Source organism: Xanthobacter versatilis, from assembly GCF_043193975.1.
Lineage (GTDB): Bacteria > Pseudomonadota > Alphaproteobacteria > Rhizobiales > Xanthobacteraceae > Xanthobacter > Xanthobacter autotrophicus_E.
Window position 1 is genome coordinate 1 of record NZ_JBAFVB010000015.1, and the last position, 56,717, is coordinate 56,717.

Here is a 56,717-nt window from a genome sequence, read left to right on the forward strand (position 1 = left end):
ATACGGAAGACCACCGCGCGCGTGGCGCGAGGCCGTTTCTCTCGTCAGCAATATCGGTCGGAAACGCCCCGCGGGTTACGGGAAGGAGCGCTACGCTGGCAGGTGGCCTAGGCGTGCACTCAGCCCTCACTCGCTGTTGCGCCAAGGAAAGAGCAACCACCGTGCCACTCGGCCTCGCCACCCCCAAATCTTTGATTTGCATCAAAATCCGGGCGTCAGGGCGGGCTGGACCATGGTGTGTCGAACGCGACAGCCCCTTTTTGCTGTGTCGGGATTAAAACAACTGGTGCGTATGCGGACGCCCGCGTGTCTGAAAGCATTCGCGCGCATGCGGACGCGGGCTCGCGGGCGGTCGGGGGCGCTCGCGCATGTGAGCGCGCATCACGCGTGCGCGGGCGTTGAAACACAGGGTGAACGGCGCCCGGCGCTGCGTCTGGCCGCCGTCTCCGCCGGCTCGGGAACGGAACTTGCTTGACGCGGAATTTGCGCGCCCGGCCCGCTTGTTCGCATGCGGGCGGGGGACGGGTGAAAGCCCCGGCGAGGGGAAGACGAGCGAGGGTTAAGATGCAGATCGGCGTTGAGACTTCCAAGGCGGTGGACCAGCGGCGCGTCTTCGTGGTGGACGAGGACGAGATCACGCGCGCGGCGCTTCAGTTCATGCTGCACGACGAGATCGAGACCCACGAGCTCGCCACGCCGGAGGAAGCCTATGAGAAGGGAACGGGCTGGCTGGTGCCGCACGTCATCCTGCTCGGCGTGTCTCTGCTGAAGGCGCGCGGCGACGGCCTTATCGCCGAGATGAAGGCGAAATTCCCGGACGTGCGCATCCTGATCGTCACCGACAAGTCGGACGAGGCGGTTGCGGTGGGCGGCCTCAAGGCCGGCGCCCATGGCGCAGTGGTGAAGCCGCTGACGCTGGAAGCCGTGCGCAAGAAGGTGGACACCGTGCTCGGCCGTGGCGGCGCCGCCCCGCTGGTCCAGCTCACTGTGATGAAATAGCCGCTCGTGGCCATTGTCACCTTCTACGAGAAGCCGGGCTGCGGCACCAATGCCCGGCAGAAGCTCGCCCTTGCCAATGCGGGTCACACGCTGGAGGTCCGCAGCCTGCTGACCGAGCCCTGGACCGCCGAGCGCCTGCGCGGCTTCTTCGGTGACACCCCGGTCGCCGCCTGGTTCAACCCGGCGGCGCCGAAGGTGAAATCCGGCGCGGTGGATCCCTCGGCCGTCGATGCGGAGGCCGCCATCGCGCTGATGCTGGCCGAGCCGCTGCTCATCCGCCGCCCGCTGGTGGAGACGGAGAACGGGCGCTGCGCCGGCTTCGACCGGGAGCCGGTCCTGTCCCTGCTGGGGCCGTCCGATCCGGGCGCGCGGCCTCTCGAAGGCTGCTCCAGCCCGCTCGCGCCGTGTCCGGACCCGGCCGAACGCAAGGCGTCCTGAACCATGAATGCTGCCCCGCCCGTTGCCCGCCCGGCCGATACGGCGCTCGCCTATCACACGCGCACCAAGCACAGCCTCAAGGCCTATGCGGCGGGGCCTGAAACCCTGGACTGGGATGCCCAGCCCAATCCTTTCCGGGAGTTCGAGGGCTGCCCGCGCCTGGCCCTGCCGCTGGCGGCGGAAGGGCTGGCGGCCACCTATGGTGAGATGGTCACACCAGGTGCGGTGCCACCGGCGCCATTGGACCTCGCCGGCGTCGCGCTGCTGCTGGAGCTCTCCTTCGGCCTCGCCGGCTGGAAGCAGTACGGGCCGGATCGCTGGGCGGTGCGCTGCAATCCCTCCAGCGGCAATCTGCACCCCACCGAGGCCTATGTGCTGGCGTCCAACGTCGCCGGCCTGCCCGACGGGGTTCATCACTATGTCAGCCGCGACCATGTGCTGGAGCAGCGCTACGCCGCGCGGGCTTCGACCTCGGTCGCCTTTGCCAGCGCCTCGGGCTTCGCCATGCAGCGCAGCTTCGCGCGGTCCCCGGCTGGGCCGGCGCGGCTGCATCTGGCATTGTCCTCCGTCCATTGGCGTGAAGCGTGGAAATACGGCGAGCGGGCGTTCCGCTATTGCCAGCTCGATCTCGGCCACGCCCTTGCCGGCGTGCGCTATGCCGCCGCCTGCCTTGGCTGGAGTGCGCGCATGGTGGAAGGCGTCAGCAGCGCGGAGATCGCGCGCCTGGGCGGATTCGACCGTGAGGCGGACTTTGCCGGGGCCGAGCGGGAGGATCCCGACATCCTCATCCAGATCACACCGGGGCCTGCCCTCGCTGTCGCGCCGCCCGAGCCCGACACCCGGGGCTGGACCGGGACGGCCAACGTGCTGGACCGGCACAAGCTCTATCGCTGGCCGGTGATCGATGCGGTGAGCGCTGCCACCCATGGTGGCACGGGCGCGTCCGATCCGGCGGCGGCCGCTGCCCCAGAGCTGCCGCCGCGCGTGGTGACGAACGGGGCACAGGCGTCCGCCGTCATCCTCGGCCGCCGCAGCGCCCAGCGCTTTGAGGCCAAGAACAGCACCATGCCGCAGGATGTCTTCTTCGGCATGCTGGATGCGCTCATGCCCCGGGATGCGGCGCCCTTCGATGCCTGGGGCTTCACCCCGCGCATCCACCCTCTTCTGTTCGTCCATCGGGTGGAGGGCCTTGCCCCCGGCCTTTACGCCCTGCCGCGGCGCGAGGGGATCACCGGCGCGCTGAAGGCAGCGCTCCGCAACGATTTCCAGTGGGTGAAGCCGGAGGCCTGCCCGGACCACCTGCCGCTGTATCGGCTGGTGGAGACTGACTGCCGCGGCATCGCCCGCACCATCAGCTGCCATCAGGCCATCGCCAGCGACAGCAGCTTCGCCCTGGCCATGCTCAGTGAGTTCGAAGCCACCGTGGCGGCGGACCCGTGGCGCTATCGCCAGCTGCATTGGGAAGCCGGGCTCGTCGGCCAGGTGCTCTATCTGGAAGCGGAGGCGGCCGGGTTCCGGGGCACCGGCATCGGCTGCTTCTTCGACGATGACCTGCACCGGCTGGTGGGGCTGGAAAGCCTCGAGTTCCAGTCCCTCTATCATTTCACGGTGGGGCGTCCCGCCATCGACACCCGTATCACCACCGAGCCGGCCTATCCGGGCCGCTCGGCCTGAGGGACCTTCAGGAGCACGCCATGAGAGAGCGCATTCCCTTCCGCTGCATCGGCGTTGAGGAGGCGGCATCCATCGTCGGCCAAGGCCGGGCCCTGCTGCTCGACGTGCGCGACGCCAATGCCTATGCCGCCGGCCATGTCGAGGGTGCGCGCAACCTTGCCTATTCCGCGCTCTCGGACGTGATCGGCACGACCCCGAAGGCGCAGCCGGTGGTGATTTATTGCTACCACGGCAATGCCAGCCGCGAATATGCCCAGACCCTGTCGGACTTCGGCTTCGCCGCCGTGTTCAGCGTGGACGGTGGCTATGAGGCGTGGAGGGCCTTCGAAAGCGTGCCCGCGCCAACGGCGCCACTCGATGCGGCCCTGTCCAGCTGGCTGGATGGCCACGGATTTCCCGCCGATGGCGTGAACGCGACGGCGGAAAATGGGATGACCCCGCTCATGAAGGCCTCCCAGGAGGGGCACGCGGACGTGGTGGCGGCCCTCATTGCCGCTGGCGCGACGCTGGACGCCCGCAATGGGGATGGCAACACAGCCCTGTGGCTCGCCTGCGTCGGCAATCACCCGCACATCATCGACGCGCTGGTGGATGCCGGCATCACCATCGACAGCCTCAACGATACCGGCGCCAGTTCGTTGATGTATGCCGCCTCCGCCGGCAAGGCCGAGGCGTTGGAAAAGCTGCTCGCCCGTGGCGCCGATCCGCGCCTGGAGACGCAGGACGGCTTCTGTGCGCTGGATCTGGCGGCCAATCTCGAATGCCTCAAGCTGCTGCGCGCCGCCACACGGCGCGAGGCGGCGCCGGCGTAAGTGCTGCGGTGCCGCGGGTTTCCCGGCAAGCGCTTCTTTGTCCCGTAGACCGTCCCGCCCGGGCGTTATAAGCCTGCCAGCTGTATCGGATCCGGCATAGGCGGGGGCGGCGCATGACCTACAAATGGTGGACGCAGGCGAGCGTGGATGCCCTCCTCGCCGAGGACGCGCCCTATGGCGACCTCACCACCGAATCCCTGGCCCTGACCGGACGCAAGGCCCGCCTCACCATGGCCATGCGAGCGGACGCCACCTTGTGCGGCGTCGAGTTGGCGCGGGACCTGTTCCTGACCGCCGGGGCGGAGGCCGACGTGCTCGCCGCCACCGGCGCGCGGGCACCGGCCGGCGAGACCATCCTGATGGCGCAGGGCACGGCCGGCCCCATCTTTCGTGCGTGGAAGGTGGCGCAGACGCTGGTGGAATATCTCTCCGGCATCGCCACGCTCACCGCCGACATCGTGGCTGCCGCCCGCGCCGTTTCGCCGGACATCGCTGTGGTGACAACGCGCAAGACCTTGCCTGGGGCCAAGGCGCAAATGATCGCCGCCATCCGCGCCGGCGGGGCGTTTCCCCACCGGCTCGGATTGTCGGAAACGCTCCTGCTGTTTCCCGAGCACCAGGCCTTCCTCACCGACCCCGCCGTCGGCATTGCCGCCCTGCGCCGCGCCGCGCCGGAGAAGAAGGTGGTGGTGGAGGTGAAGACGCTGGACGAGGTGGACGCGGTGCTGCCAGCCCATCCCGACGTGCTCCAGTGCGAGAAGATGACCCCCGGCGACATCGCCGAGGTGGCCCGCCGGGTGGCGGCGCGCGCGCCGGAGACGAAAGTCGCTGCCGCCGGCGGCGTGAACCTCGCCAATGCCGCCGCCTACGCCGCCGCGGGCGCCCATGTGCTGGTGACTTCCGCTCCCTATTGGGCCAGGCCGGCTGACGTGAAGGTGGTGATCTCGCCGGCCTGACCCGCGTTCGGGCAGGTGTCGTTGATGTGCTGGAAACTTGTTTTCCACACCGGCTCCTGCGCCATTGTCCGCTCGAAAACGGTTGTTCAGCCAGGCGAACAAGAAAAACGCTGCAGCGGGCCGACAATGACTACGTAGTTATACGGAGGTTTGCGTTCCGAAAGCGTGGGCCTTCTCTGTCATGAACCTGTCGAACCTCACACAAGGGATGGGGCTGTCGCATTCGCGACATCCTCGCCGGTCCGTCTTTCCCATCTGTTTTCAATAGCTTGAACAGGTGGCACGAGCCTTGCCAGTAACTTTGGCAGGGGGCGCTCAGGCGCAGGTGGACGGACCGATGATCACGCTCACGACCAATGCTCTGTCGGCAATCAAGGCAGCCCTGTCGTGCTCCGCTCAGGCAGATGGTCTGCGCGTGGTGGCGAAGGCCGGGTCCGGCGACTGCGTGAACTACCTGATGCATCTCGACAGCCGCGCACGCGACGGTGACCTCATCCTCGAGCAGGGCGGCCTCAAGGTTTTCATTGATGCACCATCCCGTTCGGTCGCGCGCGGCATCGTCATTGATTTCGTGGAGTCGGAGACGGTGCGCGGCTTCGTGTTCGAGGACGATCCGGCGGCGCTGATGATGATGGCAGGCGGCAGCTTGCGGAACTGACGAGGGTCCGGGCCCAGCCCGGTGGAGTTCATTCATCCCTCGCCGGCGCGGCGGGGGGTAGATCGGAAGGGACCCATGCTCGCGAAGTCACCATCGGCCATTCTGGCGCGCTCCAGCCGGGCATCCGTGGATGCCAGCGGCGCGACCACCGGGACGGTGCCGGCCCGGACGGCTTTCCTGAACGACACCACCCTCCGGGACGGTGAGCAGGCGCCGGGCGTCGCTTTCACCCGCCGCGAGAAGATCGAGATCGCCGAGGCGCTGGCTGCGGCCGGTGTGCCCGAGATCGAGGCCGGCACTCCGGCCATGGGCGACGAGGAAATCGAGACCCTCCGCTCCATCGTCTCCCTCAAGCTGCCCCTGCGCGTCGCCGCCTGGTGCCGCATGAGCGAGGAAGATCTCTTTGCCGCGGTCTCCGCCGGCGTCACCTATGTGAACCTGTCTATCCCCACCTCCGACCGGCAGCTGAAGGGCAAGCTCAACCGCGACCGCGACTGGGCGCTGGGGGCCCTGCGGCATGTGGTGACGCTGGCGACGAAGCTCGGCTTCACCGCTGCCGTGGGCTGCGAGGATGCCTCCCGCGCCGATCCCGACTTCCTGTGCAAGGTGGCCGAGGTGGCGAAGGAGGCGGGCGCCTTCCGCCTGCGCCTCGCCGATACGCTGGGCGTGCTTGATCCCTTCTCCGCCTATGCGCTGGTGCGGCGCGTGGCCAATGCGACGGACCTCGAGATCGAGTTCCACGCCCACGACGACCTTGGCCTCGCCACGGCGAACACGCTTGCCGCCGTCACCGGTGGGGCCCGCCATGCCAGCGTGACGGTGGCCGGCCTTGGCGAGCGGGCGGGCAACGCGGCGCTGGAGGAAGTGGCCATCGCCCTGCGCCAGACCGCGCGCTCGGAAACCGGTATCGACCCGCATGCCCTGCGGCCCTTGGCCCAGAAGGTGATGGAGGCGGCCGGCCGCCCCATGCCCCGCACCAAGGCCATCGTGGGGGAAGACATCTTCACCCACGAATCCGGTATCCACGTCTCCGGCCTGCTGAAGGACCGCGGCACCTACGAGGCGCTCAGCCCCGAGATGCTGGGCCGCTCGCACCGGGTGGTGCTGGGCAAGCATTCTGGCCTCGCCGCCATCCTCAAGGCCCTGTCGGACCAGGGGCTTGCGGTGGACGAGGCGCGCGGCCGCGCCATCCTTGCCCGGGTGCGCGACTTCGCCATCCGTTCGAAGAACTCGGTCTCCCCGGACGTGCTCAGGCGCTTCTACGAAGACAGCTTCACCGAAGAGGCGCTCAAGCGCCGCCACGCCGCAGTGATGGGAGCCTGACCCATGATCATGGGAAGCCCGAAATGGCAGGGGACCGACGTTCCGCTCGCCGGCGCGGCGGAGGCTGAGAAAGCGTCCGCCCTCTCGGTGTGGCGCCTCATCCGCGAGGACGTGGACTGCGTGAAGTCGCGCGATCCGGCGGCACGCAACACGGTCGAGATCGTGCTCACTTATCCCGGCGTGCATGCCGTGATCTGGCATCGGCTGGCGAGCCGGCTGTGGCGGCGCGGCATCAAGTTCCCGGCCCGCTTCCTGTCCTGGCTCGGTCGCTTCCTGACCAATGTGGACATCCATCCCGGCGCCACCATCGGCCGGCGCTTCTTCATCGATCACGGCGCGTGCGTGGTGATCGGCGAGACCGCCGAGGTGGGCGATGACGTGACGCTTTATCACGGGGTCACCCTGGGCGGCACCTCCTGGACCTCCGGCAAGCGCCACCCCACCCTGCGCGACGGCGTGCTGGTGGGGGCGGGCGCCAAGATCCTCGGTCCCATCACGGTGGGGGCGGGCTGCCGCATCGGCGCCAATTCGGTGGTGATCGAGGACGTGCCCCCGGCCATGACGGTGGTGGGCATTCCCGGCCGGGTGGTGAAGCCCATGGCCGACCGCCGCCGCGTCGGCGACGGCCGCATCGACCTGGAGCATCACCTGATGCCGGACCCGGTGGGCGAGGCGATCGTCTCGCTGCTCGACCGCATCGAATTCCTGGAGGCGCGCCTCGCGCACCTGCAGAGCGAACGTCCGCGCGGCCGCAGCGCCACTGCGGACGAGGCGGCGTAAAGGTTGGCAGCTTCGGCAAGAATGACGAAAAGGAGGTCGCGATGTCGGTTGTCGACAAGCTGAAGTCCCTGCACAGCGCGGAAGAGTTCTTCGAGCTGCTGCAGGTGGATTATCAGCCGGAAGTGCTGCAGGTTCTGCGCCTGCACATTCTGCGGCGCATGGGCCAGTACCTCGTCTCGGCCGAATTCGAAGGCAAGAGCGAGGATGAGATCTTCGTCGCCGCCCAGTCCATGCTGGCGCAGGCCTATGAAGATTTCATCAAGTCCAATCCCATGGCGGAGCGCGTGTTCAAGGTGCTGAAAGAGCACGATCCGAGCCGCCCGCCCGAGCCTGGCCCGAAGCCCGCCTTCGTGCCCCTGACCTCCCTGAAAACGGGAAGCTGAGGCTTTTGCCCTCACGTCGCGGCGCCCCCTGAGGTTCACCGTTTGGTGGCCTTCGTCCGCGGCCTGACCACTCCCGCCGGAGGCTTCTGCCCCCGGACGGCTGCCCTCTCCCCGCCCCTTGTTTGTTGAATTTCTGACGTTTGTTTATGTTATTCATCCGGCTGGTCGCTCGGCCGCATGCGGGGAGAGGGCAGATTTTTTGAACAACGCGCCGGTGTATCCGGTCGCGCAGCGATGTGCCGGCATGCCTTGGCCGGTTTGGCGATGTCCGATGGTCTGGGAGCTGTTTCAGCCCGCCACGCTCCGCCTCGCATACTCCCGCTCGCCTCCTCCCGAATGTTTGCCCTGGTGGGAAGCTTGGTCGACGAGCGACGGAGGTAAGCGCTACCCGCCCATAATCGCCGATTTCCATGCCGCGCTCGCCGCCTGCTGCGAATACGGTGGCGCGCCATGCCCTCCGAGGCTCTTTGGTGTGGCGCCCGCGTTCTTGATCAGCTTCCCGGGGCGGCAGACCCTCCTGCGCTCTTTCCCGCGAACATCGCACTCCTTCGTCCGGGCGCGCCGCCATTGCGGCCGTACCTTCGCGCCCGACGTTCGGTGCCCTTGATCTCAAGGCGCCGTCACATCGGCCGATTTGCGTGTATCGAATCGGCTCGTCATCTTCAGGTCGTGTCCTGGGCGGAAAGCCGACGTCCCGCCATGTCCGGTCCCTGGCGGCCTTCGGCGACGATCGACAGCCCGTGGCGGTAGGCCGATGGGTCCATCATGCGGAATGGTTTTCCGCATGGTGCAAATGATGCGGGATTGGGGGCGAAAAGGCCTGTTTCAGCAGCAGAAATGGGCCTTCTCACACTATTTGTGCAGTGCGGCCGGCTTGAACCCCGGGGCGGATGGGAGTAGTCAAGCGCCGCTCGTTTCCTGCGGCGGCTCGTCTCATGCGCCCGCCGGCAGATCGGTTTCCGGGGACAAGGGATGGCCCGCAACAAGATCGCCCTCATCGGGGCCGGCCAGATCGGCGGTACGCTCGCCCTTCTCGCCGGGATGAAGGCGTTGGGCGACATCGTCCTGTTCGACGTCGCCGAGGGCGTGCCCGAGGGCAAGGCCCTCGACCTTGCGGAACTGACCCCCGTCGAAGGCTTTGATGCCGCCTATGCCGGCGCGTCGAGCTATGATGCCATCTCCGGTGCCGACGTGGTGATCGTCACCGCCGGGGTGGCGCGCAAGCCGGGCATGAGCCGCGACGACCTCCTCGCCATCAACCTCAAGGTGATGGAGCAGGTGGGCGCCGGCATCCGCAAATATGCCCCTGACGCTTTCGTCATCTGCATCACCAATCCGCTCGATGCCATGGTGTGGGCGCTCCAGCGCTCCAGCGGCCTGCCGCCGGAAAAGGTGGTGGGCATGGCCGGCGTGCTGGATTCCGCGCGCCTGCGCTATTTCCTCGCCGAGGAGTTCGGCGTCTCGGTGGAGGACGTGACCGCCTTCGTCATGGGCGGGCACGGCGACACCATGGTACCGTTGGTGCGCTACTCCACCGTGGGTGGCATCCCGGTGCCGGATCTCATCCGCATGGGCTGGACCAGCGAGGAGCGTATCGCCGCCATCGTCCAGCGCACCCGCGACGGCGGGGCGGAGATCGTCAACCTGCTCAAGAGCGGCTCGGCCTTTTATGCGCCGGCGGCGTCCGCCATCGCCATGGCAGAAAGCTACCTGCGGGACAAGAAGCGCGTCCTCCCCGTCGCAGCGCTGCTCGACGGGGAATACGGGCTCAGAGACATCTATGTGGGCGTGCCGGCGGTGATCGGCGCGCGTGGCGTGGAGCGCATCGTTGAGGTCGAGCTCGACCGCTCCGAGCGCGCCATGTTCGACAGATCGGTCGCTGCCGTCGAAGGACTGGTGGAGGCCTGCCTGAAGATCGCACCCGGACTCGGGAAGTGATCTCGACAGTGACGGCGCGCCGAAGGGTGCGCCGTTTTCGTGCCGGCGGAACGACCGGTATGGTGAAGGAGACGAATGCTCCCCTTCCGGGGACCCCCACGGCAGCCTGAGGGCGGTCTCGGTAGGGTTCCTTCTGCGGTGGAAGCGGCGCGGACCATCTGGCCCCGCATTTTGCGGGGCGCGGTCCGTCCGGGGCGGGGGAGGGGCGTTTCGCAACCCTGAGGGACGCAGAGATGAATATTCACGAGTACCAGGCCAAGGCGCTGCTGAAGAAGTACGGCGCGCCGGTCTCGCGCGGCGTGCCCGTGTTGAAGGTGGAAGATGCCGAGGCGGCGGCCAAGGAGCTCGGCGGTCCGCTCTGGGTGGTGAAGTCCCAGATCCATGCGGGCGGCCGTGGCAAGGGCAAGTTCAAGGAGCCCGAGGCCGGCGACAAGGGCGGCGTGCGCCTCGCCAAGTCGATCGACGAGGTGAAGACCTTCGTCTCGCAGATGCTGGGCAACACGCTCGTCACCATCCAGACCGGCCCCGCCGGCAAGCAGGTGAACCGCCTGTATCTGGAAGATGGCTCCGACATCGAGAAGGAGTTCTACATCTCCCTGCTCGTGGATCGCGCCACCTCCCACGTGGCCTTCGTGGTCTCCACCGAAGGTGGCATGGACATCGAGGAAGTGGCCCACTCCCACCCGGAGAAGATCGTCACCTTCTCGGTGGATCCGGTTACCGGCGTGCAGGGCTTCCACGGCCGCAAGATCGCCAAGGCCCTCGGCCTCACGGGCGACCTGGCCAAGCAGGCGGGCAAGCTCGCCGAGGTGCTCTATACGGCCTTCGTCGATACCGACATGGCGATGCTCGAGATCAACCCGCTGATCATCACCAAGGATGCCCAGCTGCGCGTGCTCGACGCCAAGGTCACCTTCGATTCCAACGCCATGTTCCGCCATCCGGAGCTCGCCGAGCTGCGCGATCTGACGGAAGAGGACGCCAAGGAAATCGAGGCCTCCAAGTACGACCTCGCCTATATCGCGCTTGATGGCACCATCGGCTGCATGGTGAATGGCGCCGGCCTCGCCATGGCGACCCTCGACATCATCCAGCTCTACGGCGAAAGCCCGGCCAACTTCCTGGACGTGGGCGGTGGCGCCAATGAGGAGAAGGTGACGGCCGCCTTCAAGATCATCACCGCCGATCCGAACGTGAAGGGCATCCTCGTCAACATCTTCGGCGGCATCATGCAGTGCGACGTGATCGCGCGCGGCGTGCTGGCGGCGGTGAAGGCGGTGGGCCTTGAGGTTCCGCTGGTGGTGCGCCTCGAAGGCACCAACGTGGAAGAAGGCAAGAAGATCATCCGGGAATCGGGTCTGAACGTGATCCCGGCGGATGACCTCGATGACGCGGCGCAGAAGATTGTCGCGGCCGTGAAGAAGGAAGCTGCGTGATGTCCGTGCTTATCGACGCCAATACCCGTGTCATCACCCAGGGCTTCACCGGCAAGAACGGCACCTTCCACGCCCAGCAGGCCATTGCCTACGGCACCAAGATGGTCGGCGGCACCTCGCCGGGCAAGGGTGGCACCACCCACCTGAACCTGCCGGTGTTCGACACCGTGATCGAGGCCAAGGAAGCCACCGGCGCCGACGCCTCGGTGATCTACGTGCCGCCTCCGGGCGCCGCCGACGCCATCCTGGAGGCCATCGACGCCGAGATCCCGCTCATCGTCTGCATCACCGAGGGTATCCCGGTACTGGACATGGTGAAGGTGAAGCGGGCGCTGTCGGGCTCCAAGTCGCGCCTGGTGGGCCCCAACTGCCCCGGCATCGTGACCGCCGGCCAGTCGAAGATCGGCATCATGCCGGCCAACATCTTCAAGACCGGCTCGGTGGGCGTGGTGTCGCGCTCCGGCACACTGACCTACGAGGCGGTGTTCCAGACCTCGCAGGAGGGCCTGGGCCAGACCTCTGCGGTGGGCATCGGCGGCGACCCGGTGAAGGGCACCGAGTTCATCGACGTGCTTGAGATGTTCCTGGCTGACCCCAAGACCGAGTCGATCATCATGATCGGCGAGATCGGCGGCTCGGCGGAGGAAGAGGCGGCGCAGTTCATCGCCGACGAGGCGAAGAAGGGCCGCAAGAAGCCGATGGTCGGCTTCATCGCCGGCCGCACGGCGCCTCCCGGTCGCCGCATGGGCCATGCGGGCGCCATCATCTCCGGCGGCAAGGGCGGCGCCGAGGACAAGATCGCGGCCATGGAGGCGGCGGGCATCCGCGTGTCGCCGTCCCCGGCCCGCCTCGGCAAGACCCTCGTCGAGGTGCTCAAGGGCTGAGCGACCTCGGGTTGTGTATCTCCGGCTGAGCGATCGGGCGCTCCCTCCCGTAAATGGAGGGGGCAACCCGCCGTAAAGCCGGTTACGCCGCGCAATCGCCATGAAATTCGGCGACTGGCGAGCGCGGTTTTAGGGGATGCGCCGCGACGGTCTTACGGCCGGCCGCGGCGCATCCCATCTAAAGGTTGTCGAGCACCGTTGCTGAAGGCCGCCACGAGCCTCGCAGGGGTGAAAGGGCGCCCGGCGCAAGCCGGACGCCGGATTTGTGGCAGACGAGCGGTCTTTGGGGCTTCATTTTCAGTGCAAAATGCGCTGAAGGAATGCGAGGCGCCATCGACCATCCGGGAACAAGCCCATGTCGCGCGCGGAACAGAACGACGTTTTCCTCTCCACCTCCTTCCTCGACGGCGCCAATGCCGCCTGGATCGAGGATCTCTACGCCCGCTACGAAGCCGACCCGAATTCGGTCAGCCCCGACTGGCAGAGCTTCTTCGCAGCGCTGAAGGATGATCCGAACGCGGTGGTCCAGAATGCTCGCGGCGCTTCCTGGAAGAAGCCGCACTGGCCGGTGCACGCCAATGGCGAGCTGGTCTCGGCCATGGACGGCCAGTGGATCGAGGTGGAAAAGGCCCTCTCGGACAAGGTGAAGGCCAAGGCGCAGAAGGCGGGCGTCGAATTCTCCGCCACCGAGGTGCAGCAGGCCACCCGCGACAGCGTCAAGGCGCTGATGATGATCCGCGCCTATCGCATGCGCGGCCACCTGCACGCCAATCTCGACCCGCTCGGCCTGACCCCGCCGCGCGAGGCACCGGAGCTTGATCCTGCCTCCTACGGCTTCTACGAGGCCGACCTCGACCGCAAGATCTTCATCGACCACGTGCTGGGCCTCGAGTTCGCCTCGGTCCGCCAGATGGTGGCGATCCTGCGCCGCACCTATTGCTCCAGCATCGGCGTCGAGTTCATGCACATCTCCTCGCCCGAGGAGAAGGCCTGGATCCAGGAGCGCATCGAGGGTCCCGACAAGGAGGTGACCTTCACCCGCGAGGGCAAGCGCGCCATCCTCAACAAGCTGGTGGAAGCCGAGGGCTTCGAGAAGTTCCTCGATGTGAAGTTCACCGGCACCAAGCGCTTCGGCCTCGACGGCGGCGAGAGCCTGATCCCGGCGCTGGAACAGATCATCAAGCGCGGCGGCAACCTCGGCGTGAAGGACATCGTGTTCGGCATGGCCCATCGCGGCCGCCTGAACGTGCTCACCCAGGTGATGGGCAAGCCCCACCGCGCCCTGTTCCACGAGTTCAAGGGCGGCTCCTGGGCCCCCGACGACGTGGAAGGCTCGGGCGACGTGAAGTACCACCTGGGTGCCTCGTCCGACCGCGAGTTCGACAACAACAAGGTCCACCTGTCGCTGACCGCCAACCCGTCCCATCTCGAGATCGTGGATCCGGTGGTGCTGGGCAAGGCCCGCGCCAAGCAGGACCAGCTGGGCGACACCGAGCGGACCAAGGTGCTGCCGCTGCTGCTGCACGGCGACGCCGCCTTCGCCGGCCAGGGCGTGGTGGCCGAGTGCCTCGGCCTCTCCGGCCTGAAGGGCCACCGCACCGGCGGGTCGATCCACGTCATCATCAATAACCAGATCGGCTTCACCACCAATCCGCGCTATTCGCGCTCCTCGCCCTATCCCTCCGACGTGGCGAAGATGATCGAGGCGCCGATCTTCCACTGCAACGGCGACGATCCGGAATCGGTGGTGTTCTGCGCCAAGGTGGCGACCGAGTTCCGCCAGCGCTTCCACAAGCCTGTCGTCATCGACATGTTCTGCTACCGCCGCTTCGGCCACAACGAGGGCGACGAGCCGGCGTTCACCCAGCCGAAGATGTACAAGGTGATCCGCCAGCACCCGAGCGTGCTGGAGCTCTACACCAAGAAGCTCGAAGCCGAGGGCGTGGTCACCTCCGGCGAGGTCGACACCATGCGCGCGGCGTGGCGCGAGCGCCTGGAGGCCGAGCACGAGGCCGGCCAGGCCTACAAGCCCAACAAGGCCGACTGGCTCGACGGCCGCTGGGCCGGCTTCAAGGCCACCCATGAGGACGATGACCCGCGGCGCGGCAACACCGGCGTCGCCGAGGACACGCTGAAGGCCATCGGCGAGAAGATCACCACCGTGCCGGAGGGCTTCCAGGTCCACCGCACCATCCAGCGCTTCCTCGATAACCGCCGCAAGTCCATCGAGGACGGCAAGGGCATCGACTGGGCGACGGGCGAGGCGCTGGCCTTCTCGTCCCTGCTGCTGGAAGGCAACCCGGTGCGCCTCTCCGGCCAGGACGTGGAGCGCGGCACGTTCTCCCAGCGCCATTCGGTGCTGACCGACCAGGAGACGGAGGCCCGCTTCAAGCCCTTCAACCATCTCTCCGAGACCCAGGCCAAGTACGAGGTCATCAACTCGATGCTCTCGGAGGAGGCGGTGCTCGGCTTCGAGTATGGCTACACCCTGTCCGAGCCCAATACCCTGGTGCTCTGGGAAGCGCAGTTCGGCGACTTCGCCAACGGCGCGCAGGTGCTGTTCGACCAGTTCATCTCCTCGGGCGAGCGCAAGTGGCTGCGCATGTCCGGCCTCGTCTGCCTGCTGCCCCACGGCTATGAGGGCCAGGGGCCGGAGCATTCCTCCGCCCGCCTCGAGCGCTACCTGCAGCTCTGCGCCGAGGACAACATGCAGGTGGCCAACGTCTCCACCCCGGCCAACTATTTCCACATCCTGCGCCGGCAGATGAAGCGGGAGTTCCGCAAGCCGCTGATCCTGATGACGCCGAAGTCGCTGCTGCGCCACAAGCGGGCGGTGTCCTCGCTGAGCGACATGGTGACCGGCACCTCCTTCCACCGGGTGCTCTGGGACGATGCCCAGTCCCATCCGGAGGACAACGCCATCAAGCTGGTGCCGGACGACAAGATCCGTCGCGTCGTGCTGTGCACGGGCAAGGTCTATTACGACCTGCTCGAGGAGCGCGAGAAGCGCGGCGTGTCGGACGTCTACCTGATGCGCGTGGAGCAGCTTTACCCGTTCCCGCTCAAGACCCTGGTGCAGGAACTCTCGCGCTTCAAGAACGCCGAGGTGTCCTGGTGCCAGGAAGAGCCCAAGAACCAGGGCTCCTGGGCGTTCGTGCAGCCCTATCTGGAATGGGTGCTGGAGCAGGTGGGCGGCGCCGCGAAGCGTCCGCGCTATGCCGGTCGTCCCGCCTCGGCGGCGACCGCCACCGGCCTCATGTCGAAGCACCTGGCCCAGCTCAAGGCCTTCCTCGACGAAGCCCTGGGCTGAGCCGGCGCCATGGCCCACTTCCTCCTGCGCCTCTCACCGCCGCGTCCCGCCTTCCCGGCGGACGCGACCGTGGCGGAGATGGATGCCATGGCCGCCCACGGCGCCTTCTGGCAAAGCGAGGCCGATCGCGGCGTCGCTCTCGCCGTGGGACCGGTGGCGGACCCTTCCGGCATCTGGGGCATGGCGCTGGTGGAAGCTCACGATCAGGACGCGGCGGACGCTCTCGCCGCGCAGGACCCCGTCATCGTGGCAGGACTGGGCTTCGCCTATGAGGTGATGCCCATCCTGTCGCTCATTCAGCGCCGGGTGGCTGGCCCGGCGGCTGTTGCATCTTCACCTGCCGATAGTTGAGGGAGGCCCCGCACAGGGGCGAACGCAATGACCACCGAGATCCGCGTACCGACCCTGGGCGAGTCTGTTACTGAAGCGACCATCGGCAAGTGGTTCAAGAAGCCCGGCGATACCGTCAAGGCCGATGAGCCGCTGGTGGAACTGGAGACCGACAAGGTCACCGTCGAGGTTCCCGCGCCGGCTGCCGGCGTGCTGGCCGAGATCGTCGCCAAGGACGGCGACACCGTGGGCGTCGGCGCCCTGCTCGGCTCCATCGGCGCCGGCTCCGGCGCTGCTGCCGCGGCTCCCGCTGCCGCTGCTCCCGCGCCCGCCGCTGCCGCCCCTGCGCCGGCCCCGGCTCCCGCCGCGGCGCCTGCGGCTGCTGCCGCGTCCGGCGCCAACGGCCCGGCCGTGGGCCGCATCGCCGCCGAGAGCGGTGTTGATCCCTCGGGCGTTGCCGGCTCCGGCAAGGACGGTCGCGTCACCAAGGGTGACATGCTGGCCGCCGTCGCCGCCGGCGCTGCGGCGGCTCCCGCTGCGGCTCCCGCTGCGGCCCCGATCGCGGTCCGTGCCCCCTCGGCACCCATCGATGCGGTGCGCGAGGAGCGGGTCAAGATGACCAAGCTGCGCCAGACCATCGCGCGGCGCCTGAAGGATGCCCAGAACACCGCGGCCATGCTCACCACGTTCAACGACGTGGACATGAGCGCGGTGATGAGCCTGCGCGCCCAGTTCAAGGATGCGTTCGAGAAGAAGCACGGCACCAAGCTCGGCTTCATGGGCTTCTTCACCAAGGCGGTCATCGCCGCCCTTAAGGACCTGCCGGCGGTGAACGCCGAGATCGACGGCCAGGACCTCGTCTACAAGAACTACTACAACATCGGTATCGCGGTGGGCACCGAGAAGGGCTTGGTGGTTCCGGTGGTGCGCGACGCCGACCAGCTCTCCGTGGCGGAGATCGAGAAGGCCATCGCCGGCTTCGGCCGCAAGGCGCGTGACGGCAAGCTCGGCATCGAGGACATGCAGGGCGGCACCTTCACCATCACCAACGGCGGCATCTACGGCTCGCTGATGTCCACCCCGATCCTGAATGCGCCGCAGTCGGGCATCCTCGGCATGCACCGCATCGAGGAGCGCCCGGTAGCCATCAAGGGCCAGGTGGTGATCCGCCCGATGATGTACCTCGCCCTCTCCTACGACCACCGCATCGTCGATGGCCGCGAGGCCGTGACCTTCCTGGTGCGGGTGAAGGAGACCCTGGAAGATCCCGCGCGGCTCGTGCTGGATCTGTGATGAGCGGCCGGGAGCAGACGGTAACTCCGAGCTCCCCAGCGCAAGCGGGACGCCGGGCAAGCGCTGGTCGCTTGACCCGGACCCGTTCGCGGTCCCAATCCTGTGCCGGCAACAGGTTGTATTGGTCGAACGACGCGGCTTATCCGCGAATTTGTGGTTTTTCACAATCTAGAGCTGAGGCATACTGCACTGCACCCAAGGTCACGCTCGGTGGCCGGCGGGTGATCGGAGTGCGCCATGACCGCAGCTGCCCCCAAGCGATTTCACTGGATCGACTATGCGAAGGCGATCGGCATCCTGCTCGTCGTTTTCGGTCATGTGATCATCGGAATGCGTTTTTCTGCATTCACGCAGTTTCCGCCGTGGATGCAGACGACAGAATTTTATATTTATTCCTTTCATATGCCGCTCTTCTTCTTTCTCTCGGGTTATGTCTTCCCGATATCGAAGGACAAGGCGTTCGGCCGGTTTCTCGGCTCAAGCCTGATCAATCTTTTTCTGCCCTACCTGATCTGGAATGTGCTGTTCGCGTTGCTCAAGAACCTGTCGTCGGACTCGGTTCATGTTGCGGTGCCGCTCAGCGACATTCCGAAAGTCATCCTTCATCCCATCCAGCATTTCTGGTTCCTGCCCTATCTTTTCCTGATCCGTTTCCTCTACTGGTTCGCGGAGCGGATCGACGGGAGCCGGGGCCTGGGCGTGCTCGCCGCAGGTTTCTCCGCCTGGTACCTGATCTACTGGGCGCTGGGGATTCAGGACGCGGTCGATCCCCGATTCTATATGGGCCTCGCCATGTTCGGCCTCGGCACGCTGCTGGAACGGCGCTCCGAGCTTCTGGACGCCCTGCGGCGCGTCGGGGCACTAGCGGCCTGCATCCTGGCCTGGGCGGCGTTGGCCACCGTCTGCTACCTGTATGGTGTCGGGCTGTTCGTGCCGCTGGCGGCGCTCGCAGGCGTGGCTGCGGTGGTCTCTCTGGCCTTGCTTCTCCCGGCGCCCGCAGCGCCTGGGAGCCGCGCGCTGGCGTTTCTCGGCGAGGCGTCGCTCGGCATCTACATCACCCACGGCATTTTCATCGCGCTGACGCGCACGCTCCTGCTGAAGGTCCATGTGACCGCCATCGGCGTGCACATCCTTCTCGGCACGATGGTCGCCGTGATCTGTCCCATCATCCTCGTGATCGTCGCGAACCGGCTGGGTCTTTCGCCTTTTATCGGGCTCGGCAGAAACTGGTCGTCGCGCTATCTGAGGGGTCACGTGTTCCGGGATACGCAACCGCTCGCCCGTCCGGGCAACAACTAGGGTACTGAAAGTCCAATCATGTCCTACGATCTCACCATCATCGGTACCGGCCCCGGCGGCTATGTGTGTGCCATTCGCGCGGCCCAGCTCGGTCTCAAGGTGGCCGTGGTGGAGAAGCGCGGCACCCATGGCGGCACCTGCCTCAACGTGGGCTGCATCCCGTCCAAGGCGCTGCTCTACGCTTCCGAGCTGTTCGAGGAAGCCGGGCACAAGTTCGGCGAGATGGGCATCGGCGTGCCGGCCCCCAAGCTCGACCTGAAGGCGATGCTGGCCTTCAAGGACAAGGGCGTGGACGGCAACGTCAAGGGCGTCGAGTTCCTGCTCAAGAAGAACAAGGTCGACGTCTACATGGGCGCCGGCAAGATCCTCGGCACCGGCAAGGTCGAGGTGACGCTGAATGCCGATGGCAAGGTCGAGGTCCTGGAGACCAAGAACATCGTCATCGCCACCGGCTCGGACGTGGCACCCCTGCCGGGCGTGACCATCGACGAGCAGCGCATCGTCTCCTCCACCGGCGCGCTGTCGCTGCCGAAGGTGCCGGGCAAGCTGCTGGTGGTGGGTGCCGGCGTCATCGGCCTGGAGCTGGGCTCGGTGTGGCGCCGCCTCGGGGCGCAGGTGACCGTGGTGGAGTTCCTCGACCGCATCCTGCCCGGCATGGACAGCGACGTGGCCAAGAGCTTCCAGCGCATCCTCGACAAGCAGGGCTTTGCCTTCAAGCTCGGCACCAAGGTCACCGGCGTCGATACCTCGGGCAAGACCTTGAAGGTGTCGGTGGAGCCGGCGGCCGGCGGCGCGGCCGAGGTGATCGAGGCGGACGTGGTGCTGGTGGCCATCGGCCGCATTCCCTACACCGCGGGCCTCGGCCTCGACGAGGCGGGCGTTGCCAAGGACGCCCGCGGCCGCGTGGTCACCGACCACCACTTCGCCACCAACGTGCCGGGCATCTATGCCATCGGCGATGTGATCGTCGGCCCCATGCTCGCCCACAAGGCCGAGGATGAAGGCGTGGCGCTGGCGGAATTGCTGGCGGGCAAGGCCGGCCACGTGAACTATGACGTGATCCCCGGCGTCGTCTACACCTTCCCGGAAGTGGCCTCCGTCGGCAAGTCCGAGGACGACCTGAAGGCGGCGGGCGTGGCCTACAAGGTGGGCAAGTTCCCCTTCACCGCCAACGGCCGCACCAAGGTGAACAACACCACGGACGGCTTCGTGAAGATCATCGCCGACGCCGCCACCGACAAGGTGCTGGGCGCCCACATCATCGGCCCCGAGGCCGGCGAGATGATCCACGAATGCGCGGTGCTGATGGAGTTCGGCGGCTCGTCGGAAGATCTGGCCCGCACCTGCCATGCTCACCCCACCCGCTCGGAAGCGGTGAAGGAAGCGGCGATGGCCGTGGAGAAGCGCGCCATCCACATGTGATGGCCGGCGCGGGGCCGGCTGACGGCCGCCCCGCGTCTCTTCATTTTGGAACGCGGCGCCACGCCGTCCGCAGCCTCGGCCGACATCTGTCGTCCGGGGCTTTTTCGTCCGGGCTCAGCCGCTATGTGGTCATGTATCCATTCGTGAGCGTGCACCCCTCAGGCCGGCTCCGGCTCCTCCTGCCGGTATCTGCGCCGCTGGCGTGGCCGGGGCGCGCCGACGCTCACCTTCAGTTCGTGCGCCATATCCGCGCCCCATGCATAAAGGGCATCCAGCACCGGACGCAGGCTCTCCCCTCGTTCAGTGAGGAGATAGAGCTGGACCCCCGGCTGGCCGGGCGCCTGCGCCTTCGTGACAAGGTCCAGCATTTCCAGATCCTTCAACCGCTCGGTCAGGACCTTGTCTGAGATGTCGGGCAGGCGCGCGCGCAGCTCGTTGTAGCGGTGCGGTGCCTCCTTCAGCCAGGCGAGAATGACCGTCTTCCACTTGCCGCCGACGAAGTCGAGGGAGAGTTCGACCGGGCAGCCGTAGGTCTTGCGCAAGCGTTTCATCTGCGGGGACCCGGCGCGCGCACCATCTGGTGCGTTGAAGCGACATCGCTCCCAGAAGAGGCTAGCTCATTGCTTCACGAGGGAGAAGTCATGAGAGTGGCGATCATCGGCGCCGGCAATGTGGGCGCATCGCTTGGCAAGGGGTGGGCCCGGGCGGGCCATGCCATCACCTTCGGCGTCATCGACCCTGCCGATCCGCGTCTGGCGGCGCCGGCCGCCGCCGCGGGCGGGGCTGAGCTCGCGCCCGTGGCGGAGGCGAAAGCGAATGCCGATGCCATCGTGCTCGCCGTGCCATGGGATGCGGTCCCCGCCGCCATCGCCGCGCTGGGAGACCTGTCCGGCAGGCTCGTCATTGATGCCACCAATCCGCTGCGGATGGGCGCCTCAGGCCTGGAGCTGGCGTTGGGCTTTTCCACTTCGGGCGGGGAGGAGGTGGCCCGCCTCGCGCCGGGCGCGTCGGTGTTCAAGGCGATGAACCAGGTGGGTTTCGCGGTCATGTCCGACACCGCCGGTTATCCGGCCCGCCCGGTGATCTTCGTCGCCGGTGACGACGCGGCGCGCAAGCCGCAGGTGCTCGCACTGGTGGCGGACCTCGGTTTCGAGGTGGTCGATGCCGGGCCGCTCGACCGCGCGCGGCTGCTGGAACCCTACGCGATGCTCTGGATCGACCAGGCGCTGTCCCGCGGGGCACCTGCCGACAATGCGTTCGCCTTCATGCGCAAGCAGGCGGTGGCAGGCGCGATCGAATACATCCGCTACGCCCTCACCGTCCACGACGGAGCGGCCCTGACGTCGGCATACGTCCTCGCCGCGCCCCATCTTCAGGCCGCGCCTGAATGCCTCGGCTATGACCTTACGCAGTGCGACGAGGATCCGACCAGCTTCATCCTGCGCATCCAGTGGGTTTCGGCTCAGGCGCACATGGAAGGCTTCCGGCGTGGCCCCCACTTCCCGCCCTTTCTCGCCGCCATCCGCGACTTCATCCCCGAGATCGCGGAGATGCGCCATTACGCTCCGACGGCCATCGCCTGGCGCCGATGAGCCGGGGGAGGGTCAGAGATAGGTGACGGCCTCGATCCGCCAGCCGTCGGGATCGGTCAGGAAGGCGGCGAAATAGCCGGCTCCGTACTGCGGCCGCAGCCCCGGCGCACCGTGGTCGCCGCCGCCGGTCGCAAGCCCGGCGGCATGGAAGGCCTCCACGGCCGCCCGGTCCGGCGCGCAGAATGCGATATGGGTGCCGGCCGGGGGATGGACGGGACCCGCGCGCAGTTGCACCCAGAACGGTGCCTCGCCCGGTCGGCCCTCCGGCGCCGGAAGTGTTCCCGGCGGTCCCCAGCAGGCGGACGCCCCTTCCGGCTCGTCATAATCGGCCACGCGCACAAGGCCCAGCGGCGCCAGCACCGCGTCATAGAAGCGGATAGCGCGGGGGAGGTCCACGGTGGTCACCGACAGGTGCTCGATGACGGGGCGTACGGGTGTCGGTGGCTTGGTGGCAGAGGTCATGGCAGGGCTCGCGCTCGGAGCGGACTGGCGTGGGGAAATCCTTCCGGGTGGACAATGCCGGCCGTCACGTGGGCTCGGTGGATTCGCGGGCGACCTTGCGGGGCGATTCGAGCGCGCCGGAGCGCGGATGGGCCGAGCGCCAGGCGGCCATCAGGGCGGTGGCATCGACCTCGGTATAGATCTGCGTGGTGGAGAGCGAGGCGTGGCCCAATAGTTCCTGGATGGCGCGGATCTCGCCGCCGCGCGACAACAGGTGGGTCGCGAAGGCGTGGCGCAGGGCGTGGGGCGTGGCGCTCTGCGGCAGGCCGAGGGCGCCGCGCATGCGCTCCACCGCCAATTGCACGATGCGCGGTGAGAGCGGACCGCCCCGCGTGCCGCGAAACAGGGGCCCATCCGGCCCGAGGGCATGGGGGCAGATGGCCCGGTATTCGGCGATGGACCGGCGCACCGGCGTGATCAGCGGCACCATGCGCGTCTTGCGCCCCTTGCCGGTGACGGTGATGGATTCGGTATCCGCCGGCACGTCGCGGGGCGTGAGGCTGAGGGCTTCCGAGATGCGCAGCCCCGCCCCGTAGAGCAGGGCGATGACCGCCGCATCGCGCACCAGCACCCAATCCTCGCGATCCTCCCCGGCCCGGGTGGTGGGATCGGACAGGGCGCGGGCGGCGGCGATGGAAACCGGCTTCGGCAGGCTGCGCGGCACCTTGGGGGCGCGCACGGCGGTGAGCGCGCCGACCTTGCCCAGCCCCTCCCGCTCCAGATGCCGGCCAAAGGAGCGCGCGGCGGCGAGCAGGCGCACCAGCGTGCGCGGGGCAACCCCGTCGGCCCGGCGGGCGGCGAGCACCGCGCGCACGTCGGCGGGGGTGAGGCCGGCCAGATCGCCGAGGCCGGGGCGCGCACCGAGATGGTCGGTGAGGCGCAGCAGCACGACGGCGAGGTCGCGGGCATAAGCTTCCAGCGTCTTGGGTGACAGGCGCCGCTCGTGGGCGAGGCGGGCAAGCCAGCCCTCGATGGCCGCGCCCACCTCGGGCGCCACGGCGCTGAGCAGGCCGTGGGCGGCGCGGGCGGCTTTCTGCTCATCGCTCATGGCCATGGGAGGACTCCGGATGACGGCGCCTCCCTTTATGGATGCGTCCCTTTCAAAAAACCCTGAACGGGAACCGAGGCGGCCCCCTTGCATTTTAGATATATCGAACGATATAAACATGGTCGTTGTATCGTACGACATATCTTAGGAGACGAAAAAATGTTTGGATGCAGACGTGACGGACACCATGGCGGCGAACGCCACCGGGGTGACTGGGACGAGATGCGCCACGCGGGCGGCCCCGATCGTGGCGACGAATTTGGTGGCCATCGGGGCGGCCATCGCGGTGGCGGGCGCGGCGGACGGGGCGGCGGCGACATGTTCCGCATCGGCCGGATGCTGGCGCAAGGCGACCTGAAGCTGCTGGCCCTGTCGCTCATCGCCGAGCAGCCGCGGCACGGCTACGAGATCATCAAGGTGATCGAGGAGAAGACCGCCGGCTGGTATTCGCCGAGCCCAGGCGTGGTCTATCCCACCCTCACCTTCCTCGAAGAGGCGGGCTATGTGACCTCCGAGCCCGATGGCGCGAAGAAGCGCTATGCCATCACTGGGGAAGGCACCGCCTATCTCGCCGAGAACCGCGCCTTCGCTGACGCCATCATCGGGCGCCTGTCGGAGATCGGCCTCAAGATGGGACGGGTCCGCAAGTGGATGGGGTGGAGCGAGAACGGCCCGAGCCAGGGTGCGGAACTGCCTCGCCTGGTGGAAGCCGCCCTCGAGAACCTGCGGGACGTGGCCCAGCAGAAGCTGGACGCCAATCGCGGTGCCGAGACGCGGATTGTCGAGATCCTCGCCCGCGCGGCCAACGACATCCGCGAGGCGTGATGCCAACCCCTGCATGGTCGCGGTTCCCTGAGCCGTGGCCATGCCCGCGCCATCCGGGCGGCGCCTCCTCTTGCCCGCTGCCGTATCCGCCCTATCGCGCAGCGGCTTCGACTTTATGATGTCTCAGACATCATAAATCATGCTTGAACAGTGAATAACAGAGGCGTAAGCAGGAGAAATCAGGCTCCACGCTTCCATTGGTCGTCATGATCACAGCCGCCCAGCTCCGCGCTGCCCGTGCCCTCCTCGGCCTCGACCAGCGCGCGCTCGCGGCCTTGAGCGGCCTTTCCCTGCCCACCATCCAGCGCATGGAAGCCAGCGACGGCGTCATCCGTGGCAATGTCGATTCGCTCATGAAGCTCGTGGGCGGGCTGGAGGCGGCGGGCATCGAACTCATCGCCGAAGGGGCCGTCAGCGACGCTGGCGGGCGGGGCGTGCGCCTGCGGGTGCAAGTGCCTGCCCAATCGATCCTTGCCGCCCGGCGGCCGGCGGAGGAGGAGTAGGCCATGCCCGATGCCGCCTTCGCCGCACAGCTTCCCGTCAGCGGACAACTCCTCGTGGCCCTCGGCGCGGTGGCGGTGCTTCTGGTTCTCGCCGGGCTCGGTGTGGCGACGGCGCGGCGTCCCGCGGGCCGGCCGCTCGTCTATGGCGGCGCGCTGGCGGTGACACTTTTGGCCGGTCTCTCCGCCCTTACCGCCATCGCGGCGCCGGCGGCTGGGATCGTGCTGCCCCTTGGCATTCCCTGGATCGGCGCCCACCTGCGGCTCGATGCGTTGTCGGCGGTCTTCCTCGCGGTGATCAATCTCGGCGGCGCGGCGGCGAGCCTCTATGGCCTCGGCTACGGGCGGCACGATCATGCGCCTGAACGGGTGCTGCCCTTCTTCCCGGCCTTCCTCGCCGGCATGAACATGGTGCTGCTGGCGGACGACGCCTACAGCTTCCTCCTGTCGTGGGAATTCATGTCGCTGGCGTCCTGGGCGCTGGTGGTGGCCCACGACAAGGAGGCGGGCAATGTGCGCGCCGGCCTCGTCTACATTCTCATGGCCTCGTTCGGCACGCTGGCGCTGATGCTGGCCTTTGGCCTGCTCGCCGCCGGCTCCGGGGGCGGCTATGCCTTCGATGCCATGCGCGAGGCGCCGCCCGTGGGCGCCTTCGCCGCGCTGGTGCTGGCGCTTGCGCTGCTGGGGGCGGGGTCCAAGGCGGGTCTGGTGCCGCTGCACGTCTGGCTGCCGCTGGCCCATCCCGCCGCGCCCAGCCACGTCTCCGCCCTCATGAGCGGGGTGATGACCAAGGTGGCGGTCTACGGCTTCATCCGCATCGTGTTTGATCTCTCCGGCCCGCCGGACTGGTGGTGGGGCATCCCGGTGCTGGGTGCCGGCGGCGTCGCGGCGGTCATCGGCGTGCTGCAGGCGCTGTTGCAGGGCGACACCAAGCGCGTGCTCGCCTATTCCACCATCGAGAATATCGGCCTCATTTTCATCGGCCTCGGGCTGGCGCTCGCCTTCTCGGCCAACGGATTTCCCACCGCCGCCGCGCTGGCGCTTACGGCGGCGCTGTTCCATGTGCTCAACCATGCGGCCATGAAGAGCCTGCTGTTCTTCGGTGCCGGCGCTGTGCTGACCGCCACCGGCACCCGGCAGATGGAGGAACTGGGCGGCCTCATCCACCGCATGCCCACCACCAGCGTGGTGATGCTGATCGGCTGCGCCGCCATCTCGGCCCTGCCGCCGCTCAATGGTTTTGCCTCCGAATGGCTGGTGTTCCAGGCGGTGCTGCTGAGCCCGGAGCTTCCGGTCTGGGGGCTGAAGCTGATGGTGCCGGCCGTGGGCGCGCTGATGGCGCTCGCCGCCGCGCTCGCCGCCGCCTGCTTCGTGCGGCTCTACGGCATCGCCTTCCTCGGCCGGCCGCGCAGCCCGAAGGCGAGCGAGGCCCACGAGGTGGACGCCTTCTCCCGTGCCGCCATGATAGCGCTTGCCGCCGTGTGCGTGGGCGCCGGCCTGCTGCCCGGCTTTGTCATCGATGTGCTGCAGCCGGCGGTGGGCGGCCTCGTGGGCCAGACCATGCCGGCGCAGGGCTCGGTGGCGTGGCTCTCCATCATCCCGGTGGCGGAGAGCCGCAGCTCCTACAACGGGCTGCTGGTCTTTGCCTTCACGGCACTGTCGGCGCTGCTGGCGGCCTTCGTCATCCACCGCTTCGCCTCGGGCGCGGTACGGCGGGCGCCGCCGTGGGATTGCGGCTTCCCCAATGCCAGCCCGCTGAGCCAGTATTCCGCCGCCTCCTTCGCCCAGCCCATCCGCCGGGTGTTCGCGCGCGGCCTGTTCGCGGCCCGCGAGAAGGTGGAGATGCCGCCCCCCGGCGCGCTCACGCCCGCACGGCTCTCCTCCAGTGCCCGCGATCCCGCCTGGGCCTTCCTGTTCCTGCCCCTGACGGCGGCGGTGGACTATGTGGCCGAGCGGGCGAACCGGCTGCAATACCTCACCATCCGCCAGTATCTGGGCCTGGTTTTTTCGGCCCTGGTGCTGCTGCTTCTGGTGCTCGCCCTATGGACCTGATGGCGCACATCCTGGTGCAGGGCACGCAGATGCTGCTCGTGCTCGCCCTCGCCCCGCTCCTCACCGGGCTGGTGCGCAAGGTGAAGGCGCGCCTCCAGCGCCGGCGCGGCGCCTCCGTGTTCCAGCCCTACCGCGACCTCGCCCGGCTGCTGCGCAAGGAGGCGGTGCTGGCGCAGAACGCCTCCTGGCTGTTCCGCGTGGTGCCTTATCTCGTGTTCGCGGCCACCTGGGTGGCGGCGGCGCTGGTGCCGACCTTCGCCACCGGGCTGATCTTTTCCTGGTCGGCGGACCTCATCGCCATCACCGCCCTCATCGGCTCGGCGCGCTTCTTCCTGGCGCTGGCCGGCATGGATGTGGGCACCAGCTTCGGCGGCCTCGGATCGAGCCGGGAGGTGATGATCTCCTCGCTGGCCGAGCCGGCCATGATCATGATCGTGTTCTCCCTGGCCCTCGTCGCCCATTCCACCCAGCTCTCCACCATCGCCTCGGTGATGCTGGCCGGCGTGGGCCTCAGGGTGTCGCTGGCGTTGGCGCTGGTGGCGCTGCTGATGGTGGCAGTGGCCGAGAACGGCCGCATCCCGGTGGACAATCCCTCCACCCATCTGGAGCTCACCATGGTGCATGAAGCCATGGTGCTGGAATATTCCGGCCGCCACCTGGCGCTGATCGAGCTGGCCGCGCAGCTGAAGCTGCTGCTGTTCCTTTCGCTTGTGGCCTGCGTGTTCGTGCCGTGGGGCCTCGCCCCGGCGGGAGCGGGTGTCGCCGGAATGGTGCTGGGGATGGCGACCTATGCCGGCAAGCTCGCCGTGGGTGGGCTGCTCCTCGCGGTGTTCGAGACCTCCATCGCCAAGATGCGGGTGTTCCGCGTGCCGGACTTCCTCGGCGCGGCGCTCATGCTCGGGCTGTTGGGAACGCTGCTGCTGTTCGTGTCGGGGATCCTGTGATGATCGAGCACGCCATCACCCCCAATCTCGTCTTCGACGTGTCCCACATGTTCGCGGGCGGGCTGGTGCTCATCTCCTTCCTGATGCTCTACCAGGACCGGCTTTATGCGCTGCTGAACGTGTTCGCCCTGCAGGCGGTGGCTCTGGCGCTGGCGGTGGCGTGGCAGGCCTACGCCCAGGACGCGCCGCATCTCTACGTCACGGCGGGCATCGCCCTGGTGTTCAAGGCGCTGGTGATCCCGGTGGCGCTGCATCGCATGGTGGCGCGGCTCGGCATCCATCGGCAGGTGGAGACGGTGGTGTCCATCGGCCCCACCATGCTGGCCGGCATCGCCCTCGTCGCCTTGTCCCTGGTGGTGATGCTGAAGGCTACCCCCGCCGCCGACGCGCTGGCGCGGGAAGACCTCGCCTTCGCCCTCTCGGTGGTGCTGCTGGGCCTGTTGATGATGGTGACGCGGCGCAACGCGGTCAGCCAGGTGGTCGGCTTCATGTCGCTGGAGAACGGCCTGATCCTCGCCGCCACGGGGGCCAAGGGCATGCCGCTGGTGGTGGAGATTTCGGTGGCCTTCTCCGTGCTCATCGCCTTCATTGTCATCGGCATCTTCCTGTTCCGCATCCGCGAGCGGTTCGACACCGTGGATGTGGACGCTCTCGACCGCTTCCGGGGAGGGCGCGCATGATCGCCTCCCTCGCCGCGCTGGCGTTCAATCCCGCGCCCGTCATCCTCACCATCCCGGCGGTGGCGGCGGTGCTGTTGGCGCTGGTCCCGTCCTATCGCGTCTCGGCAGCGCTCAATGTGGGCGCCTGCGCCCTGACGTTCCTCACCGCCCTGGCGCTGCTGGTGGCGCCGCGCATCGCCGGGCCGTTCCTCATCGTGGACGACCTCAACATCGTGTTCGTGGTGCTGAACACCTTCGTGGCCTTCACCACCAGCGTGTTCTCGGCGAGCTACATCGGCCACGAGCTGGAGACGGGGCGCCTGACGCCGCTGCACCTGCGCTTCTACCACGCCATGTATCAGGTGTTGCTGGCGGCCATGAACCTGGCGCTCGTCTCCAACAATCTCGGCGTCATGTGGGTGGCCATCGAGGTGGCGACCCTGACCACCGTGCTGATGGTGGGGCTTTATCGCACCGAGGCGGCCATCGAGGCGGCGTGGAAGTATTTCATGCTGGGCTCGGTGGGCATCGCGCTGGCCCTGTTCGGCACCATCCTCGTCTACATGGTGGCCCAGCCGGTGGTGGGCGAGGGACCGGACGGCATGATCTGGAGCGTGCTGATGAAGCGCGCACGGGATTTCGACCCGGCGCTGCTCAACGTCGCCTTCGTCTTCCTGCTGCTCGGCTATGGCACCAAGGTGGGCCTTGCCCCGCTCCATGCCTGGCTGCCCGATGCCCATTCGGAAGGCCCAACCCCCATCTCGGCGGTGCTGTCGGGGCTGCTGCTCAACGTGGCGCTCTATGCGGTGCTGCGCTTCAAGCTGCTGCTGGCGGCCCATCCCGGCACGCTGGCGCCGGGGCCGCTGATGATGGCCATGGGCCTCGCCTCGCTGCTGCTCGCCGGCTTCATGCTGTACCGGCGACGGGACATCAAGCGGCTGTTCGCCTATTCGTCCATCGAGCACATGGGCCTCATCGCCTTCGCCTTCGGGCTCGGCGGGCCGGTCGCCAATTTCGCCGGGCTGCTGCATATGACCATGCACAGCCTGACCAAGTCGGCCATCTTCTTCGCGGTGGGCCATGTGTGCCAGGTGAAGGGCACGCAGAAGCTTTCCGATATTCGCGGTCTCACCACCTCCCATCCGGCGCTGGGCTGGGGCCTCGTGGTGGCGGTGGCGGCTATTGCCGGCCTGCCGCCGGCCGGCGTGTTCATGAGCGAGTTCCTGCTGGTGACCTCCACCTTCGCGCACCGGCCGTGGCTCGCGCTGCCTCTGGTAGCGGGGCTGCTGCTGGCCTTCGGCGCACTGATGCTGAAGCTCTCCGGCATCGCCTTCGGCGCGCCCAGCCCGGGGAGCGACAAGGTGAAGGCGAGCCACCTGCCCATGACGGTGCATCTCGCCCTGGTGCTGGTGGCCGGGCTCTATCTGCCGCCGCCGCTGGTGGCGTGGTTCCGGCACGTGGCCGGGCTTCTGGGCTAGGGGCGCGCCATGCAAGCCTTCGCACAGCTTCTGGAAAACGGCCGCGCCGGTCCCTGCCGGCCCTTTCCGCGCGCCGAGCTGAGTGCAGAGCAGTGGACCGCCCTCGCCGGGCATCTGGCGGCGGGCGAGCTGGTGCTCATGGGCCTGTGGGGCGATGCGGGCGCCGTGCATATGGCGCTGCTGGACGAGGCATCCGGCCGGCTGGCCGTGGCGACCTTTGCCTGTGTTGGCGGCACCTTCCCCTCGGTGGCGCGCCATCACCCGCCGGCGGCGCGGCTGGAGCGCACCGTGCGCGACCTCTACGGCCTCGTGCCCGAGGGCGCACCCGACGAGCGCCCGTGGCTCGATCACGGCCGCTGGGGCACCCGCCATCCGCTGGGGGCGAACCTGCCGGCGGAGCCTGAGGGCGATGCCTATCTCTTCCTCGCGGCGGAAGGGGAGGGGCTGCACCAGATCCCGGTGGGGCCGGTGCATGCGGGCATCATCGAGCCCGGCCATTTCCGCTTCTCCTGCTACGGCGAGACGGTGGTGCGGCTGGAAGCCCGCCTCGGCTACGTGCACAAGGGCATCGAGCGCCTCATGGCCGGCGCGGACGTGGCGCAGGCGGCGCGGCTGGCCGGGCGCCAGTCCGGCGACAGCACTGTGGCCTATGCGCTGGCCTTCAGCCGCGCGGTAGAGGCGGCGCGCGGCGTCGTGGTGCCGGCGCGGGCTCATGCCTTGCGCGGGGTGATGGCGGAGCTGGAGCGCCTTGCCAACCATCTCGGCGACATCGGCGCCATCTGCAACGATGCCGCCTTCGCGCTGATGCTGGCCCATTGCGGCGTGCTGCGCGAGAAGGTGCTGCGGGTCTGCGCCCGCGCCTTCGGCCATCGGCTGATGATGGATGGCGTCATCCCCGGCGGGGTGGCGGGGGATCTGGCGCGGGACGGTGTCTCGGCCATCCGCGTGCTGGTGTCCGAGGTGCGCGCCGCCTTCCCGGCGCTGGTGGAGCTTTACGACAACACCGCCTCGCTGCAGGACCGCACCGTGGGCACCGGCTTCACCCGGCCGGATTATGTACGCCAATTCGGCGCCGGCGGCTTCGTGGGCCGCGCCTCCGGCCGGCCCTTCGACGCACGGCGGGCGCTCGCCTATCCGCCGTATGATCGCCTGCCGTTCGAGGTGGTGGTGCGGTCCGAGGGCGACGTGAACGCGCGCATCTGGGTGCGCATCCGCGAGGTGGAGCAGAGCCTTGGCCTCATCGTGCGCCTGCTCGACACCCTGCCGGACGGTCCGGTCGCGGTGGAGGTTCCGGCGGGTCCCGGAGAGGGCCTCGCGGTGGTGGAAGGCTTCCGCGGCGACGTACTGGCCTTCGTGGCGCTGGAGGCGGACGGGAGGGTGCGGCGGGCGCATCTGCGTGACCCGTCCTGGTTCCAGTGGCCGCTGCTGGAAACCGCCATCGAGGGCAACATCGTCGCCGACTTCCCCCTCTGCAACAAATCCTTCAACTGCTCCTATTCGGGCGTGGATCTTTAAGGGGCGGCCATGCGCAAGCTTCTCCTCCAAGGGCTTTTGAAAGCCCCCCTCACGGAGGCCGCCCCCGAGGACGCGGCGGTGGAAAAGCTCGCCGCCGAGCTGAAGGCGGCGGCGCGCGCGCGGCTCGGGCGCAGCCTGTCCATCCGCGAGGTGGATGCCGGCTCATGCAACGGCTGCGAGCTGGAAATCCATGCGCTGGGCAATGCCTTCTACGACCTGGAGCGCTTCGGCCTGCATGTGGTCGCCTCGCCCCGCCATGCGGACGTGCTGCTGGTGACCGGGCCGGTGGCGAAGAACATGGCCGAGGCGCTGAAGCGCACCTATGACGCGACGCCGTCGCCGAAATGGGTGGTGGCGGCCGGCGATTGCGCCATCAACGGCGGCATCTTCGCCGGCAGCTCTGCCTGCGCTGGCGGCGTGGAGGCCATCGTGCCGGTGGACCTGAGGATCCCCGGCTGCCCGCCGACGCCGGTGGCGCTCCTGAGCGGCCTCCTCGCTTTGCTGCGGGCCGGCAAGGGCTGAGGCCGAGCCGCGTTCAGCCGGCGCGCAGGCCGTCGTTGGCGTCGGCATCGGCGCCCGGCGGACGAGCGTCGATGGAGCGCAGCAGGGTGGCGCGCGCGGTGCGCAGATGGGCGCGGCAGCGCAGGTCGATGAGGCGCACGTCGCGGCTGCGCAGGGCGGCGATATAGGCCAAATGCTCGTGGATCGCGGCGGTGTTGCGTTCCTTCTCGTCTACCTTGTTCCACTGGTAATGGTAGTGGAAGATCATGGAAATCACGTCGTAGAAATCGCGCATGAAGCGGTTGAGCGAGGCTTCGTGGATGAGCCGGTGCAGCCGCTCGTCGAGGCGTGAGAAATCGCGGTAGCGGGTGTCGATCTCGGCCATGAGCGTGTGGTGTTCCCGCTCGATGGCGGCCAGCTCCTGCCACGCCGGCGCATCGTCCGGCAGGCTGGCGAACCGGTGCGCCGAGCGCAGCTCGAAGATCTCCCGGATTTCATAGATCTCGGTGGCGAATGCTGCGGTGATGCCGTTGAACACCCACGCGCTGTTGGGGCGCCGCTCGATCAACCCGAAATGATTGAAGTGGGTCAAGTATTCGCGGATGGCGGTGGTCGATGTATTGAACTTGCGCGCCAGCTCCGCGCAATGGATGAGCTGGCCCGGCCGCAGGTCGCCGTGCAGCACCCACTGCATGAACTGGCGCTCCACGCTGGTGCGGGCGGATTCGGTCTGCGGCTCGGGGAAGCGGTCGCCCGCCACGGGATGGCGCGCCAGCCGCCGACGCCCTTCGGATGCCGTGACGAGGCCGGTCTCGCTCATCAGGGCCAGCACCGCGCGCACCGTGGTGCGGCTCACCCCCAGGGTTTGCGCCAGCTGGGTCTCGGAGGTCATGGGGGCGCCCAGTGGAAGTCCGCCCAGCAGGTCCAGACTGCGGTTGTAGGTGCGCTTGAACAGGCTGTTGCCCCGCATGGTTCGCCGTCTCCCACCCCGTCCCAGGACAGTCTCGCTCGGGTCGGATGTATTTTATTACATAAAAAACTGTTTGACTTCACCGGCGCAGAATGGATTTTCATACGTAACTAGACAAGAGAAAAACGAGGGAGGAAGGCAGATGAGCCATGGTCGGCTGCCGTGGCCGCATGCCCTGCCGGAGCTTCCTCGCGCTGGATCTAAAAGGATTTACGCGTGAGCGGACGTATCATCCAGTTCGGCACCAGCCGGTTTCTCCAGGCCCATGTGGACCTGTTCGTCCATGAGGCGCGACAGGCCGGGCAGGCGATCGGCCCCATCTGCATCGTGCAGGCCTCCGGCGCGGCGGACCGGGCCGGACGCGTCGCCGCCTTCGGTCGGCCCGGCGGCTATCCGGTGATCATCCGTGGCATCGAGAAGGGGGAGCGCATCGAGCGCCGCATCGATGTCACCAGCGTCGATCGCGGCCTTGCCGCCGCGCAGGACTGGCAGGCCCTGTCCGACCTGTTCGCCAACGATGCGGACATCATCGTCTCCAATACCGCCGATGCGGGCTACGAGATCGCCGCCGGCGATCGCGGCCCGGCGCTGCTGGCCGGTGGCGTGCCCGTGTCGTTTCCCGGCAAGCTCACGGCGCTGCTCCATCGCCGCTGGCGCCAGACCGGGCGCGGGCTCACCGTGCTGCCGTGCGAACTCATCAACCGCAACGGCCGGGTGCTCAGCGCCGCGGTCGCCTCGCTCGCCCGCGAGGCGGGGGCGCCGGAGGCTTTTCTCGCGTGGCTTGAGGCCAAGGTGATCTTCGCCGACACGCTGGTGGACCGCATCGTCTCGCAGGCGCTCGAGCCTATCGGCGCCGTTGCGGAGCCCTATGCGCTCTGGGTGATCGAGCGCCGGCCGGGACTTGAGCTGCCGTTCACCCATCCGAGCGTGGTGCTGGCGGACGACCTGGAGCCGTTCGAGCGGCTGAAGCTGCATATCCTCAACCTGGGCCACACGGTGCTTGCCGACATCTGGCGCTCCGAGCGGCGGGATCCGGGCGAGACGGTGCGGGAGATCCTCGCCGATGCCGACGTGCGCGGCCGTCTCGACGACGTGTACCGCCATGAAGTGCTGCCGGGATTTGCCGCCCACGGCATGGGCGAGGAGGCGCAGCGCTATGTGGCCACCACGCTGGAGCGCTTCCTCAACCCGTTCCTCGACCACCGCATCGCCGACATCGCCCAGAACCACGCCACCAAGGTGGACCGGCGCATCTCCGCCTTCCTGTCCTGGTGGGCGGAGGCTGGGGCCGTGGGTGCCACCCCGACCCTCGACGTGGTGATCGCGCGGCGGCAGTTCCAGCCTCAGACCGAGCGGAGCGAGGCATGACCTACCAGTTCGATTTCGCGGCGCTCCTGCCCTATTGGCGCGAGTTCGCCATGGGGGTGTGGCTGACGCTGCAATTGTCCTTCGTCGCCACGGTGCTGGGCTTCGTGCTCGGCACCCTGTGCGCCATCGGCCGCTCCGATGGGGCGCCCTGGGTGAAGGCGCTGGTGGCCTGCTATGTGGAGGTGATCCGCAACACGCCGCTGCTGGTGCAGATCTTCATCATCTATTTCGGCATCGCGACCCTCGGCCTCCATGTGGATGCCAATGTGGCGGCGGTGCTGGCGCTGGTGGTGAACGTCGGCGCCTATACCAGCGAGATCGTGCGCGCCGGCCTTGAATCCATCCACAAGTCGCAGCTGGAGGCGGCCGAATGCCTCGGCCTCAGCCGGCCGCAGACCTACTGGCACGTGATCGTGCGGCCGGCCATTGAGCGGGTCTATCCCGCCCTCACCAGCCAGTATGTCCTCTTGATGCTGGCCTCCTCCATCACCTCGCAGATCTCGGCGGAAGAACTGACGGCGGTGGCCAACCGTATCCAGTCCGACACCTTCCGCAGCTTCGAGACCTACATCGTGGTGGGCGTGCTCTACCTCGCCTTGTCGTTCGTGGTGCGCATCGCCTTCTGGCTGTTTGGCCTCGTGGTCTTCGTGCGCCGGCGCAAGCTCGGCACGGCGCTCTGAGGGGGAACGAAAATGCCAACCTTCACCCTCATCCACTTCCAGTTCCTGTGCTGGGCGGCACTGTGGACCGTCGGCCTGTCGGCCATCGCCTTCGTGGGCGGCGGGCTCGTGGGCTTCGGCGTCGCCCTCGCCCGCATCTCCTCCACGCGCTGGGTGCGCATCCTCGCCACCGCCTATATCCAGGTGGTACAGGGCACGCCGCTGCTCATCTTGCTCTTCCTGTTCTACTTCGGAATCGCCATCGCAGGCTTCAAGGAAGTGCCGGCCATCCTCGCCGCCGGCCTCGGCCTCACCATCTATTCATCAGGCTTTCTTGCCGAAATCTGGCGCGGTTGCATCGAGAGCGTGCCCAAGACCCAGTGGGAGGCGGCCGAATGCCTTTCGCTCAGCCGCTGGCAGCGCCTGACCCGCGTGATCCTGCCCCAGGCCATGCGCATCGCCACCGCGCCCACGGTCGGCTTCCTGGTGCAGATCGTGAAGAATACCTCGCTTGCCTCCGTGGTGGGCTTCGTGGAGCTGTCGCAGGCGGGCAAGCTTGTCAACAATTCCATCTTCGAGCCGTTCACCATCTTCATGGTGGTGGCCGCCATCTACTTCGTCCTCTGCTATCCGCTCTCGACCTGGAGCCGCAGTCTCGAAAGGAAGCTCAATGTCGGCCGTCGTTAGTCTGACCAACGTGGAAAAGAGCTTCGGCGCGGTGAAGGTGCTGAATGGCGTCTCCTTCGAGGTGGCGCGCGGCGAGGTGGCGGCGGTCATCGGCCAGTCCGGCTCCGGCAAGTCCACGGCGCTGCGCTGCATCAACGCGCTCGAAACCATCGAGGGCGGCCAGATCATGGTGTGCGGCCATGCCGTGCACGACCCCAAGCTCGACAAGAAGACCCTGCGCCGCGACGTGGGCATCGTGTTCCAGAGCTACAATCTGTTCCCTCACCTGACGGCCGAGCAGAACATCATGCTCGCCCCCACCTGCGTGAAGGGCATCGTCAAGACCGCGGCGCGCGACCTTGCCCGTGAGGTGCTGGCCCGCGTCGGCCTTGAGGCCAAGGCGGACCATTATCCAGAGCAATTGTCCGGCGGCCAGCAGCAGCGGGTGGCCATCGCCCGCTCGCTGGCCATGCAGCCCAAGCTGATGCTGTTCGACGAGGTCACCTCCGCCCTCGATCCCCAGCTCACCGGCGAGGTGCTGAAGGTGATGGAGGATCTCGCCCGCGGCGGCATGACCATGATCCTCGTGACCCACGAGATGGCCTTCGCCCGCAAGGTGGCCTCCAAGGTCATCTACATGCACCAGGGCACGGTCTGGGAAACCGGCCCCGGCGCCATGCTCGACGATCCGAAGACGCCGGAGCTGCGCGCTTTCGTCGGCAGCGGGCTCTGATCCCCGCTGTCTTCGCCAGACCACCAGAACACTGCAACACAAAGAAGGGTTGGAAACATGGAGCGTATGACCATCAATCGCCGCGCCTTCCTCGTCGGCGCCACCGGGCTCGCGGTGGCGGGCAGCCTTGCCCTGCCGGCCTTCGCCGACACGCTGGAAGAGATCAAGAAGCGCAACAAGATCCTGATCGCCGTGGACCTCGGCTCCCCGCCCTTCGGCATGACCGACGGCAACATGCAGCCCACCGGATCGGACGTGGAGAGCGCGAAGCTGTTCGCCGCCGAGCTGGGCGTTCCACTGGAGATCGTGCAGGTCACCAGCCCCAACCGCATCCCGTTCCTGCTCACCGGCAAGGCCGACATGGTGATGGCCTCCTTCAGCGTCACCGACGAGCGCAAGAAGGTGATCGATTTCTCCGATCCCTACGGTGTGATCCAGATCGTGGTGGCCGGGCCGAAGAACGTCGCCATCAAGGACATCAAGGACCTGGTGGGCAAGCGCCTCGGCACCACCCGCGGCTCCTCCAACGACAAGGAAGCCACCACCCAGGCGCAGGGCGCCGAGATGGTGCGCTTCGACGATGATGCCACCCTCATCACCGCGCTGGTGTCGGGCCAGGTGAACCTCATGGCCTCCTCGCCGCAGGTGATGCAGGCGGTGAATGCCCGCCGCCCCAACGATCCGCTGGAAGTGAAGCTGGTGCTCAAGACCAACCCCTATGCGGTGGGTCTGCGCAAGGGCGACGACGCCCTGCGCGATGCGGTCAACAAGGTGATCGCCGCCAACCTCAAGAACGGCAAGCTGAACGAGATCTACACCCGCTACAACGGCACCTCGCTCCCCGAAGAGATGCTGAAGTGAGGCTTCTGGCGGCCCGGTTGATCCGGGCCGCTTCCTGCGGCTGGTCTTGAGGCAGGGCCGCATTTTTCAGGAAAGAATTGGACGATGAAGGCATTACTCTGCGAAGAACCGGGTCGCCTGTCGGTCATCAGCCGGCCCGTGCCGGTGCCCGCCGCCGGCGAGGTGCTGGTGCGCATCCGCCGCGTGGGCGTGTGCGGCACCGACTTCCACATCTTCCAGGGCAAGCACCCCTTCCTCGAATATCCCCGCGTCATGGGCCACGAATTGTCGGGCACCGTCGAGGCAGCGCCCGAGGGCAGCCGCCTGAAGACCGGCGAGAACGTCTACATCGTGCCCTACCTCTCCTGCGGAAAGTGCGTGGCCTGCCGCAAGGGCGTGACCAATGCCTGCCAGAACATCGCGGTGCTGGGCGTCCACAAGGACGGCGGCATGGCGGAATTCCTCTGCGTGCCCGAGGGCAATGTGGTGCCCACCGGCACCGCTTCCCTCGACGACGCGGCCATGATCGAGTTCCTCGCCATCGGCGCCCATGGCGTCAAGCGCGGCCAGATCACGGCTGAGGACAAGGTGCTGGTGGTGGGCTCCGGGCCCATCGGCATGTCCGCCATCATCTTCGCCAAGGCGCGGGGCGCTGAGGTCTCGGTGATGGACATGCGCGAGGATCGCCTCGCCTTCACCAGGGACATGCTGGGCGCCGACCATCTGGTGACGGCGGATGCCGGCGCCGAAGAGGTCGCCAGGCGCATCACCCAGGGCGATTTCTACGATGTGGTGATCGACGCCACCGGCAATGCGGGAGCCATGCAGCGCGGCTTCGGCTTCATCGCCCATGGCGGGCGCTATGTGCTGGTCAGCGTGGTGCGGCAGGACATCACCTTCTCCGATCCCGAGTTCCACAAGCGCGAGACCACGCTTTACGCCAGCCGCAACGCCCAGCCCGATGATTTCGCGGAAGTGGTGCGCCAGATGGAGGCCGGCCGCGTGCCGACGCGCGCGCTCAACACCCATCGCGGCGCCCTCGGCGATGCGCCCGGGCTGTTCCAGGACTGGCTGAGGCCAGAGGCCGGCGTCATCAAGGCGATTCTGGAGGTCTGACGCATCATGGCCGACCCGCGCACTCTGCGTCTCAACGCGGCGGACAATGTCCTCATCGCCATCGATACCGTCCCGCAGGGTGCGGCGCTGCCCGGAGGCCTCACCGCCACGCGCACCGTGCCGCGTGGCCACAAGATCGCCTGCGCGCCCATCCCTGCGGGGGCGCCGGTGCGCAAGTTCGGGCAGGTCATCGCCTTCGCCGGCGTGGACATCGCTCCCGGCGACTGGGTGCACGAGCACAATGTGATGCTCAAGGATTTCGAGCGCGACTATGCCTTCGCCTCCGAGGCGCGGCCGCTCGAAACCCTGTTGCCCGGCGAGACGCCCGCCACCTTCGAGGGCTTCCGCCGGCCCGACGGGCGGGCCGGCACGCGCAACTATATCGGCATCCTCAGCTCGGTGAACTGCTCGGCGACGGTGGCGGATTTCGTCGCCGACGAGGTGGCGCGCTCCGGCATCCTTGCGGACTATCCCAACATCGACGGGGTGGTGCCCTTCACCCACGGCACCGGCTGTGGCATGGGCTCGAAGGGCGAGGAATTCGACATCCTCGCCCGCACCCAATGGGGCTATGCCAGCCATCCCAATTTCGCCGCGGTGCTCGTCATCGGCCTCGGCTGCGAGGTGTTCCAGATCCCGCGCCTCAAGGAGGCCTACGGCATCACAGAGGGCGACCATTTCCAGAGTCTGGTGATCCAGGAATCCGGCGGCACCCGCAAGTCGGTGGCGCGGGGCGTGGACAAGATCAAGGACATGCTCGCCTTCGCCAACGCGTCGCGGCGCGAGACGGTGGCGGCGTCCGAGCTATCCCTCGCGCTTCAGTGCGGCGGGTCGGACGGTTATTCCGGCCTCACCGCCAACCCGGCGCTGGGGGCGGCGGTGGACATGCTGGTGCGCCAGGGCGGCACCGCCATCCTCTCCGAAACCCCTGAAATCTATGGCGCCGAGCACCTCTTGACCCGCCGTGCCGAAAGCGAGGAAGTGGGCCGCAAGATCGTCGATCTCATCGACTGGTGGCGGGCCTATGCGGCGCGGGCCGGCGGCGAGCTGAACAACAATCCCTCCCCCGGCAACAAGGCGGGCGGGCTCACCACCATCCTTGAGAAGTCGCTGGGCGCGGTGGCCAAGGGCGGCACCTCCACCCTGCGCGGCGTCTATCGCTATGCCGAGCGCATCGACCGCAAGGGCTTCGTCTATATGGACACGCCCGGCTACGATCCGGTGGCGGCCACGGGGCAGGTGGCGGGCGGGGCTAATGTCTTGTGCTTCACCACCGGGCGCGGCTCGGCCTATGGCTGCAAGCCCACGCCCTCCATCAAGCTGGCCACCAACACCGACCTCTATCGCCGGATGGAGGACGATATGGACATCAATTGCGGCGACGTGCTCGACGGCGTCAGCATCGAGGAGAAGGGGCGGGAGATCTTTTCCACCATCCTCGACGTGGCCTCGGGCACCAAGTCCAAGTCGGAGCTCCTGGGCTACGGCCGCAACGAGTTCGTGCCCTGGCAGATCGGCGCCGTCATGTGAGGCGGGACGGGTGGGCGCCCCTCTGGTGGGGCCCCACCCGTGGTCTTTCAAGGCCTGGTTGGCGCTTCCCTTGGGCTTCTCGTCGTGGTGTTCTCATCCCAGCCGGCGAAGACCGGCGCTGGGAGACGCCATGAGATACGCCCTCGCCCTCGCGCTTGGCCTCGCGCTTTCTGCGCAGGCTCCTTCCGCCCAGGCGGCGACGGAGCCGCTCAAGATCACGCCCACCTGCTCGCAGGAGCGGCTCTGCCACCTCAAGACCTTCTACACCATCGGCGACTTCAAGATCGGCGGCAGCTACGATCTCGCCGCCCCCGAGAAATGGGCCAATGGCGGGGAGGGAGGCACCACCCTCGAATCGCTGGGCGCGGGTCCGCTGAAGACCGCCTACATCGCGCTGGGCACCCCGATCCGCAATGCGGCTGGGGAGATCACCAATGCGGTGATCATCAATTCCTTCTATTCGGGCGACGCCACCGACATGTACGCCCAGTGGGTGGAGGGCACGGCGCTGTCGGGCGGATCGGTGATCGGGCCGGGCCGGGCCATCGACACCAACCAGTATTATGTGGTGATCCTCGACGCGCTGGGCCTGTGGGGCACTTCCAAGCCCTCCGAGGGGCTGGGGCAGAAGTTTCCCCAGTACAGCTACCAGGACATGGTGCAGGCCAACTACCGGATGCTGCGCGACCACCTGAAAGTCGTCCGCGCGGCGCTGGTCACCGGCGCTTCCATGGGGGCGACGCAGACCTATGTCTGGGGCGTCATGCATCCGGATTTCATGAACGGCCTGATGCCCATCGGCGGCACCAGCCAGTCGGACGGCGCCGACCCGGTGGGCAACTGGACCTTCCAGCTCATGTCCGCCGCCATCGAGAGCGATCCGCAATGGCGGGCCACCGGCGGCAATTACTACAACCTGCCCAAGGACAAGCACCCCAACCAGGGTGTCGCCTTCGGCTGGTCGGTGCTGCTGCTCACCGGCTTCGACTTCCAGTTCCGCTCCCAGCAGGACTGGGCCAAGGTGCAGCCGGACGTGTTCTACTGGAACCCGCCCACGCCCCAGGCCGGAGCCAGTGTGAACAAGCGCGCCCTGCTGTTCGATGCGGTGGACCTGTTGTGGCGCAACCGCGCCGGCGAGACCTACAACATCAATGACCAGCTGAAGCGCATCAAAGCCCGCACGCTGGTGATGCATATCGATAACGACCAGTGGCTCACCTTCGACCGGGCCAAGCGCACCGTGGACCTCGTGCCCGGCGCGGACTTCGTCCATGAGAAGAGCCCGGTGGCGCACTACGGCGTGTTCTCCATCCTGAAGAACCGGGAGTTCGACCCCGCGGTCGCCGGCTTCCTCTCCGACGTGTCGCGCCTGACCCGCGACCGCAACCTGGTGGCGAAGACCTACCGGACCCCCTCGGTGGCCGCCAACATCACGCCGGACAAGTCGTTCTGGAACACATTCGTCACCTATCCTTTCCCGGTGAAGAAGACCACGGCGAAGGACAGTCGCGGGATCGCGTGGGACATCGGCTATATGGATGAATATGCCGGCACGGCGCCCAATCCGGACGTGCTGGTGATCATCCACGGCAAGGGCGCGTTCGGCGGCCACTATGGCAACATCATGCGGATCGCGCTGGAGCGCGGTCTTCGGGTGATCGCGGTGGACCTGCCGCACTACGGCATGTCCGGCCCCGGCAACCTCGACAAGAGCCCCGCCCGCACCATGCAGGAGATGCGGGAGGTGGTGCACGAGGTGGTGGTGAACCAGCTCAAGGTGCAAAAAGCCGCCTATCTCGGCCATTCCATGGGCGGGCAGATCGTGCTCGGCTATGCCCTCACCTGGCCCGACGCGGTGTCGAAGCTGATCCTGGAAGCCCCCGCCGGGCTTGAGGAATATCCCCGCGAGGTGACGGTGGCACCGGGCAAGAAGCTGGACCTGTTCGATCCCGCCTATGCCCACGACTTCGACGCCTGGAAGAAGACCTGGGACCAGACCGGCCTCAGGGACCGCGAGAAGAACCTCACCGCCCAGCAGATCGACGATTTCTTCCACTTCCGCAGCCGCGACCCGGTAACCGGGGCGGTGACGCCGCAGCGCTCGGGCTATTTCGTGCGCGACAGCGAATATGCCCGCCTGCACACCGCCCAGCGCATTGGCATGATCAAGGGCGATCCGCGCGAATTGCAGCAATGGGTGGATGTCTTCATCTTCGACATCTACGCCATGGTGGCGGAACTGCAGGAGAAGGACCCAGCGAGCCTGTATAAGAGGCTCACCGACATCAAGATCCCCATCTTTCTTGCCTTCGGCGACAAGGAGCCGTTCATTCCCGGCTATGCCTTCAACGGGCTGAACGACCTGTCGCGCCAGCTCATCCTGCCGTTCATGCGGCGCATGGATGCGGCGGGCGGCGACGTGCGGGTGAAGGTCTATCCCGGCACCGCCCACTTCATCCATACCGACGAGCCGGTGGCGTTCGCCGAGGATGTGGTGGACTTCGTCGAGACCGGGCGGGTGCCCACGGCCTCGCCGGCCAGCGTCGACCGGCTGATCCATGGCGCGCCCTCGGAGGCGTCGCCGCAGGCTGCCGCCGCCGCCGCGCCCACCGGCCTCAACAAGTAGGACCCGCCATGCCAGAGCTGAAAGCAGGCGAGGCGAGCCTCGGGGTTCAGGCCGGCGAAGTAAACCTCAAGGTTCAAGCGGGCGAGGTGAACCTCAGGGTTCAGGCGGGCGAGGTATCCCTCGCCTGGCGCCAATGGGGGGAGGGCGACACCATCGTCCTCTTCATCCACGGCAACCTTGCCAGCAAGGACTGGATCGAACTGGCCGCGTCCCACTTCCCGCGGGGCGTGCGCACCATCGCCATCGACTGGAGGGGCTGCGGGGACAGCGACAAGCCGGCCCCGCTGCCCGATTTCTCCAATTATTCCATCGCCCAGCATGCTGACGACATGCTGGCGGCGCTGGACGCGCTCGACATCGGCTTCTGCCATCTTGCCACCCACTCCACGGGCGGCATCATCTCCACCCGCATGCTGCTGAAGCAGCCGGAGCGCTTCGGCCGGGTGTTCTCGCTGTCGCCGGTGGGGCCGCAGGGCCTCGCCTTCACACAGGAGAACATCGCCCTGTTCGCCCGGATGAAGGCGAGCCGGGATTTCACCCGCTATATCATGGCGCTCACCGCCCCCAGCCTGTTCGAGCCGGACAGCCTCGCCGCCGGAACGCCCCGCTTCCGTTCGGACATTGGGGACCGTGCCGGCCTGTTCGACCACATCGTGGAGCAGGTGTGCGCCGTCTCCGACGGCATCTGGTTCGGCACCCCGGACACGCTGACCAAGGAAGCCGCGAGCGGCGAACTCAAGGCGCAGATGGGATCCATCCCCCATCCCCACCTCGTGGTGTGGGGCATGAATGACGGCGTGATCCCCGAGGCCGACCTGAAGGAGATGGCCGCCCTCATGCCCCACTGCCGTTTCATCGCGGTGCCGGGCATCGGCCATTGCCTGAACCTCGAGGCGCCGGAGATCTACGCCGGCTATTTCGGCGCCTGGTTCGGCGGGCTTTCGGGCTGAGGGACGATCGGGACTGCGCCCCTCGCTGCTGCGTGTCCCGTCAGGTGAATTCAGCCGCCCGCCGGGCGAAGGCGGCGGCGAGGGCGCCGGTTTCCGCCGCGCCTTCCGCTGCCGCGTTGCCGGCCTTCGCCCGCGCCGCGATGCCCTCGAAGATCACCGCCCAGCGGAACAGGGCAAACGCCATGTGGAAGTTTGTGAGCGTGAGGCCATGGGTCGCCGCCGCCTCATACTGCGTCACGAAATCCGCGCGGGAGGGAATGCCGAGGGCGTCGAGATCCAGCCCGGCGATGCCACCGTACTCCTCCGGTCGCGACACCCACGCCATGGCGCAATGGGCAAGGTCCGCCAGCGGATGGCCGAGGGTGGACAATTCCCAGTCCAGCACCGCCACCACCTCCGGGCGGGTGGGGTGGAACATGAGATTGCCCATGCGGTAGTCGCCATGGGCGATGCGCGTGGTGTCGTCCGCCGGAACATGGGCCGGCAGCCAGGCCACCAGGCGGTCGATGTTGGTGTCCTCGCGGGTTTTGGACAACTCCCACTGGCGGGTCCAGCGGGTGATCTGGCGGCCGAAATAATTGCCCGGCCGGCCGAAATCGGCGAGGCCGGCGGCGGCGAAGTCCACGTTGTGGAGCGCGGCAAGCGTCTGCGCCATGGCGGCATACATGGCGCCGCGCTCGGCGGGCGAGACGCCGGGCAGGGTGCAGTCGTGGAACACGCGCCCCTCCACCTTGTCCATCACATAGAACAAGGTGCCGATGATGGACTTGTCCTCACACAGCAGCAGCGCGGGGGGCACCGGCACCGGCGTGTCTGCCAGCGCGCGCATGATGCGGAATTCACGATCCACCGCATGGGCGGAGGGAAGCAGCTCGCCGGGCGGCTGCTTGCGCAGCACCAGCGCGCGGTTGGCATAGGTGACGAAGAAGGTGGGGTTGGACTGGCCCCCGGATATGGGCTGGAACTGCGGCGCACCTTCGAGCCCGCCGATGTGCGCCTTCAGATGGGCGTCGAGGGCGCCAACGTCGAAGCCGTATGCGCTGAACTGGGACCCGCTCATGCGCCTTCTCCCACCGGCCAGTTCCAGAAGGCACCTTCTTCCTTCTCCAGGAAACGGTTCAGCACCATCTCGTGCACCGCGTCCGCGCCGTCCACCAGACGGGCCTGGCGGGCGTAGCGATAGATCCACTCCAGCACCGTATCCTTGGAATAGCCGCGCGCGCCATTGATCTGGATGGCGCTGTCGGCGGCGAGGTGCAGGGTGTTGGCGGCCTTGATCTTGGCCATGGACACCTCCTTGCGGGCGAGCCCGCCGCGATCCAGCTCCCACGCCGCCTTCATGGTGAGGAGCCGGGAAATCTCGATGTCCATGGCGATGCGGCCCAGCAGGGTCTGCACGCTTTCACGGTCGGCGAGGCGCACGCCGAAGCCGTAGCGCACGTCCGCATAAGCCCGCGCGATCTCCACGCAACGCATGGCAAGGCCCAGCCAGCGCATGCAATGGGTGAGGCGCGCCGGCCCGAGGCGGATCTGGGTCACCCGCAGGCCCTTGCCTTCGCCCAGAAGCACATCCTCGGGGGGGATTTCGAGGCCGTCGAACTCCAGCTCGCAATGTCCGCCATGTTCCTCCGGCCCCATGATGGGGATGCGGCGCACGATGCGCCAGCCCGGCGCGTCGCGATGGAAGGCGAAGGCGGTGAGGCCGGTGCGCGGATCGTCCGAGGTGCGGGCGATGAGGATGAGGTGGGCGGCCTCCTCGGCGCCGGTGATGAACCATTTGCGGCCGTAGATGCGATAGCTGCCGTTCGGCTGCTTCTCGGCGCGGGTCAGCATCATGCCCGGGTCGGAGCCGCCGCCGGGATGGGGCTCGGTCATCACGAAGGCGGAGCGCACGGCGCCGGACGCGATGGGCGCGAGCCATTTCGCCTTCTGCTCGGGCGTGCCCACCTGTTCCAGCACCATCATGTTGCCGTCGTCGGGGGCGGCGGAATTGAACACCACGGGGCCGAAGATGGAGCGGTTCATCTCGGTGTAGCAGACCGCCATGCCCACCCTGCCGACGCCGAGGCCGCCGCTCTCCGGCTTCAGCTGGAGGTTCCAGAGACCCTCGGCCCTCGCCTTCTCCCGCAGCCGCGCCAGGGGGGCGGGCGCGATGTTCTCATGGGTGTCATAGGCGGCAGGGTCGGCTTCCAGCGGAATGATCTCGCGGTCCACGAACGCGCCGATGCGGCGCCGAAGGTCCTCAAGGGCGGGGGAGATGGTGAAGTCCATGGTGACCTCGATAGCTGGGAAGCGATAAAAAAGAGCGAGCGCTCGCTTTTTATAATCGCGCTGATGAAAGCGCAAGGCGTCTCGTGACGGACGGCCGCAAAGGTGGGGCTGGCCGGTGCAGAGGTGTTCGCGGGCGGATCGTGCACCAGCGGCGTTCGCCGGCCCGTCGCATCCCATGGGGCACGCGGTCCCATGGGGGCAGGGCTTTGCGGCGTCGGCTGATCGCCGTGTTTCGACCCCGCCGGTGCGAGCCGGCGGGGGAAGCAGTCATTCGGCGGCGGACTTCGCCGCAGATTTCGCCGCCGCCTTGGCCGCCGCCGCGCCGGCCTTGTGGGCAACAGCGCCGCTCCCGTCCGGCACCGCCGGCACCACGGGGGCGGCGGCAAGGCGCAGGCTCAGTTCGCGCGCTCCCAGCAGGGTGAGCGACAGGGTGAAGGGCACGATGTAGTAGAATAAGCGGAAAATCAGCAGCGCGGCCAAAAGCTCGCTCTTGTCGAACTGCGGCAGGGCGACCAGTAGCGCCGCGTCGAATACGCCGAGGCCGCCGGGGGCATGGCTGGCGAAGCCCAGCAGCGTGGCGGTGACGAAGATGACCGCCAGCGACACCGGGTCGATATAGGGCGTCGACGGCATCAGCATGTACATGGCGGCGGCGCACAGGGTGAGGTCGAGGATGCCGATGCCCACCTGCACCAGGGTGGTGCGCCCGCGCGGCAGGGTCACGAACCAGGACGAGCGTCCGATGGTGCGCGGCGCCAGCGACACCCAGGTGATGTAGCCCACCAGGACTGTCAGCGCGCCGAGGCCGATCAGCCGGTTGACGAAGGGCGGCAGCCGGTCCACCGCCGTGGCCGCCTCCGGATGGATGGTGATGCCGAGGCCCAGCACCGCAATGTTGCCGAGCCAGAAGGTGAGCCCCGCCACGAAGCAGATCTTGGCGACATCAATGGCCCCGAGCCCCCAGGCGGAATAGATGCGATAGCGCACCGAGCCGCCGGTGAAGACGGTGAAGCCCACGTTGTGGCCAATCGAATAGGAGCAGAAGCCCGCTAGCGCCGCGATGCGGTAGGGCACATGGTCCTTGCCGATGGTACGCAGGGCGAACCAGTCATAGAAGGTGAGGGTGAGATAGGCCCCCGCCACCAGCAGGAAGCCGATGACGACATTGCGCGGATCCTTCGCCGCGAGAGCCTCCATCACGTCGGAGAGCTTCAAATTGTGAAGCATGCGGTAGAGCACGGTGGCCGCAAACGCGATCACCACCAGGCTCAGGATGAAGCCCAGCCCGTGCAGACCCACCCGATCTCGCAGGAAAACCCAGATTTTCGAAGCTACCGCCCGAACACCCATTGCGTCACCGATATCCCCCGCCCGCAACGTCACCGGCCCGCCCACATCTGCACGCTTTCGCGCGAGTTTGAAGGGCCATTTTCACTCTTGTCGCATTGTGACGCCGCCGGCTCGCTCAGATTGCATTGCTCGTTGGCCGCACTCTATGGCCGGCGCAGCGATGGCCGCCGGTCCGTGGCGGCCTGCCGATTGGTCAATACTGCACCGCCCGTGACAACGCGGCGCCTGCCGGTGCATGCCCTTTAAAGCTTCACCGGGTAACCGATCTCCACCGTGCGGGCCCGCGGCAGGCCGAACCGGTCCACCGAGCGCTCCGCGTTCCGGGCGAGGAAGGCGAACACATGCGCCACCACGTCCTTGATCTTCGTCACCTCGTCGGGCGGGATGATCCGCTCGTGGCCGATCACATAGATGGCCGCGTCCGGATCGATGCCGCGGGCGCTGAGCGCCGGGCCGAGCACGGAGGGAACGTCGATCTGCTGCATGTAGCCGAACCGCAGATCCACCCGCACGAAGCCCTCGTTGAGGGTCGTCACCTTCACCCGGTCCTCCACCGAGACCCGGGGCCGCGCGGCGATCCAGACTGAAACGATCACCGCCTTCTCGAACCGGACCTTCAGCAAGTCGGCCATGCGCGAGAGGGCGACCGGAGTCATGGCACCCGCACGAGACAGAAAGATGGCGGTGCGGGGGGCTTCCACGTCGTTCACCCGGTCCTTGCGGGCGACGAAGCTGTCGAGGGGCTCGGTGAAGCGCACCTGCTGGGCCACCACGCCCTCCAGCCCGCGCCGCCAGCTCACCATCACGAAGATGATGGCGGCGGCGATGCTCAGGGGCAGCCAGCCGCCATCATGGATCTTGGTCATGTTGGCCGAGGCGAAGGCGAAGTCGATGGTGAGGAGGCCCGTGGCCATGGCCCACACTGCCGGCGCCGGCCAGCCCCAGGAGCGGTGCACCTGGGCGATGAACAGGATGGAGGTGGTGACCATGGCGAAGGCCACCGCGATACCGTAGGCCGAGGCCAACCGGTCGGAGGCCTCGAAGCCCAGCACCACCGCGATGCAGGCGATCATCAGCAGCCAGTTCAGCCGGCCCACATAGATGTGCTGCTCGTTGTGCTCGGAGGTGTAGCGGATGCGCATGGGCGGCAGGTAGCCCAGCTCGATGGCCTGCTTGGCCAGCGAGAACACGCCGGTGATGATGGACTGGGAGGCGATCACCGTGGCCGCCGTTGCGAGGAACAGCAGCGGGATGTCGAACACGTCCGGGCACAGGTCGTAGAACGGGTTGCGCACCGCGTTCGGGTCCACCAGCAGGATCGCGCCCTGGCCGAAATAATTGAGCAGCAGCGCCGGCATGGCCACGAACAGCCAGGCCCGCGCGATGACCGGGCGGCCGAAATGGCCAAGGTCCGCATAGAGCGCCTCGCCACCCGTCACCGCCAGGAAGCAGGCGCCGAGGATGACGCCGGCAAGCCCGGGATGGTTCACCATCAGCATGATGCCGTAGCGCGGGTCGAGCCCGGCGAGCACCTGGGGCGCCTGCAGGATGCCGTAGACGCCCAGCGCCCCCAGCGAGCCGAACCACATCAGCATGATGGGGCCGAAGAAGGAGGCGATGCGCTCGGTTCCCAGCCGCTGCGACAGGAAGACGGCGAGCAGCACCAGCACGGTGAGCGTCACCACCCAGTGCTCCAGCTCCGGCGATATGACCTGGAGACCCTCGATGGCCGAGAGCACCGACATGGCCGGGGTCAGCACGCCGTCACCGATGAGCATGGCGGCGCCCAGCAGGCCGGCGGCCAGCAGGTACCAGCGCATGCCGAGCGCGCTGCGGTGGAGGTCGAGCAGGGTGACGAGGGCCAGGATGCCGCCTTCGCCGTCGTTGTCCGCCCGCAGCACCAGCATCACGTATTTCACGGTGACGGAAAGAATGATGCTCCAGGTGATGAGCGAGAGCAGCCCCAGCACGTCGGCGCCGAGGAAATTGGTGCCGCCTACCGCCAGAACGCCCTGCTTGAGGGCATAGAGCGGGCTGGTGCCGATATCGCCGAACACCACGCCGAGGGCGCCGATCTCGGCGGCGAACGGCAGGGGGCGTGTGCGGTCGCGGGAAAAGCTGAGGGCCATCGAGGGCGGTCGCCGCTCAGTGCCGCGTGTCGGGCAGGGGGGAGGGGCGGTACCTGACGGCGGCGCGCTCGTCTGTGCTGCGATGCTCAAAGGTGCGGCACGGGCCCGGCATCTGGAACCCCAAGCTGCAAAGTTCTTCCACCCCGCACAGTGTCCTGTCGCGCAGTGTCACGCCTCGCGACTGTCGCACGAAACCGTTCAAGGCAAGCCCCCGCGCGTTTCCCGTCCGTGGCACATGGGCAGAGATCCGGACCGTGCCACGCCCGTCCCGGGCCGAGGCCAGGGACCGAAAAGACGCCGCTCCGGAACCGTCCGGCTCTGCCCGCATGGGGCGGGTGCACCCAACACCTAGCTCCGTTCGCGGGGGAAGACAATGCGCTGCCGCAAACCCTCCAATACCAACGGCTCCGGCCGATGACCGGGGCCGTGACGGCAGGCTCGTGCGCCGAACGGGCTTCAACCGGCGATCCGGCAACCGGGCTGCGGGCGCAGGTCCAGATCGCGAGAAACAGGTCCAGATCGCCCTCAAAAACGAAGAACGCCGGCCCGAGGGCCGGCGTTCCGCTGGATCAGGGGCGAGGCGCGGAGGCGCCGCCGGAGACTGTTCAGTAGCGGTAGTGCTCGCTCTTGAACGGGCCCTGCTGGGGCACGCCGATATAGGCCGACTGCTGGTCGGTGAGCTTGGTGAGCTTCACCCCGATCTTCTCGAGGTGGAGCGATGCCACCTTCTCGTCGAGGTGCTTGGGCAGGGTGTAGACTTCCTTGGCGTACTGGCCGGGCTTGGTGAACAGCTCGATCTGCGCCAGCGTCTGGTTGGTGAACGACGCGCTCATCACGAAGCTCGGGTGGCCGGTGGCGTTGCCGAGGTTCACCAGGCGGCCTTCCGACAGCAGGATGATGCGCTTGCCGTCGGCGAACTCCACCTCGTCCACCTGCGGCTTCACATTGTGCCACTTCAGGTTCTTGAGGCCGGCCACCTGGATCTCGCTGTCGAAGTGGCCGATGTTGCAGACGATGGCGCGGTCCTTCATGGCCCGCATGTGATCCACCGTGATCACGTCCAGGTTGCCGGTGGCGGTCACGAAGATGTCGGCGCGCTTGGCGGCGTCCTCCATGGTGGTGACCTCATAGCCTTCCATGGCGGCCTGGAGGGCGCAGATGGGATCGACCTCCGACACCATCACCCGGCAGCCGGCATTGCGCAGGGAGGCGGCGGAGCCCTTGCCCACGTCGCCGAAGCCCGCGACCATGGCCACCTTGCCGGCCATCATCACGTCGGTGCCGCGGCGGATGCCGTCCACCAGCGACTCACGGCAGCCGTAGAGGTTGTCGAACTTGGACTTGGTGACGCTGTCGTTGACGTTGATGGCGGGCCACAGCAGCGTGCCCTTCTTCTGCATCTCGTAGAGACGGTGCACGCCCGTGGTGGTCTCTTCGGTCACGCCGCGGATGGACTTGGCGAGCAGGGTGTACCAGCCGGGCTTGTGCTTCAGGCGGCGCTTGATGGCGGCGAAGAGGACTTCCTCCTCCTCGTTGGTGGCGCCGTCGAGGAAGGCGGTGTCGCCGTTCTCCGCGCGCAGGCCGAGGTGGACCAGCAGGGTGGCGTCGCCGCCGTCGTCCAGGATCATGTTCGGCGCGCCGCCGTCGGCCCACTCGAAGATGCGGTGGGTGTATTCCCAGTATTCCTCCAGCGTCTCGCCCTTCACGGCGAAGACGGGGACGCCGGCGGCGGCGATGGCGGCCGCGGCATGGTCCTGGGTGGAGTAGATGTTGCAGGAGGCCCAGCGCACGTCGGCGCCCAGCGCCTTCAGCGTCTCGATGAGCACGCCGGTCTGGATGGTCATGTGCAGGGAGCCGGCGATGCGGGCGCCCTTCAGCGGCTGGGACGGGCCGTATTCGGCGCGGGTGGCCATGAGGCCGGGCATTTCGATTTCGGCGATGTCCAGCTCCTTGCGACCCCAGTCCGCAAGGTTGATGTCCTTCACCACGTAATCGTTGCTCATGGATTGCTCCGCTGGAATGCGCCGCGCCGCACGGGCGCAGGTCGGGATGGAGGCCTGTAGCACGGCGCCTCCCTTGGGGCAATAAGGATATAAAGAAATGCTTATATGCCAGAGGCCGACCCCGGAAAAGCCGCGTGGCGGCTCGCCTGCCAAGATGGCGGCCAAGTTGCCGCCTGCACCGGCCAAAGTAAGGTTGGCGACAGGCGCGCTTTGATTCCGACAAAAATTGTGATATACGTGACTTTACAGTCGATTGCTTCCACCAACCAGCCGCTTCGCGCCCGCACAGTGTTTGCGCAAATCCATGGGCGCATTCTCGGGAATACAGGGGCGAGAATCTGCGTGCCTGCCGACACTTACGGCGAGGCGCGGGGGCTGTCCATCGCCATCGACTGGCAGAGCGGGTTGGCGGGCGTTCCGGCCGCGACCCAAGTCCGCAGCGCCAGGGTGCGCGCCGTCCCGGTACCGGACCGGCCGGCCTCCGCGCCAACAGGTTCGGCCCCAGGCTTCATGTCCTTGGGCCGGATCAGGAGTGTCAAGAGCATGTCGGCAAAGAAGAACGCGCAGACCCGTCTCGGCTTCAAGACGGGTGAGCACATTGTTTATCCGTCCCACGGCGTGGGCCGCATCATGGCCATCGAGGAACAGGAAGTCGCCGGTTTCAAGCTCGAACTCTTCGTGATCTCGTTTGAAAAGGACAAGATGACGCTGCGGGTGCCCGTGCCCAAGATCGCCACGGTCGGCATGCGCAAGCTCTCCGAAACCAATATCGTCGACAAGTCGCTGGAAACTCTTCAGGGTCGCGCCCGCGTGAAGCGCACCATGTGGAGCCGCCGCGCCCAGGAATACGAAGCCAAGATCAATTCGGGCGACCTCGTTGCCATCTCCGAAGTGGTGCGTGACCTGTATCGCTCCGACGCCCAGCCCGAGCAGTCCTATTCCGAGCGCCAGCTTTATGAAGCCGCTCTGGACCGTATGGCCCGCGAGCTTTCGGCGGTGAACAACATCACCGAGACCGAGGCGGTGAAGCTCATCGAGCAGAACCTGCTCAAGGGTCCGCGCCGCGGCACGGCGAAGGTGGTGGAAGAGGCCGACCTCGACGCCGAGATCGAGACCGACGAGGCGGCGTGATCTTCGTCGCCTGATCCCGTTTCCAAGGTCCTGTTTCCAAGTCAAAGACCCGGCTCCGGCCGGGTCTTTCTTTTTGGGCGGTCTTCCCGGGGGGCGCTCACAACCCTGCCATGCGTGCGCACGGCGCGGGACAGCCATGTGCCACCGTCATGTGTGCTGTTCCGGGCGGGCAATTCCTCTTGCCGATGCGCTGGGCGGATCAGGGCAGAGGGGCTGCGTCCGTGCCTGTCCGGTGGCGACACCGAACATTCCGCGCGCCCGGGTGGAACCCGACGGCGTCTGCCGCGTTTGTCCGCATGGGGTTGGCTTGGAGAAGCGATCATGTCCAATCGTGACCAGGATCAGCGCAACACCCAGAACCAGAACCAGAACCAGAACGAGAAAGGCCGCGAGGGCCAGGGCAAGGACAAGGGCCAGCAGCAGCAGGCCCAGATGCCCGGCCAGAAGGGTGGCCAGCAGCAGGGAGGCCAACGGAACGAGAATCAACGGGACGAGCGGCGCGACCAGCGCTAGGGCCGGATCGGAGCAGGCGCTATAGCCTGATCCCTGAATCCGTCTCTCAGCTCGGCAATATGCCCGAAGACAGAGCCGAAGCCGCCGGCTGCCCTCTCCCCGGGGGGCAGCCGGTTTTATTTTGGCCTCCCGGGTGGTCGCGGGCGCCTTGCGGCGCCCTACACCCCCGCCGCGCCGCCGTCCGAGCGCGGGTCGTGCGCGCCCTCCATGCGTCCGCCAGGATGCAGCACCACCGCCCCCGCGTGCCCCATGGTGTCGCTGTAGGCTTCCGGAACCAGCGCCAGGTCGTGCCCCACCAGCTTCAGGCGCTCCACCACCTCGTCGTCGAAGCGCGGCTCCAGTCGCAGCCGGGTCTCCACATCGCCCCAGGTGCGGCCCAGCAGCCAGCGCGGCCGGGCGATGGCCTCTCCCAGCGGCACGCCGAACAGCACATGGCGGCTGAACACGGCGGACTGTGTCTGCGGCTGGCCTTCCCCGCCCATGGTGCCATAAGCCATCACCCGCCCGTCGGCGAGCACCGCCAGCGCCGGGTTCAGGGTATGGAACGGCCGCCGGCCGGGCTCCAGCGGATTGAGCGCGCCCGGCTCCAGCGAGAAGCTGGCGCCGCGATTCTGCATCAGCACGCCGGTGGCGGGCAGAACGCAGCCCGAGCCGAACTCGAAGAAGATGGACTGGATGTAGGACACCACCAGCCCGGACTTGTCCGCCGCGCCGAGCCAAACCGTGTCGCCGCCGGCCTTGGCCTGCGGCCAGGGGAGGGCGCGGCCCATCTCGATGCCGTCAGCCCGTTTGGCGATGGCCTCGGGGGTGAGCAGGGCGGCAAGGTCGTGGGTGAGGTGATCATAGTCGCACACCACCTTGTCGCGCACCATGAAGGCGCGCTTGGTGGCCTCGATGAGGCCGTGCACGTGCTCGAAGCTGTCGCCGCGCTTTACCTTCAGCCGGTCGAACAGCGCGAGGATGAGCAGAGAGGCCAGCCCCTGTGTGGGCGGCGGGGCGTTGAACAGCCGGCCGACGCCGATGTCCACGGACAGCGGCGGGCGCTCCACCGCCGCATAGCGCTTGAGATCCTCTCGGGTGACCGGGCTGCCGATGCGCTCGAGGTCGGTCCCGATCTCGCGGCCCACGTCGCCGCGATAGAAATCGGCGAGGCCGGCGCGGGCGAGATGGTCCAGCGTATCGGCGAGGCGCTGCTGGCGCTGGAGCGTTCCCGCCTGCGGCACCGCCCGGTCCGCGGTGAGGAAGGCGGCGGCGAAGCCGGGCGCGTCTTCCAGTTCGGCCTTCTTCTGCGCCGTGAGGGCGGCCTGCGAGCGCGAGACGGCCACGCCCTCGCGGGCATGACGGACGGCGGGCTCCAGAAGCCTCTTGAGTGTCATGCGGCCGCCATGGACCGCGGCGGCCTCAAGGGCGAGGCGCCAGCCATCCACCGCGCCGGGCACGGTGACGGCGGCCAGCGGTCCCCGGGTGGGCACCGCCCCGAGGCCGAGCTCATGGTAGAAGGGAATGGTGGCGCGGGCGCCGGCGAAGCCGCAGGCCTCGATGTAGCGCACCCGTCCGGAGGGCTCGCGGATGAGCCAGAAGCCGTCGCCGCCCACATGGTTCATGTGCGGATAGACCACGGCGATGGCGGCGGCTGCCGCCACCATGGCCTCGATGGCGTTGCCGCCCTCGGCCAGCACCTCGCGTCCCGCCTCCGCCGCCAACTGGTGCGGGGCGGCGACCATGCCCCCCATGGCGTGAAGGCTCTCGTGGGCTTCGGCCGGCAGCATGCAAGGTCTCCTTCTCGGCGTTCCGGCGGGTCGGACTTGACCCGGCGGCGCGCGCGTCGCAGTTTCCCGACCCGTTCAGGACCAAGGCCTTCGGCATGAGCCGTGGCGTGGCGGGCGAGTCAGGCTCGATGGCTTAGGTATCATGGACCTGAGGAGTTTTGAGCCAGAGGTATAATCAGCGGCAGGCCTCGGTCGAAGCCGCGGGAGACGAAAATGGCGGGTTCGCAGGAAGCGGGTTCCAAGGTGGCGCGGCACGGCGGCAATCTCTTCACGGTCTTGAGCGCCACCGCGCTCATTGCCACCGAGGCCTTCGCCACGGCTGTCGCTGCCGGCTGGGCGCTGGCGGGCCTGCTCAATCTGGGCGATGTGGGCGAATACGCCCTGATGGGCCTGTTTTCGCTGGCTGCCGCCTATGTGAGTTTCGTTTATTTCCGCCGCGCCGTGCGCGTGGAAGCCTCTCTCGTCGTCTGAAATACCTCAGGGCGCCGGCCGCCAGCGCGTGACGATCTGGTCAAGCGGGGGGCGGGGCCGGTCTTCGGCCTGGGCTGCCGGCCGGCCGATATGGAGGAAGCCGGCCACCTGTTCCGTCGCCGCGACGCCGAGCAGTGCCGCGGCGTCCGGATCGCGACCGGGCCATTTCAGCAGCCACAAGGCGGAAAAGCCCATGGCGGTGGCCGCGACCACCAGATTCATTGCGGCGGCGCCCGCGGACAACACCTGATTGAACTGCGGAATCTTGGCCGCGGGATCGGTGCGGCTCACCACGATCACCGTCACCGGGGCGCGCAGCAGGTAGTCGCGCCACATATGGGCCTTCTCCGGCGCAAGCCCGGGGTTCTGCGCGGCATAGAGCGCGTCCAGAAGGTCGCCGGCAGCGGCGCGCGCCTCCCCTTCAAGCACGATGAAGCGCCACGGCACCAGCCGGCCATGGTCCGGCACCCGGGCGGCGATGGCGAGCATGCGGTCGAGCTCGACGGCGTTCGGACCCGGCTCCACCAACGCGCGCAGAGGCAGCGAGCGGCGCGTCTCCAGCAGCGCCAGCGTCTGCGGCGAGGGCTCGACCGCTATGGGCGCGAGCGGTGCCGTGGCGGGGCCGGTCTGGTGATGGTGGCGGGGAACCGATTGGGTCATGGGCTGTCCTGTCGGGGTGACCATCCGGGGCCGGAGCATGCGCCGGTCGGCGCGCGCCGGCCTCCGATCGGATAACGCATCCTGTTTTAAGGAGTGTAGAGGCGGATTCGGCTGTTGCGCCAGAAACGTGCCGGCCGGGCTCGGCGCGCGGAGAAAAACACCGGCGCGCGACAATAGAAAGAGACAATAGAAATGGAGTTGTTCCACGCCCGCCGACAGCGCGGAACCTCGTGCGGTCACGCTGCTTTTTCCAGGCAAACGCGCGCGCCGGCCGACCCGGGGGCAGGGTCCACGCCACCCCGCTCCACAGATGGGGCCTGGTCGCCCAACATTCATGTACCAAAGCGAGGCAGATGTGTTAGTCTGGTTGTTGGCCGGAGGAGTGCGCCCATTGTCATGGGTCCTGTTTCCGGCCTGTCCATTAGGCTGCGAGGCGAGACGCGGGTGGCTGGATTGAGCGTTGTGCGAAGGCGGATTTCAAGACGCCGGGAACGTGCAAGTTAAAGCATGAGAAACGCATTTCATCCGGCAGTGGTGGATGGCCCTAAGCCAAAATTGGCGACTGACCTCAACGGAAATACACATGAGCCGTAACCGAGACTTCCGAGAGCCGCGCCGCCGTGGCTTTGATGACGACTTTGCGCCGCCGCGTGATCGCGGCTTCGGAGGGGACCGTCCGTTTTCTTCGCCCAGCAGCAGCTTCAGCGCACCCGCCCCTTCCGGCCCGCCGATCGACGCTACCGTCAAGTGGTTCAACCCCGAGAAGGGCTTCGGCTTTGTCGAGCTCGCCGATGGCTCGGGTGACGTGTTCCTCCACGCGCGCGCCCTCGAGGCGGCCGGGCAGGAAAGCGTGCCTCCCGGCTCCAAGCTCTCGGTCCGCGTCGGCCAGGGCCAGAAGGGCCGCCAGGTGACCGAGGTCCTCGAGGTTGACACCTCCACGGCCGAGGCCGCGCCTGCGCGTCGCAGCTTCGGCGCCGGTCCCGGTGCTGGCGGCGGCTTCGGCGGCGCCCCCCGCGCCGGCGGCGCCGGCCCCCGTGCGGCCACCGGCCCCACCGAGGAGCGCGTCGGCACCGTGAAGTGGTACAACCCCGACAAGGGTTTCGGCTTCATCGCGGTGGAAGGCGGCGGCAAGGACGTGTTCGTGCACGTCACCGTCATCTCGCGTTCCGGCCTCACCGACCTGGCCGAAGGCCAGCGCGTGGTGGTGCAGGTGGGTCAGGGTCCCAAGGGTCCTGAAGCCCGCGGCATCGAGCTCGCCGACTGATCATTCATCCTCCCGCCGTCCTTCGGGACGGCGGGATTGGATCCACTGAACGGGCGAGGCTTCCCGCTTCGCCTGTTTTTGGCATTTCTGGAGTTCAAGACAAAAATGGCGCAACAGGCAGAGGCCGACCTTTCGAGCCTGCTCGATC

General features: G+C 67.5%; 51 protein-coding genes (1 of these 51 running past the window's edge). 40 read left to right on the plus strand and 11 right to left on the minus strand.

What is annotated here, in order from left to right:
- Nucleotides 1–564 precede the first annotated feature (564 nt).
- The 17 genes from V5F66_RS20930 to lpdA all read left to right on the plus strand — a co-directional run bounded on the left by V5F66_RS20930 (nt 565) and on the right by lpdA (nt 19,935).
- A complete protein-coding gene (locus tag V5F66_RS20930) occupies nt 565–999 on the plus strand; it encodes a response regulator transcription factor (RefSeq protein WP_011995822.1) in 435 nt (144 codons plus the stop codon).
- Between the two features lie 6 nt (nt 1,000–1,005).
- The gene (locus tag V5F66_RS20935) at nt 1,006–1,437 is read left to right on the plus strand and encodes an ArsC/Spx/MgsR family protein (protein WP_011995823.1); all 432 of its coding nucleotides are present in this window, start codon (nt 1,006–1,008) and stop codon (nt 1,435–1,437) included.
- A 3-nt stretch (nt 1,438–1,440) separates the two neighbouring features.
- The gene (locus V5F66_RS20940) at nt 1,441–3,111 is read left to right on the plus strand and encodes a SagB family peptide dehydrogenase (RefSeq protein WP_394094654.1); all 1,671 of its coding nucleotides are present in this window, start codon (nt 1,441–1,443) and stop codon (nt 3,109–3,111) included.
- Between the two features lie 20 nt (nt 3,112–3,131).
- Complete coding sequence (locus V5F66_RS20945) at nt 3,132–3,923, plus strand: rhodanese-like domain-containing protein (RefSeq protein WP_394094655.1); 792 nt, start codon at nt 3,132–3,134, stop codon at nt 3,921–3,923.
- A gap of 113 nt (nt 3,924–4,036) precedes the next feature.
- Nucleotides 4,037–4,879, plus strand: coding sequence for a ModD protein (modD, locus tag V5F66_RS20950; RefSeq protein WP_393999783.1), 843 nt, complete (start codon nt 4,037–4,039; stop codon nt 4,877–4,879).
- A gap of 337 nt (nt 4,880–5,216) precedes the next feature.
- Entirely contained in the window at nt 5,217–5,537 is a 321-nt protein-coding gene (locus V5F66_RS20955; protein ID WP_394094656.1) for a HesB/IscA family protein, read from the plus strand.
- A gap of 75 nt (nt 5,538–5,612) precedes the next feature.
- Nucleotides 5,613–6,860, plus strand: a complete 1,248-nt coding sequence (gene nifV / locus V5F66_RS20960; RefSeq protein ID WP_393999782.1) for a homocitrate synthase — start codon at nt 5,613–5,615, stop codon at nt 6,858–6,860.
- 3 nt (nt 6,861–6,863) lie between these two features.
- Nucleotides 6,864–7,640, plus strand: coding sequence for a serine O-acetyltransferase (gene cysE / locus V5F66_RS20965; RefSeq protein ID WP_011995829.1), 777 nt, complete (start codon nt 6,864–6,866; stop codon nt 7,638–7,640).
- Nucleotides 7,641–7,681: 41 nt separating this feature from the next.
- Nucleotides 7,682–8,023: a nitrogenase stabilizing/protective protein NifW gene (gene nifW, locus V5F66_RS20970; protein ID WP_011995830.1), complete on the plus strand. Its 342-nt coding sequence runs from the start codon at nt 7,682–7,684 to the stop codon at nt 8,021–8,023.
- A gap of 972 nt (nt 8,024–8,995) precedes the next feature.
- Nucleotides 8,996–9,961, plus strand: a complete 966-nt coding sequence (gene mdh / locus V5F66_RS20975; protein ID WP_011995831.1) for a malate dehydrogenase — start codon at nt 8,996–8,998, stop codon at nt 9,959–9,961.
- Between the two features lie 233 nt (nt 9,962–10,194).
- Entirely contained in the window at nt 10,195–11,397 is a 1,203-nt protein-coding gene (gene sucC, locus V5F66_RS20980; protein ID WP_011995832.1) for an ADP-forming succinate--CoA ligase subunit beta, read from the plus strand.
- Nucleotides 11,397–12,281, plus strand: a complete 885-nt coding sequence (sucD, locus tag V5F66_RS20985; protein WP_011995833.1) for a succinate--CoA ligase subunit alpha — start codon at nt 11,397–11,399, stop codon at nt 12,279–12,281. The genes sucC and sucD overlap by 1 nt, the downstream gene beginning before the upstream one ends.
- Nucleotides 12,282–12,636: 355 nt before the next feature.
- Complete coding sequence (locus V5F66_RS20990; RefSeq protein WP_394009365.1) at nt 12,637–15,591, plus strand: 2-oxoglutarate dehydrogenase E1 component; 2,955 nt, start codon at nt 12,637–12,639, stop codon at nt 15,589–15,591.
- 9 nt (nt 15,592–15,600) lie between these two features.
- On the plus strand, nt 15,601–15,942 hold the full coding sequence (locus V5F66_RS20995) for a YciI family protein (RefSeq protein WP_011995835.1): 342 nt from the start codon (nt 15,601–15,603) through the stop codon (nt 15,940–15,942).
- Nucleotides 15,943–15,969: 27 nt separating this feature from the next.
- Entirely contained in the window at nt 15,970–17,214 is a 1,245-nt protein-coding gene (gene odhB / locus V5F66_RS21000; RefSeq protein ID WP_394094657.1) for a 2-oxoglutarate dehydrogenase complex dihydrolipoyllysine-residue succinyltransferase, read from the plus strand.
- A 237-nt stretch (nt 17,215–17,451) separates the two neighbouring features.
- A complete protein-coding gene (locus tag V5F66_RS21005; RefSeq protein ID WP_394094658.1) occupies nt 17,452–18,513 on the plus strand; it encodes an acyltransferase family protein in 1,062 nt (353 codons plus the stop codon).
- Nucleotides 18,514–18,528: 15 nt separating this feature from the next.
- The gene (lpdA, locus tag V5F66_RS21010; protein ID WP_394009433.1) at nt 18,529–19,935 is read left to right on the plus strand and encodes a dihydrolipoyl dehydrogenase; all 1,407 of its coding nucleotides are present in this window, start codon (nt 18,529–18,531) and stop codon (nt 19,933–19,935) included.
- A gap of 158 nt (nt 19,936–20,093) precedes the next feature.
- Here lpdA and V5F66_RS21015 read toward each other — a convergent pair whose 3' ends face one another.
- Nucleotides 20,094–20,486 carry a winged helix-turn-helix transcriptional regulator gene (locus V5F66_RS21015; RefSeq protein ID WP_394094659.1) on the minus strand — a complete coding sequence of 131 codons (393 nt, stop codon included), beginning with the start codon at nt 20,484–20,486 and terminating at the stop codon, nt 20,094–20,096.
- A 96-nt stretch (nt 20,487–20,582) separates the two neighbouring features.
- On the opposite strand from V5F66_RS21015, the gene V5F66_RS21020 reads away from it, so the two are divergent.
- Nucleotides 20,583–21,527 carry an NAD(P)-binding domain-containing protein gene (locus V5F66_RS21020; RefSeq protein WP_394052916.1) on the plus strand — a complete coding sequence of 315 codons (945 nt, stop codon included), beginning with the start codon at nt 20,583–20,585 and terminating at the stop codon, nt 21,525–21,527.
- Between the two features lie 12 nt (nt 21,528–21,539).
- On the opposite strand, the gene V5F66_RS21025 is transcribed toward V5F66_RS21020, so the two are convergent.
- Nucleotides 21,540–21,989: a VOC family protein gene (locus V5F66_RS21025; protein ID WP_011995840.1), complete on the minus strand. Its 450-nt coding sequence runs from the start codon at nt 21,987–21,989 to the stop codon at nt 21,540–21,542.
- Nucleotides 21,990–22,053: 64 nt separating this feature from the next.
- Nucleotides 22,054–23,082, minus strand: a complete 1,029-nt coding sequence (locus V5F66_RS21030; protein ID WP_394094660.1) for a tyrosine recombinase XerC — start codon at nt 23,080–23,082, stop codon at nt 22,054–22,056.
- Between the two features lie 216 nt (nt 23,083–23,298).
- Between V5F66_RS21030 and V5F66_RS21035 the strand changes: the two genes are divergently transcribed.
- The 8 genes from V5F66_RS21035 to V5F66_RS21070 all read left to right on the plus strand — a co-directional run bounded on the left by V5F66_RS21035 (nt 23,299) and on the right by V5F66_RS21070 (nt 31,571).
- Nucleotides 23,299–23,901 (plus strand): PadR family transcriptional regulator, encoded by a 603-nt coding sequence (locus V5F66_RS21035; protein ID WP_011995842.1) that lies wholly within the window; start codon nt 23,299–23,301, stop codon nt 23,899–23,901.
- A gap of 206 nt (nt 23,902–24,107) precedes the next feature.
- A complete protein-coding gene (locus V5F66_RS21040) occupies nt 24,108–24,404 on the plus strand; it encodes a helix-turn-helix domain-containing protein (RefSeq protein WP_393999775.1) in 297 nt (98 codons plus the stop codon).
- A gap of 3 nt (nt 24,405–24,407) precedes the next feature.
- The gene (gene hyfB / locus V5F66_RS21045; protein WP_394094661.1) at nt 24,408–26,453 is read left to right on the plus strand and encodes a hydrogenase 4 subunit B; all 2,046 of its coding nucleotides are present in this window, start codon (nt 24,408–24,410) and stop codon (nt 26,451–26,453) included.
- Nucleotides 26,444–27,397: a respiratory chain complex I subunit 1 family protein gene (locus V5F66_RS21050; protein WP_394052909.1), complete on the plus strand. Its 954-nt coding sequence runs from the start codon at nt 26,444–26,446 to the stop codon at nt 27,395–27,397. The genes hyfB and V5F66_RS21050 overlap by 10 nt, the downstream gene beginning before the upstream one ends.
- The gene (locus tag V5F66_RS21055) at nt 27,397–28,077 is read left to right on the plus strand and encodes a hydrogenase-4 component E (RefSeq protein WP_393999772.1); all 681 of its coding nucleotides are present in this window, start codon (nt 27,397–27,399) and stop codon (nt 28,075–28,077) included. The genes V5F66_RS21050 and V5F66_RS21055 overlap by 1 nt, the downstream gene beginning before the upstream one ends.
- A complete protein-coding gene (locus V5F66_RS21060; RefSeq protein WP_394094662.1) occupies nt 28,074–29,534 on the plus strand; it encodes a hydrogenase 4 subunit F in 1,461 nt (486 codons plus the stop codon). Before V5F66_RS21055 ends, V5F66_RS21060 begins: the two co-directional genes overlap by 4 nt.
- 9 nt (nt 29,535–29,543) lie before the next feature.
- Nucleotides 29,544–31,049 (plus strand): hydrogenase large subunit, encoded by a 1,506-nt coding sequence (locus V5F66_RS21065; protein ID WP_394094663.1) that lies wholly within the window; start codon nt 29,544–29,546, stop codon nt 31,047–31,049.
- 9 nt (nt 31,050–31,058) lie between these two features.
- Nucleotides 31,059–31,571 (plus strand): NADH-quinone oxidoreductase subunit B family protein, encoded by a 513-nt coding sequence (locus V5F66_RS21070; RefSeq protein ID WP_011995849.1) that lies wholly within the window; start codon nt 31,059–31,061, stop codon nt 31,569–31,571.
- Between the two features lie 13 nt (nt 31,572–31,584).
- Here V5F66_RS21070 and V5F66_RS21075 read toward each other — a convergent pair whose 3' ends face one another.
- Nucleotides 31,585–32,520 (minus strand): GntR family transcriptional regulator, encoded by a 936-nt coding sequence (locus tag V5F66_RS21075; RefSeq protein WP_394094664.1) that lies wholly within the window; start codon nt 32,518–32,520, stop codon nt 31,585–31,587.
- Nucleotides 32,521–32,736: 216 nt separating this feature from the next.
- Here V5F66_RS21075 and V5F66_RS21080 point away from each other — a divergent pair, with 216 nt between their 5' ends.
- From V5F66_RS21080 to V5F66_RS21120, 9 genes are all read left to right on the plus strand, one after another.
- Entirely contained in the window at nt 32,737–33,888 is a 1,152-nt protein-coding gene (locus V5F66_RS21080; protein WP_394094665.1) for a mannitol dehydrogenase family protein, read from the plus strand.
- Nucleotides 33,885–34,568, plus strand: coding sequence for an amino acid ABC transporter permease (locus V5F66_RS21085; protein ID WP_011995852.1), 684 nt, complete (start codon nt 33,885–33,887; stop codon nt 34,566–34,568). Before V5F66_RS21080 ends, V5F66_RS21085 begins: the two co-directional genes overlap by 4 nt.
- 12 nt (nt 34,569–34,580) lie before the next feature.
- Nucleotides 34,581–35,234, plus strand: a complete 654-nt coding sequence (locus V5F66_RS21090) for an amino acid ABC transporter permease (protein ID WP_011995853.1) — start codon at nt 34,581–34,583, stop codon at nt 35,232–35,234.
- Nucleotides 35,218–35,946, plus strand: a complete 729-nt coding sequence (locus V5F66_RS21095) for an amino acid ABC transporter ATP-binding protein (protein WP_394094666.1) — start codon at nt 35,218–35,220, stop codon at nt 35,944–35,946. The genes V5F66_RS21090 and V5F66_RS21095 overlap by 17 nt, the downstream gene beginning before the upstream one ends.
- A gap of 66 nt (nt 35,947–36,012) precedes the next feature.
- Nucleotides 36,013–36,807: a transporter substrate-binding domain-containing protein gene (locus tag V5F66_RS21100; RefSeq protein ID WP_394052897.1), complete on the plus strand. Its 795-nt coding sequence runs from the start codon at nt 36,013–36,015 to the stop codon at nt 36,805–36,807.
- Nucleotides 36,808–36,891: 84 nt separating this feature from the next.
- A complete protein-coding gene (locus V5F66_RS21105) occupies nt 36,892–37,902 on the plus strand; it encodes a zinc-binding alcohol dehydrogenase family protein (RefSeq protein WP_394094667.1) in 1,011 nt (336 codons plus the stop codon).
- Between the two features lie 6 nt (nt 37,903–37,908).
- On the plus strand, nt 37,909–39,432 hold the full coding sequence (locus V5F66_RS21110) for a UxaA family hydrolase (RefSeq protein ID WP_394052895.1): 1,524 nt from the start codon (nt 37,909–37,911) through the stop codon (nt 39,430–39,432).
- Nucleotides 39,433–39,562: 130 nt separating this feature from the next.
- Complete coding sequence (locus V5F66_RS21115) at nt 39,563–42,058, plus strand: alpha/beta hydrolase (protein ID WP_394094668.1); 2,496 nt, start codon at nt 39,563–39,565, stop codon at nt 42,056–42,058.
- Between the two features lie 8 nt (nt 42,059–42,066).
- Nucleotides 42,067–43,008 (plus strand): alpha/beta fold hydrolase, encoded by a 942-nt coding sequence (locus V5F66_RS21120; protein WP_394094669.1) that lies wholly within the window; start codon nt 42,067–42,069, stop codon nt 43,006–43,008.
- A gap of 40 nt (nt 43,009–43,048) precedes the next feature.
- Here the strand turns inward: V5F66_RS21120 and V5F66_RS21125 are convergent, their stop codons facing one another.
- The 5 genes from V5F66_RS21125 to ahcY form a co-directional block, all read right to left on the minus strand.
- The gene (locus V5F66_RS21125) at nt 43,049–44,068 is read right to left on the minus strand and encodes a phosphotransferase family protein (protein ID WP_394094670.1); all 1,020 of its coding nucleotides are present in this window, start codon (nt 44,066–44,068) and stop codon (nt 43,049–43,051) included.
- Nucleotides 44,065–45,279, minus strand: a complete 1,215-nt coding sequence (locus tag V5F66_RS21130; protein ID WP_394094671.1) for an acyl-CoA dehydrogenase family protein — start codon at nt 45,277–45,279, stop codon at nt 44,065–44,067. The genes V5F66_RS21125 and V5F66_RS21130 overlap by 4 nt, the downstream gene beginning before the upstream one ends.
- Before the next feature lie 267 nt (nt 45,280–45,546).
- Nucleotides 45,547–46,629 carry a putative bifunctional lysylphosphatidylglycerol flippase/synthetase gene (locus V5F66_RS21135; RefSeq protein WP_394009396.1) on the minus strand — a complete coding sequence of 361 codons (1,083 nt, stop codon included), beginning with the start codon at nt 46,627–46,629 and terminating at the stop codon, nt 45,547–45,549.
- Between the two features lie 242 nt (nt 46,630–46,871).
- Entirely contained in the window at nt 46,872–48,758 is a 1,887-nt protein-coding gene (locus tag V5F66_RS21140; protein WP_394052883.1) for a potassium transporter Kup, read from the minus strand.
- Between the two features lie 605 nt (nt 48,759–49,363).
- Nucleotides 49,364–50,761, minus strand: coding sequence for an adenosylhomocysteinase (ahcY, locus tag V5F66_RS21145; RefSeq protein WP_011995864.1), 1,398 nt, complete (start codon nt 50,759–50,761; stop codon nt 49,364–49,366).
- Nucleotides 50,762–51,304: 543 nt separating this feature from the next.
- Here ahcY and V5F66_RS21150 point away from each other — a divergent pair.
- Together V5F66_RS21150 and V5F66_RS21155 are read left to right on the plus strand one after the other, a co-directional pair.
- Nucleotides 51,305–51,892 (plus strand): CarD family transcriptional regulator, encoded by a 588-nt coding sequence (locus V5F66_RS21150; protein WP_041575005.1) that lies wholly within the window; start codon nt 51,305–51,307, stop codon nt 51,890–51,892.
- Nucleotides 51,893–52,213: 321 nt separating this feature from the next.
- Nucleotides 52,214–52,405: a hypothetical protein gene (locus V5F66_RS21155; RefSeq protein WP_394052881.1), complete on the plus strand. Its 192-nt coding sequence runs from the start codon at nt 52,214–52,216 to the stop codon at nt 52,403–52,405.
- Nucleotides 52,406–52,563: 158 nt separating this feature from the next.
- On the opposite strand, the gene V5F66_RS21160 is transcribed toward V5F66_RS21155, so the two are convergent.
- Complete coding sequence (locus tag V5F66_RS21160) at nt 52,564–54,174, minus strand: gamma-glutamyltransferase family protein (RefSeq protein ID WP_394052879.1); 1,611 nt, start codon at nt 54,172–54,174, stop codon at nt 52,564–52,566.
- 213 nt (nt 54,175–54,387) lie between these two features.
- On the opposite strand from V5F66_RS21160, the gene V5F66_RS21165 reads away from it, so the two are divergent.
- Nucleotides 54,388–54,645 (plus strand): hypothetical protein, encoded by a 258-nt coding sequence (locus V5F66_RS21165; protein ID WP_011995868.1) that lies wholly within the window; start codon nt 54,388–54,390, stop codon nt 54,643–54,645.
- Between the two features lie 6 nt (nt 54,646–54,651).
- On the opposite strand, the gene V5F66_RS21170 is transcribed toward V5F66_RS21165, so the two are convergent.
- Complete coding sequence (locus tag V5F66_RS21170) at nt 54,652–55,305, minus strand: nitroreductase family protein (RefSeq protein WP_011995869.1); 654 nt, start codon at nt 55,303–55,305, stop codon at nt 54,652–54,654.
- Nucleotides 55,306–55,888: 583 nt separating this feature from the next.
- Here V5F66_RS21170 and V5F66_RS21175 point away from each other — a divergent pair.
- Complete coding sequence (locus V5F66_RS21175; RefSeq protein ID WP_041575008.1) at nt 55,889–56,569, plus strand: cold-shock protein; 681 nt, start codon at nt 55,889–55,891, stop codon at nt 56,567–56,569.
- Nucleotides 56,570–56,605: 36 nt separating this feature from the next.
- Nucleotides 56,606–56,717, plus strand: partial view of a hypothetical protein gene (locus tag V5F66_RS21180; protein WP_011995871.1) — the beginning only. The gene runs 149 nt beyond the window's last position; the window shows 112 of its 261 coding nt (coding positions 1–112); it begins with the start codon at nt 56,606–56,608; its stop codon lies beyond the right edge, outside the window.

Coding starts and splice junctions, on each gene's coding strand:
- V5F66_RS21025 (WP_011995840.1), bottom strand. CDS start 21,989: ATGACCTCTGCCACCAAGCCACCGACACCCGTACGCCCCGTCATCGAG.
- cysE (WP_011995829.1), top strand. CDS start 6,864: ATGATCATGGGAAGCCCGAAATGGCAGGGGACCGACGTTCCGCTCGCC.
- V5F66_RS21075 (WP_394094664.1), bottom strand. CDS start 32,520: ATGCGGGGCAACAGCCTGTTCAAGCGCACCTACAACCGCAGTCTGGAC.
- V5F66_RS21150 (WP_041575005.1), top strand. CDS start 51,305: ATGTCGGCAAAGAAGAACGCGCAGACCCGTCTCGGCTTCAAGACGGGT.
- V5F66_RS20955 (WP_394094656.1), top strand. CDS start 5,217: ATGATCACGCTCACGACCAATGCTCTGTCGGCAATCAAGGCAGCCCTG.
- modD (WP_393999783.1), top strand. CDS start 4,037: ATGACCTACAAATGGTGGACGCAGGCGAGCGTGGATGCCCTCCTCGCC.
- hyfB (WP_394094661.1), top strand. CDS start 24,408: ATGCCCGATGCCGCCTTCGCCGCACAGCTTCCCGTCAGCGGACAACTC.
- V5F66_RS21110 (WP_394052895.1), top strand. CDS start 37,909: ATGGCCGACCCGCGCACTCTGCGTCTCAACGCGGCGGACAATGTCCTC.
- V5F66_RS21090 (WP_011995853.1), top strand. CDS start 34,581: ATGCCAACCTTCACCCTCATCCACTTCCAGTTCCTGTGCTGGGCGGCA.
- V5F66_RS21105 (WP_394094667.1), top strand. CDS start 36,892: ATGAAGGCATTACTCTGCGAAGAACCGGGTCGCCTGTCGGTCATCAGC.
- V5F66_RS20990 (WP_394009365.1), top strand. CDS start 12,637: ATGTCGCGCGCGGAACAGAACGACGTTTTCCTCTCCACCTCCTTCCTC.
- sucC (WP_011995832.1), top strand. CDS start 10,195: ATGAATATTCACGAGTACCAGGCCAAGGCGCTGCTGAAGAAGTACGGC.
- V5F66_RS20945 (WP_394094655.1), top strand. CDS start 3,132: ATGAGAGAGCGCATTCCCTTCCGCTGCATCGGCGTTGAGGAGGCGGCA.
- V5F66_RS20995 (WP_011995835.1), top strand. CDS start 15,601: ATGGCCCACTTCCTCCTGCGCCTCTCACCGCCGCGTCCCGCCTTCCCG.
- V5F66_RS21130 (WP_394094671.1), bottom strand. CDS start 45,279: ATGGACTTCACCATCTCCCCCGCCCTTGAGGACCTTCGGCGCCGCATC.
- V5F66_RS21140 (WP_394052883.1), bottom strand. CDS start 48,758: ATGGCCCTCAGCTTTTCCCGCGACCGCACACGCCCCCTGCCGTTCGCC.
- nifV (WP_393999782.1), top strand. CDS start 5,613: ATGCTCGCGAAGTCACCATCGGCCATTCTGGCGCGCTCCAGCCGGGCA.
- V5F66_RS21030 (WP_394094660.1), bottom strand. CDS start 23,082: ATGGCCATGAGCGATGAGCAGAAAGCCGCCCGCGCCGCCCACGGCCTG.
- V5F66_RS21100 (WP_394052897.1), top strand. CDS start 36,013: ATGACCATCAATCGCCGCGCCTTCCTCGTCGGCGCCACCGGGCTCGCG.
- V5F66_RS21065 (WP_394094663.1), top strand. CDS start 29,544: ATGCAAGCCTTCGCACAGCTTCTGGAAAACGGCCGCGCCGGTCCCTGC.
- V5F66_RS21005 (WP_394094658.1), top strand. CDS start 17,452: ATGACCGCAGCTGCCCCCAAGCGATTTCACTGGATCGACTATGCGAAG.
- ahcY (WP_011995864.1), bottom strand. CDS start 50,761: ATGAGCAACGATTACGTGGTGAAGGACATCAACCTTGCGGACTGGGGT.
- V5F66_RS21085 (WP_011995852.1), top strand. CDS start 33,885: ATGACCTACCAGTTCGATTTCGCGGCGCTCCTGCCCTATTGGCGCGAG.
- V5F66_RS21060 (WP_394094662.1), top strand. CDS start 28,074: ATGATCGCCTCCCTCGCCGCGCTGGCGTTCAATCCCGCGCCCGTCATC.
- V5F66_RS21125 (WP_394094670.1), bottom strand. CDS start 44,068: ATGAGCGGGTCCCAGTTCAGCGCATACGGCTTCGACGTTGGCGCCCTC.
- odhB (WP_394094657.1), top strand. CDS start 15,970: ATGACCACCGAGATCCGCGTACCGACCCTGGGCGAGTCTGTTACTGAA.
- V5F66_RS21135 (WP_394009396.1), bottom strand. CDS start 46,629: ATGGGTGTTCGGGCGGTAGCTTCGAAAATCTGGGTTTTCCTGCGAGAT.
- V5F66_RS21055 (WP_393999772.1), top strand. CDS start 27,397: ATGATCGAGCACGCCATCACCCCCAATCTCGTCTTCGACGTGTCCCAC.
- V5F66_RS20930 (WP_011995822.1), top strand. CDS start 565: ATGCAGATCGGCGTTGAGACTTCCAAGGCGGTGGACCAGCGGCGCGTC.
- V5F66_RS21120 (WP_394094669.1), top strand. CDS start 42,067: ATGCCAGAGCTGAAAGCAGGCGAGGCGAGCCTCGGGGTTCAGGCCGGC.
- sucD (WP_011995833.1), top strand. CDS start 11,397: ATGTCCGTGCTTATCGACGCCAATACCCGTGTCATCACCCAGGGCTTC.
- nifW (WP_011995830.1), top strand. CDS start 7,682: ATGTCGGTTGTCGACAAGCTGAAGTCCCTGCACAGCGCGGAAGAGTTC.
- V5F66_RS21115 (WP_394094668.1), top strand. CDS start 39,563: ATGAGATACGCCCTCGCCCTCGCGCTTGGCCTCGCGCTTTCTGCGCAG.
- V5F66_RS21095 (WP_394094666.1), top strand. CDS start 35,218: ATGTCGGCCGTCGTTAGTCTGACCAACGTGGAAAAGAGCTTCGGCGCG.
- V5F66_RS21035 (WP_011995842.1), top strand. CDS start 23,299: ATGCGCCACGCGGGCGGCCCCGATCGTGGCGACGAATTTGGTGGCCAT.
- V5F66_RS20940 (WP_394094654.1), top strand. CDS start 1,441: ATGAATGCTGCCCCGCCCGTTGCCCGCCCGGCCGATACGGCGCTCGCC.
- V5F66_RS21165 (WP_011995868.1), top strand. CDS start 54,388: ATGGCGGGTTCGCAGGAAGCGGGTTCCAAGGTGGCGCGGCACGGCGGC.
- V5F66_RS21170 (WP_011995869.1), bottom strand. CDS start 55,305: ATGACCCAATCGGTTCCCCGCCACCATCACCAGACCGGCCCCGCCACG.
- V5F66_RS21175 (WP_041575008.1), top strand. CDS start 55,889: ATGAGCCGTAACCGAGACTTCCGAGAGCCGCGCCGCCGTGGCTTTGAT.
- V5F66_RS21070 (WP_011995849.1), top strand. CDS start 31,059: ATGCGCAAGCTTCTCCTCCAAGGGCTTTTGAAAGCCCCCCTCACGGAG.
- V5F66_RS21040 (WP_393999775.1), top strand. CDS start 24,108: ATGATCACAGCCGCCCAGCTCCGCGCTGCCCGTGCCCTCCTCGGCCTC.
- V5F66_RS21160 (WP_394052879.1), bottom strand. CDS start 54,174: ATGCTGCCGGCCGAAGCCCACGAGAGCCTTCACGCCATGGGGGGCATG.
- V5F66_RS21155 (WP_394052881.1), top strand. CDS start 52,214: ATGTCCAATCGTGACCAGGATCAGCGCAACACCCAGAACCAGAACCAG.
- V5F66_RS21015 (WP_394094659.1), bottom strand. CDS start 20,486: ATGAAACGCTTGCGCAAGACCTACGGCTGCCCGGTCGAACTCTCCCTC.
- V5F66_RS21050 (WP_394052909.1), top strand. CDS start 26,444: ATGGACCTGATGGCGCACATCCTGGTGCAGGGCACGCAGATGCTGCTC.
- mdh (WP_011995831.1), top strand. CDS start 8,996: ATGGCCCGCAACAAGATCGCCCTCATCGGGGCCGGCCAGATCGGCGGT.